Source organism: Burkholderia sp. A2 (assembly GCF_001729305.1).
Taxonomy (GTDB): Bacteria; Pseudomonadota; Gammaproteobacteria; order Burkholderiales; family Burkholderiaceae; genus Burkholderia; species Burkholderia sola.
In genome coordinates, this window is record NZ_LZXX01000024.1 from 225,999 (window position 1) to 282,162 (window position 56,164).

At 66.5% G+C, this 56,164-nt stretch carries 55 protein-coding genes and 1 tRNA gene (2 of these 56 only partly in view); 24 read left to right on the forward strand and 32 right to left on the reverse strand.

The genetic code is table 11. The annotated features are described in order from the left end of the window. From A9Z05_RS02810 to mpl, 6 genes are all read right to left on the reverse strand, one after another. Positions 1-220, reverse strand: partial view of a S10 family peptidase gene (locus A9Z05_RS02810; RefSeq protein ID WP_069616791.1) — the start only. It extends 1,391 nt beyond the left edge of the window; only the first 220 of its 1,611 coding nucleotides appear in the window; the start codon lies at positions 218-220; its stop codon lies off the left edge, out of view. Between the two features lie 424 nt (positions 221-644). After that, on the reverse strand, positions 645-1,382 hold the full coding sequence (mtgA, locus tag A9Z05_RS02815; protein WP_069616792.1) for a monofunctional biosynthetic peptidoglycan transglycosylase: 738 nt from the start codon (positions 1,380-1,382) through the stop codon (positions 645-647). Positions 1,383-1,396: 14 nt separating this feature from the next. After that, the gene (gene aroE, locus A9Z05_RS02820) at positions 1,397-2,263 is read right to left on the reverse strand and encodes a shikimate dehydrogenase (protein WP_069616793.1); all 867 of its coding nucleotides are present in this window, start codon (positions 2,261-2,263) and stop codon (positions 1,397-1,399) included. Further along, entirely contained in the window at positions 2,260-4,344 is a 2,085-nt protein-coding gene (locus A9Z05_RS02825; RefSeq protein WP_069616794.1) for an RNB domain-containing ribonuclease, read from the reverse strand. Before A9Z05_RS02825 ends, aroE begins: the two co-directional genes overlap by 4 nt. Before the next feature lie 80 nt (positions 4,345-4,424). Continuing rightward, positions 4,425-4,994 carry a YqiA/YcfP family alpha/beta fold hydrolase gene (locus A9Z05_RS02830; RefSeq protein WP_069616795.1) on the reverse strand — a complete coding sequence of 190 codons (570 nt, stop codon included), beginning with the start codon at positions 4,992-4,994 and terminating at the stop codon, positions 4,425-4,427. Continuing rightward, complete coding sequence (gene mpl, locus A9Z05_RS02835; RefSeq protein ID WP_069616796.1) at positions 4,991-6,376, reverse strand: UDP-N-acetylmuramate:L-alanyl-gamma-D-glutamyl-meso-diaminopimelate ligase; 1,386 nt, start codon at positions 6,374-6,376, stop codon at positions 4,991-4,993. Before mpl ends, A9Z05_RS02830 begins: the two co-directional genes overlap by 4 nt. A gap of 246 nt (positions 6,377-6,622) precedes the next feature. On the opposite strand from mpl, the gene A9Z05_RS02840 reads away from it, so the two are divergent. The 10 genes from A9Z05_RS02840 to A9Z05_RS02885 all read left to right on the forward strand — a co-directional run bounded on the left by A9Z05_RS02840 (position 6,623) and on the right by A9Z05_RS02885 (position 14,899). Next, positions 6,623-7,267 (forward strand): UDP-N-acetylmuramate--alanine ligase, encoded by a 645-nt coding sequence (locus A9Z05_RS02840; RefSeq protein ID WP_069616844.1) that lies wholly within the window; start codon positions 6,623-6,625, stop codon positions 7,265-7,267. Between the two features lie 7 nt (positions 7,268-7,274). Continuing rightward, entirely contained in the window at positions 7,275-7,826 is a 552-nt protein-coding gene (locus A9Z05_RS02845) for a TlpA disulfide reductase family protein (RefSeq protein WP_069616797.1), read from the forward strand. 194 nt (positions 7,827-8,020) lie between these two features. After that, positions 8,021-8,473: a type II 3-dehydroquinate dehydratase gene (gene aroQ, locus A9Z05_RS02850; protein WP_040143361.1), complete on the forward strand. Its 453-nt coding sequence runs from the start codon at positions 8,021-8,023 to the stop codon at positions 8,471-8,473. A 66-nt stretch (positions 8,474-8,539) separates the two neighbouring features. Beyond that, positions 8,540-9,013, forward strand: coding sequence for an acetyl-CoA carboxylase biotin carboxyl carrier protein (gene accB, locus A9Z05_RS02855; protein WP_069616798.1), 474 nt, complete (start codon positions 8,540-8,542; stop codon positions 9,011-9,013). A gap of 85 nt (positions 9,014-9,098) precedes the next feature. Next, positions 9,099-10,466, forward strand: coding sequence for an acetyl-CoA carboxylase biotin carboxylase subunit (gene accC / locus A9Z05_RS02860; RefSeq protein ID WP_050013869.1), 1,368 nt, complete (start codon positions 9,099-9,101; stop codon positions 10,464-10,466). Between the two features lie 2 nt (positions 10,467-10,468). Then, on the forward strand, positions 10,469-11,371 hold the full coding sequence (gene prmA / locus A9Z05_RS02865; protein WP_034186386.1) for a 50S ribosomal protein L11 methyltransferase: 903 nt from the start codon (positions 10,469-10,471) through the stop codon (positions 11,369-11,371). A 45-nt stretch (positions 11,372-11,416) separates the two neighbouring features. Beyond that, complete coding sequence (locus A9Z05_RS02870; protein ID WP_069616799.1) at positions 11,417-12,805, forward strand: zinc-ribbon and DUF3426 domain-containing protein; 1,389 nt, start codon at positions 11,417-11,419, stop codon at positions 12,803-12,805. A gap of 72 nt (positions 12,806-12,877) precedes the next feature. Next, on the forward strand, positions 12,878-13,381 hold the full coding sequence (gene tpx, locus A9Z05_RS02875) for a thiol peroxidase (RefSeq protein WP_006476975.1): 504 nt from the start codon (positions 12,878-12,880) through the stop codon (positions 13,379-13,381). 86 nt (positions 13,382-13,467) lie between these two features. Beyond that, on the forward strand, positions 13,468-14,406 hold the full coding sequence (locus A9Z05_RS02880) for a carbohydrate kinase family protein (protein WP_069616800.1): 939 nt from the start codon (positions 13,468-13,470) through the stop codon (positions 14,404-14,406). Positions 14,407-14,425: 19 nt separating this feature from the next. Further along, complete coding sequence (locus tag A9Z05_RS02885) at positions 14,426-14,899, forward strand: glycine zipper 2TM domain-containing protein (protein ID WP_006476977.1); 474 nt, start codon at positions 14,426-14,428, stop codon at positions 14,897-14,899. Positions 14,900-15,140: 241 nt separating this feature from the next. On the opposite strand, the gene A9Z05_RS33940 is transcribed toward A9Z05_RS02885, so the two are convergent. From A9Z05_RS33940 to A9Z05_RS02920, 7 genes are all read right to left on the reverse strand, one after another. Continuing rightward, positions 15,141-15,788 carry a histone H1-like DNA-binding protein gene (locus tag A9Z05_RS33940; protein ID WP_084044092.1) on the reverse strand — a complete coding sequence of 216 codons (648 nt, stop codon included), beginning with the start codon at positions 15,786-15,788 and terminating at the stop codon, positions 15,141-15,143. Between the two features lie 28 nt (positions 15,789-15,816). Continuing rightward, positions 15,817-16,143 carry a hypothetical protein gene (locus A9Z05_RS33945; RefSeq protein WP_084044093.1) on the reverse strand — a complete coding sequence of 109 codons (327 nt, stop codon included), beginning with the start codon at positions 16,141-16,143 and terminating at the stop codon, positions 15,817-15,819. An 82-nt stretch (positions 16,144-16,225) separates the two neighbouring features. Continuing rightward, positions 16,226-17,437, reverse strand: a complete 1,212-nt coding sequence (locus A9Z05_RS02895) for a ribonucleotide-diphosphate reductase subunit beta (protein ID WP_006476978.1) — start codon at positions 17,435-17,437, stop codon at positions 16,226-16,228. 365 nt (positions 17,438-17,802) lie between these two features. After that, on the reverse strand, positions 17,803-20,793 hold the full coding sequence (locus A9Z05_RS02905) for a ribonucleoside-diphosphate reductase subunit alpha (RefSeq protein ID WP_069616803.1): 2,991 nt from the start codon (positions 20,791-20,793) through the stop codon (positions 17,803-17,805). Positions 20,794-21,245: 452 nt separating this feature from the next. Next, on the reverse strand, positions 21,246-21,836 hold the full coding sequence (gene ampD / locus A9Z05_RS02910) for a 1,6-anhydro-N-acetylmuramyl-L-alanine amidase AmpD (protein ID WP_069616804.1): 591 nt from the start codon (positions 21,834-21,836) through the stop codon (positions 21,246-21,248). Continuing rightward, positions 21,833-22,123: a PP0621 family protein gene (locus tag A9Z05_RS02915; RefSeq protein WP_069616805.1), complete on the reverse strand. Its 291-nt coding sequence runs from the start codon at positions 22,121-22,123 to the stop codon at positions 21,833-21,835. The genes ampD and A9Z05_RS02915 overlap by 4 nt, the downstream gene beginning before the upstream one ends. Positions 22,124-22,136: 13 nt before the next feature. Continuing rightward, the gene (locus A9Z05_RS02920; protein WP_069616806.1) at positions 22,137-23,030 is read right to left on the reverse strand and encodes an inner membrane protein YpjD; all 894 of its coding nucleotides are present in this window, start codon (positions 23,028-23,030) and stop codon (positions 22,137-22,139) included. Between the two features lie 89 nt (positions 23,031-23,119). Between A9Z05_RS02920 and ffh the strand changes: the two genes are divergently transcribed. Together ffh and A9Z05_RS02930 are read left to right on the forward strand one after the other, a co-directional pair. Further along, the gene (gene ffh, locus A9Z05_RS02925; protein ID WP_050013880.1) at positions 23,120-24,487 is read left to right on the forward strand and encodes a signal recognition particle protein; all 1,368 of its coding nucleotides are present in this window, start codon (positions 23,120-23,122) and stop codon (positions 24,485-24,487) included. Between the two features lie 94 nt (positions 24,488-24,581). Further along, positions 24,582-25,133 carry a hypoxanthine-guanine phosphoribosyltransferase gene (locus A9Z05_RS02930; RefSeq protein WP_069616807.1) on the forward strand — a complete coding sequence of 184 codons (552 nt, stop codon included), beginning with the start codon at positions 24,582-24,584 and terminating at the stop codon, positions 25,131-25,133. Between the two features lie 96 nt (positions 25,134-25,229). On the opposite strand, the gene A9Z05_RS02935 is transcribed toward A9Z05_RS02930, so the two are convergent. Together A9Z05_RS02935 and A9Z05_RS02940 are read right to left on the reverse strand one after the other, a co-directional pair. Further along, positions 25,230-25,838 carry a MarC family protein gene (locus A9Z05_RS02935; RefSeq protein ID WP_069616808.1) on the reverse strand — a complete coding sequence of 203 codons (609 nt, stop codon included), beginning with the start codon at positions 25,836-25,838 and terminating at the stop codon, positions 25,230-25,232. A gap of 21 nt (positions 25,839-25,859) precedes the next feature. After that, positions 25,860-27,596 (reverse strand): proline--tRNA ligase, encoded by a 1,737-nt coding sequence (locus A9Z05_RS02940; RefSeq protein ID WP_069616809.1) that lies wholly within the window; start codon positions 27,594-27,596, stop codon positions 25,860-25,862. A gap of 218 nt (positions 27,597-27,814) precedes the next feature. Between A9Z05_RS02940 and A9Z05_RS02945 the strand changes: the two genes are divergently transcribed. Beyond that, on the forward strand, positions 27,815-28,459 hold the full coding sequence (locus tag A9Z05_RS02945; protein ID WP_069616810.1) for an RNA pyrophosphohydrolase: 645 nt from the start codon (positions 27,815-27,817) through the stop codon (positions 28,457-28,459). Positions 28,460-28,472: 13 nt separating this feature from the next. After that, a complete protein-coding gene (locus tag A9Z05_RS02950; RefSeq protein WP_069616811.1) occupies positions 28,473-29,081 on the forward strand; it encodes a CNP1-like family protein in 609 nt (202 codons plus the stop codon). A 93-nt stretch (positions 29,082-29,174) separates the two neighbouring features. Here A9Z05_RS02950 and proB read toward each other — a convergent pair whose 3' ends face one another. The 4 genes from proB to rplU form a co-directional block, all read right to left on the reverse strand. After that, positions 29,175-30,293 carry a glutamate 5-kinase gene (gene proB, locus A9Z05_RS02955; RefSeq protein WP_069616812.1) on the reverse strand — a complete coding sequence of 373 codons (1,119 nt, stop codon included), beginning with the start codon at positions 30,291-30,293 and terminating at the stop codon, positions 29,175-29,177. 89 nt (positions 30,294-30,382) lie between these two features. Further along, the gene (gene obgE / locus A9Z05_RS02960; protein WP_069616813.1) at positions 30,383-31,495 is read right to left on the reverse strand and encodes a GTPase ObgE; all 1,113 of its coding nucleotides are present in this window, start codon (positions 31,493-31,495) and stop codon (positions 30,383-30,385) included. A gap of 186 nt (positions 31,496-31,681) precedes the next feature. Further along, positions 31,682-31,945, reverse strand: a complete 264-nt coding sequence (gene rpmA, locus A9Z05_RS02965; protein WP_006476999.1) for a 50S ribosomal protein L27 — start codon at positions 31,943-31,945, stop codon at positions 31,682-31,684. Between the two features lie 24 nt (positions 31,946-31,969). Then, positions 31,970-32,281, reverse strand: a complete 312-nt coding sequence (gene rplU / locus A9Z05_RS02970; protein ID WP_006025184.1) for a 50S ribosomal protein L21 — start codon at positions 32,279-32,281, stop codon at positions 31,970-31,972. Positions 32,282-32,491: 210 nt separating this feature from the next. Here rplU and A9Z05_RS02980 point away from each other — a divergent pair, with 210 nt between their 5' ends. The 9 genes from A9Z05_RS02980 (at position 32,492) to A9Z05_RS03020 (ending at position 40,416) form a co-directional block, all read left to right on the forward strand. After that, positions 32,492-33,487, forward strand: a complete 996-nt coding sequence (locus A9Z05_RS02980) for a polyprenyl synthetase family protein (RefSeq protein WP_050013887.1) — start codon at positions 32,492-32,494, stop codon at positions 33,485-33,487. A 149-nt stretch (positions 33,488-33,636) separates the two neighbouring features. Next, positions 33,637-33,713: transfer RNA gene (locus A9Z05_RS02985), tRNA-Pro, on the forward strand. A 140-nt stretch (positions 33,714-33,853) separates the two neighbouring features. Continuing rightward, positions 33,854-35,146 carry an HlyC/CorC family transporter gene (locus tag A9Z05_RS02990; RefSeq protein ID WP_069616814.1) on the forward strand — a complete coding sequence of 431 codons (1,293 nt, stop codon included), beginning with the start codon at positions 33,854-33,856 and terminating at the stop codon, positions 35,144-35,146. 122 nt (positions 35,147-35,268) lie between these two features. Then, a complete protein-coding gene (locus tag A9Z05_RS02995; protein ID WP_069616815.1) occupies positions 35,269-36,546 on the forward strand; it encodes a GspE/PulE family protein in 1,278 nt (425 codons plus the stop codon). Next, entirely contained in the window at positions 36,543-37,754 is a 1,212-nt protein-coding gene (locus tag A9Z05_RS03000) for a type II secretion system F family protein (protein ID WP_069616816.1), read from the forward strand. Before A9Z05_RS02995 ends, A9Z05_RS03000 begins: the two co-directional genes overlap by 4 nt. A gap of 46 nt (positions 37,755-37,800) precedes the next feature. Beyond that, positions 37,801-38,712 carry an A24 family peptidase gene (locus A9Z05_RS03005; protein WP_069616817.1) on the forward strand — a complete coding sequence of 304 codons (912 nt, stop codon included), beginning with the start codon at positions 37,801-37,803 and terminating at the stop codon, positions 38,710-38,712. 1 nt (position 38,713) lies between these two features. Then, a complete protein-coding gene (gene coaE / locus A9Z05_RS03010; protein WP_069616818.1) occupies positions 38,714-39,322 on the forward strand; it encodes a dephospho-CoA kinase in 609 nt (202 codons plus the stop codon). 109 nt (positions 39,323-39,431) lie between these two features. Further along, positions 39,432-40,187 (forward strand): cell division protein ZapD, encoded by a 756-nt coding sequence (zapD, locus tag A9Z05_RS03015; protein WP_069616819.1) that lies wholly within the window; start codon positions 39,432-39,434, stop codon positions 40,185-40,187. A gap of 28 nt (positions 40,188-40,215) precedes the next feature. After that, entirely contained in the window at positions 40,216-40,416 is a 201-nt protein-coding gene (locus A9Z05_RS03020) for a DNA gyrase inhibitor YacG (RefSeq protein WP_021159902.1), read from the forward strand. Positions 40,417-40,468: 52 nt separating this feature from the next. Here A9Z05_RS03020 and A9Z05_RS03025 read toward each other — a convergent pair whose 3' ends face one another. From A9Z05_RS03025 to secA, 4 genes are all read right to left on the reverse strand, one after another. Beyond that, the gene (locus A9Z05_RS03025; protein ID WP_069616820.1) at positions 40,469-40,912 is read right to left on the reverse strand and encodes an NUDIX domain-containing protein; all 444 of its coding nucleotides are present in this window, start codon (positions 40,910-40,912) and stop codon (positions 40,469-40,471) included. Further along, positions 40,909-41,778 carry an ATP-binding protein gene (locus tag A9Z05_RS03030; protein WP_027783462.1) on the reverse strand — a complete coding sequence of 290 codons (870 nt, stop codon included), beginning with the start codon at positions 41,776-41,778 and terminating at the stop codon, positions 40,909-40,911. The genes A9Z05_RS03025 and A9Z05_RS03030 overlap by 4 nt, the downstream gene beginning before the upstream one ends. A gap of 19 nt (positions 41,779-41,797) precedes the next feature. Further along, positions 41,798-43,039, reverse strand: a complete 1,242-nt coding sequence (gene argJ, locus A9Z05_RS03035; RefSeq protein WP_069616821.1) for a bifunctional glutamate N-acetyltransferase/amino-acid acetyltransferase ArgJ — start codon at positions 43,037-43,039, stop codon at positions 41,798-41,800. 142 nt (positions 43,040-43,181) lie between these two features. Continuing rightward, a complete protein-coding gene (gene secA, locus A9Z05_RS03040; protein ID WP_069616822.1) occupies positions 43,182-45,980 on the reverse strand; it encodes a preprotein translocase subunit SecA in 2,799 nt (932 codons plus the stop codon). 256 nt (positions 45,981-46,236) lie between these two features. On the opposite strand from secA, the gene A9Z05_RS03045 reads away from it, so the two are divergent. Continuing rightward, entirely contained in the window at positions 46,237-46,713 is a 477-nt protein-coding gene (locus A9Z05_RS03045) for a DUF721 domain-containing protein (RefSeq protein WP_069616823.1), read from the forward strand. Between the two features lie 83 nt (positions 46,714-46,796). Here A9Z05_RS03045 and lpxC read toward each other — a convergent pair whose 3' ends face one another. From lpxC to ftsW, 9 genes are all read right to left on the reverse strand, one after another. Beyond that, positions 46,797-47,714, reverse strand: a complete 918-nt coding sequence (lpxC, locus tag A9Z05_RS03050; protein ID WP_069616824.1) for a UDP-3-O-acyl-N-acetylglucosamine deacetylase — start codon at positions 47,712-47,714, stop codon at positions 46,797-46,799. Between the two features lie 240 nt (positions 47,715-47,954). After that, positions 47,955-48,461 carry a peroxiredoxin gene (locus tag A9Z05_RS03055; protein ID WP_059580848.1) on the reverse strand — a complete coding sequence of 169 codons (507 nt, stop codon included), beginning with the start codon at positions 48,459-48,461 and terminating at the stop codon, positions 47,955-47,957. Between the two features lie 189 nt (positions 48,462-48,650). Next, a complete protein-coding gene (gene ftsZ, locus A9Z05_RS03060; RefSeq protein WP_021159911.1) occupies positions 48,651-49,847 on the reverse strand; it encodes a cell division protein FtsZ in 1,197 nt (398 codons plus the stop codon). A 117-nt stretch (positions 49,848-49,964) separates the two neighbouring features. After that, positions 49,965-51,197, reverse strand: a complete 1,233-nt coding sequence (gene ftsA / locus A9Z05_RS03065; RefSeq protein WP_006487138.1) for a cell division protein FtsA — start codon at positions 51,195-51,197, stop codon at positions 49,965-49,967. A gap of 26 nt (positions 51,198-51,223) precedes the next feature. After that, on the reverse strand, positions 51,224-51,976 hold the full coding sequence (locus tag A9Z05_RS03070) for a cell division protein FtsQ/DivIB (protein ID WP_006477014.1): 753 nt from the start codon (positions 51,974-51,976) through the stop codon (positions 51,224-51,226). Positions 51,977-51,995: 19 nt separating this feature from the next. Continuing rightward, on the reverse strand, positions 51,996-52,937 hold the full coding sequence (locus tag A9Z05_RS03075; protein WP_050013901.1) for a D-alanine--D-alanine ligase: 942 nt from the start codon (positions 52,935-52,937) through the stop codon (positions 51,996-51,998). An 84-nt stretch (positions 52,938-53,021) separates the two neighbouring features. Beyond that, positions 53,022-54,419: a UDP-N-acetylmuramate--L-alanine ligase gene (murC, locus tag A9Z05_RS03080; RefSeq protein WP_069616825.1), complete on the reverse strand. Its 1,398-nt coding sequence runs from the start codon at positions 54,417-54,419 to the stop codon at positions 53,022-53,024. A 100-nt stretch (positions 54,420-54,519) separates the two neighbouring features. After that, positions 54,520-55,623, reverse strand: a complete 1,104-nt coding sequence (gene murG, locus A9Z05_RS03085; RefSeq protein ID WP_069616826.1) for an undecaprenyldiphospho-muramoylpentapeptide beta-N-acetylglucosaminyltransferase — start codon at positions 55,621-55,623, stop codon at positions 54,520-54,522. Then, positions 55,620-56,164 carry the 3' end of a putative lipid II flippase FtsW gene (gene ftsW / locus A9Z05_RS03090; protein ID WP_069616827.1) on the reverse strand. The gene runs 739 nt beyond the window's last position, so only the last 545 of its 1,284 coding nucleotides appear in the window; its start codon lies beyond the right edge, outside the window; the stop codon is at positions 55,620-55,622. Before ftsW ends, murG begins: the two co-directional genes overlap by 4 nt.

A 56,164-nucleotide genomic window follows, 5' to 3' on the forward strand; every position in this document is an offset into this window, starting at 1 on the left:
TGACGGCGGCCTTTTCGACCGCGGCGGAGGCGTCGAGCGACGCGTTGGCGCTCGACGAATAACTGTTTGGATCGTTGTACGCGCGGTCGACCTGACCGGCGGGGTCGGCTGAATTGGCGGCGCTCGCTGCAGACGACGACGTCACGTCGTCATTGCAGGCCGTCAGAATCAGCGAAGAACACACCACCCCCAACAACAGCTTCGCTTTGCTCGCTGGCATCGTTGCGTTCCTTCCCGGATGTTTTTTATGTCGAGCAGCCGGATAAGCCGCCCCCCGCCTCGATTGCGGCCGATGAGCCGAGGCGCCGGCCAATATACGCGAGCCCGCCGGCTTTGAAAAATTTGGAAATATTCGGCGCGCAACCGGTGCAGCGCACACCTTTCAGGAATGCTTCGATTCGCGAAACGTTGCATTTCACGTCGCTTTCATCGACTTTCGCGTTTACCGGCGACGACTAAAAAAGCACCGGTTTCGTGCGATGTCGACCAACAAAATCGCGCGGTCATCGGTATTGCTCGGCAAAGCGAAATAGACGGATTCGTCTAAAGGATGCGGCCCGAAATGGTGTGGACACGCATGCGCTGCAGCGCACCAATCGCGCCTTTGCGACAGAAAGGACAATGCAGCGGCGCTGACGCGCCGCTTACTCGGATTGCGGCAGCTCGGCCGCGCCCATCCGCCGTGCGATGACCGCCGCCCGCTGCGCCTGGTAGGCCGAGCCGCGATGCGCATCGAACCAGCGTGGCTTCGGCAGCATCACCGCGAGGCGGGCCGACTGCCACGCACCGAGCCGGCTCGCGGGAATCCTGTAGTAATAGCGTGCGGCCGCTTCCGCGCCGTACACGCCGCGCCCCCATTCGACCGAATTCAGGTAGATCTCGAAGATGCGTTCCTTGTCGAGCACCGTTTCGAGCATCCACGTGATGATCAGCTCCTGCCCCTTGCGGATGTAGCTCTTCTCGCGCGACAGGAACAGGTTGCGTGCGAGCTGCTGTGTAATCGTCGAGCCGCCCGCGACGATCCTGCCGCGCGCCTTGTTCTTCTCCCACGCCTGCAGGATCGCGTCGACGTCATAGCCGTTGTTGGTCGCGAAGGTCGAATCTTCGGACGCGATCAGCGCGCGCTTCAGGTTGCGCGAGATCTGGTCGTACGGCACCCACTGGTGCCGGATCTGCGCGGGCGGCGTGTCGCGCGACAGCCACCACGCGTCGGTGCGCATGAACGCGGTCGAGCCCGGGTTCACGAACGACCACAGCGCGATCTGCGCGAGATAGAACAGCTGCGTCGCGAGCCACGCGAGCGCGAACACCGATCCCGCGTAGACGATCCAGCGCGCGACGCTCACCGTCCGCGTGCGCTGCGTGCCGCTCACCGCCACCACGTGCCGCGCTCCGTTCAGTTCGCCGCGAGCGCCTGGCGCAGCGCGGCCAGCACCGGTGCGCCATCCGGCCGCACGCCGCGCCAGATAAAGAACGATTCGGCCGCCTGTTCGACCAGCATCCCGAGCCCGTCGGCCGTGCGCGCACCGAGCGACGCCGCATGCTGCATGAACACGGTCGGCTGCGCGCCGTACATCATGTCGTACGCGAGCGTGCCGGCGCCGAACGCGGCCGCGTCGCATTCCGGCAGCGCGGCATCGAGGCTGCCGGCCGTCGCATTGATCACCACGTCGTACGGTTCGGCCCGCACGACGCCGGGGCCGCCGCCCGCGAGCGTGCAGCCCGCATCGTGCGCGGCCTGCATGAACTGGCCGACGAGCGCTTCGGCCTTGCTCGCGGTGCGGTTCACGATTTCGATCGACAGCGGTCCGCGGTCGAGCAGCGGCAGCACGACGCCACGCGCGGCGCCGCCCGCGCCGAGCAGCAGGATGCGCGCCCCCGCGAGCGACACGCCGAGATTCGCTTCGATGTCGCGCACGAGGCCGACGCCGTCGGTGTTGTCGCCGTGGAGGCGGCCGTCCGCATCGATGCGCAGCGTGTTCACCGCGCCTGCCGCCGCCGCGCGCGGCGACAGCGTGTCGGCGAGCGCATGCGCGTCGAGCTTGAACGGCACCGTCACGTTCGCGCCGCGCCCGCCTTCGGCGACGAACGCGCGCACGGCGGCCTCGAACCCGTCGATCGGCGCGAGCCGGTGCGCGTACTCGATCGGCTCGCCGGTCTGCGCGGCGAACTGCGCATGGATGAACGGCGACTTGCTGTGCGCCACCGGGTTGCCGAACACGACATAGCGGTCCGTGCCGCTCGTCGACGCAACTGCGTTCATGATGCGCGTCCCTCTTCGCCGTCGTTGCCGCTCGCGGCTTCGCCGCCCTCTGCCGCCGCGTCGCCCGACTCGGCCAGCGCCTCGGCCTCGGTTTGCGCCGACGCGTCTTGCGCGTCGACCAGCGTGTCGTCGCCGCCTTCGACATCATCCTCTTCGTCGGCCGCGTCGCCGCTCGTCACGGTCGGCGCGTCGAGCACGTTCAAGAGGCGCACCGACGCCTCGATCGTCAGCTCGTCGAGCGACATCACGTCGAGCAGCACGCGCGTGCCGCGCGCATGCACGCCGAGCCCCGGCACGTGCAGCAGCAGCGGGATTTCCTCGAGGCGCACGAGATCGCCCTTCACGACGCTCGCGACGACCTGCTTCTTCTGTTCCTGCTTGAGCCAGCGCAGGCACCAGAAATATTCCATCCGGCGCTGGTAGTCGGCATAGGCCGTGTACGTATCGTCGAAACCCTGCACGACCGCGTAGAGATCGGCGTCCTTCGGCTTGAACGGCGCGGCGAGCTTCGCGGTGACGCCGTGCTGCACGCACGCGAGCAATTGCCACTGGTTCACGAGGTCGACGTAGCGGCGCAGCGGCGACGTGCTCCACGCGTACTGCGCGACGCCGAGGCCTTCGTGCGGCGCGGCCGTCGTCTGCATCCGCGTGCGCTTCGGGCCCGGCGCGCCGAAGCCGCGCTGCGACCGGTAGATGCCCGGCACCGTGTGGTCGTGCAGGAACGCGCCCCAGGTCGAGTTCGCGAGGATCGCGAGCTCCGACACGATCAGGTCGAGCGGCGAGCCGCGGCGGCGCGGCGTGATCGTCACGTGCTCGCCTTCGACGTAGAAGTTGTAGTCGGTGTTGCGCTGCACCTCGCGCTTCAGGCCGTAGCCCGCGCGCGCGACCTGGCGCTTCTCGAACAGCGCCTGCGCGAGCGGCCACAGCACGGCGATGTCGTCCTTGTGCGGGTAGTCGCCGGTGCCGGCCGCGAGCGTCTCTTCGTTGACGAGCTCGTCGAGCGTGTTGTGGCGCAGGTTGTTCTTCACGAACACGAGCTCGGCGCGGGTCTCGTTCGCGACGATGTCCTGCGTCTCGCGGTTGACGATGATGTACAGCGACAGCGCCGGCCGGTAATCGCCCTCTTTCAGCGTGAACACGTCGACGACGTCGTCCGGCAGCATCGTGATCTTGTCGCCCGGCATGTAAACGGTCGACAGGCGCGCGCGCGCGATCGCGTCGACCGGATCGCCGCGCACGATGCCGAGCGCCGGCGCCGCGATGTGCACGCCGATCCGCACCCGGCCGTCGGACAGGTGCTCGACCGAGAACGCGTCGTCGATTTCGGTCGTCGTGATGTCGTCGATCGAGAACGCCTCGACGTTCGCGCGCGGCAGGTCGTCCGGCAGCGGGCCGACCGTGACGGGCGGAAAGCCGGTGCCGTGCGGGAAGAATTCCGCGAGGAAGCGCGCTTCGTGCAGCGCACGCGGCGACTCGATGCCGCCGCAGTCGAGCATCAGCCGCGCCGGCGACACGCCGCGCGCGCCGGCCGCCGCTTCCATCGCCTTGTACTCGATCGAATTCTTGTCCGGCCGCGTCAGCAGCCCGAGCACCTTGCCCGCGAACGCTTCCGGCAGCTTGCCGGCCTTCAGCTCCTCTTCATACTGCGCCTGCACGAGCGCCTGCTGGCGCTTGCGCTCGAGCGACGCGAGCGCCATCTTGAGCTGCTCTTCCGGCGCGCGCTGGTACTGGCCGCGCCCCTTGCGGCGGAAATAGACGGGCGAGCCGTGCAGCCGCAGCACCAGCGCCGCGCGCTCGACCGGGCCGTACGTCGCGCCGAAGTATTCGGCGGCCAGCGCCGTATACGCGAACTCGTCGGCCGGCGCGCATTCCCACAGGAAGTCCAGATCGATCTGCTGCGCGGCCGTGTCGGCCTCCTGCATCAGTTCGCCTGCAGCCGGCTTGTCGAATTCGATCAGCACGTCTTTCGCGCGCACCTTCGCGCGCCGCCCGCCGGGCAACTCGACCTGAAACGCGTCGCCCTGGCGCGACAGCACGCTGCCCGCCTTGAAACTGCCCGATTCCTCGAAGAAAACGTTCACTCAGTACTCTCGTTCAGACTGCCGGGCGCCGCGTCGGCGGCGCCGCATGATGATGGGAATTCGATCGGCACGTGGCCGGTTTATGACGTCTTTCCGTCGCAAAACGCGAGAACGTCGTCGACATAGTCGGCAAATTCGCTGATTCCATGATCGCTGCCGTCGATCACGCGGGTTTTCGCGCCCGGGTAATGGGCGAGCATCTCGCGGTAATCGAGCACTTCGTCGCCGGTTGCCGCGAACAGATAGTAGCGGTCGGCGCGCGTGATCGCCGGCACGCGCAGCGCGTCGAGTTCGTGCAGATGACGGCGCTCGACGACGATCGTGCCGCCGCCGTGCCACAACGGCTGCTCGCCCAGATGCTGCTCGAGATCGCGCTGCGGCACGATCGCCGGATTCAGCAGCACGGCTTTCCAGCCATGCTTTTCGGCGAGCCACGTCGCGTAATACCCGCCGAGCGAGCTGCCGATCACGGTCACGTCGCGTGCGCCCGCGACCTCGGCTTCCGCCACCGCGATCGCGTCGAGCGGCGACACCGACAGCAACGGGCACCGCCACTCGCCGGTGCGGCCGAGTTCGGCCATCCGTGCGGCGAGCAGCCGCGATTTCTGCGATTCCGGCGACGACCGGAAGCCGTGCAGATACAGGATCACGGGCGGCTCCCGAGCGCGTCGAGCAGCTTCTGGTGCACACCGCCGAAGCCGCCGTTGCTCATCACGAGCACATGGTCGCCCGGACGCGCGGCCTCGACCACCGCCTTCACCAGCAGATGCAGATCGTCGAATGCGCGCGCGCGGTCGCCGAGCGGCGCGAGCGCCTCGGCGAGATTCCAGCCGAGCGCATCGCGCCCGGTCGGCGCGCCGTAGCCGAACACGAGATCGGCATCGGCGAGGCTCGCCGGCAATTGCGACTTCATCACGCCGAGCTTCATCGTGTTCGAGCGCGGCTCGAGCACGGCGAGGATGCGGGCATTCTGGCGGCCGATGCGTGCACGAAGACCGGCGATCGTGGTGTCGATCGCGGTCGGATGGTGCGCGAAATCGTCGTACACGGTCACGCCGTCCACGCTGCCGCGCACTTCCATGCGGCGCTTCACGTTGCGGAACGACGCGAGGGAAACCGCGGCCTGCGCCGGCGGCACGCCGACGTGGCGCGCGGCGGCGATCGCCGCGAGCGCGTTCATCCGGTTGTGGTCGCCCTGCACCTGCCACGCGACTTCGCCGACGCGCTCGGCGTGCGAATACACCGCGAAGCGTTCGTCGACCGGCACGCCGTCCTCGGCCGGCAGCGCCTGCCAGCCGCCGTCGACGCCGAAACGCTCGACCTCGCTCCAGCAACCGCGCGCGAGCACGCGCTCGAGCGCATCCGAGCGGCCGTTCGTGACGATCCGCCCGACGCCGGGCACGGTGCGCACCAGATGATGGAATTGCGTTTCGATCGCGGCGAGATCAGGGAAGATGTCGGCGTGATCGAATTCGAGGTTGTTCAGCACCGCGGTGCGCGGCCGGTAGTGCACGAACTTCGAGCGCTTGTCGAAGAATGCCGTGTCGTACTCGTCCGCTTCGATCACGAAGAAGCTCGAATCGGTGAGCCGCGCGGACACGCCGAAGTTCAGCGGCACGCCGCCGATCAGGAAGCCCGGGTTCAGCCCGGCGTCTTCCAGCAGCCAAGCGAGCATCGACGACGTGGTCGTCTTGCCGTGCGTGCCCGCGACCGCGAGCACCCATTTGCCGGCGAGCACGTGCTCGCCGAGCCACTGCGGACCCGACACGTAAGGCAGGCCGCGATCGAGGATCGCCTCCATCAGCGGATTGCCGCGCGTGACGACGTTGCCGATCACGAACAGGTCCGGTTTCAGATCGATCTGCTCGGCGCCGTAGCCTTCGATCAGCGTGATGCCCTGCGCCTGGAGCTGCGTGCTCATCGGCGGGTAGACGCCCGCGTCGCAACCCGTCACCGTGTGGCCCGCCTCGCGTGCGAGTACGGCGAGACCGCCCATGAAGGTGCCGCAGATGCCAAGAATGTGGATGTGCATAGATGAATGCTTTCGCGCCGCCGGGCGCCGTCGATTCGGAAAGGATGCGTGCGCGGCGCGCCGGCGAGGCCGTGGAGCCGGCGCCCGCCCAACGACCTGGCCGCGACACAAAGAGCACTATTGTAACTGACGGCCTGCGACGCCCGGCGGCCCGAACGATGCGCGCGAACGGTGCCGGCGCCCTTGGACCGGGGGCCGCCGCACCCGTGCTCGGGCGCCGTGGCGATCGAGTATGATTGCCGGATCATGTCTCGCAAACCTCTTGTCGACCCGCGGCGCGTCCGCGAGGAAATCGCCCAGTCCGCCGCCCGCCTGATCGCGGAGGACGGCCAGGACTACGCCGGCGCGAAACGCAAGGCCGCGCGCCAGTTACTGGGCGATTCGCGCGTTGCCGGCGAATGGCTGCCCGATAACGACCAGATCGAGGAAGAACTGCGCGAGTACCTCGCGCTGTTCCAGAGCGACACGCAGCCGGACGAACTGCGCCGCCTGCGCGAGATCGCGCTCGACTGGATGGGCCGGCTCGCCGAGTTCCATCCTTATGTGACGGGCGCGGTGCTGAACGGCACCGCGAACGCGCATTCGGATATCCATTTGCAGGCATTCACCGATAACCCGAAGGACGTCGCGATCTACCTGCTGAACCAGAACGTCCAGTACGACGTGTCCGAGACGCGGCATTTCGCGGGCCGCGGCGACGTCGAGACGCTCAGTTTCCTGTGGCGCCCGCGGCGCGACGTGGATGCGATCGGCATCCATCTCGCGCTGTATGCGAGCGACGACCTGCGCGGCGCGGTAAAGGCCGACGCGCGCGGCCGCGTCGCCCGCGCGGACGCCGCGGCGCTGCGGGCGCTCGTCGGCGCAGGCCAGGCTCCTTCCGAACCGGAATGATTGAACGATGATGATGAAACGCATGTTGGCGCTCGCGGTGGTCGCGGCCGCCGCCATTGCCGGCGGGATCGCCGCCGGCCACTGGTTCCGCGGCACGGCCGACGACGGCGTCGCCGTCGCCGCGCCGGCCGCCCACGGCAACCCGGTCGACCAGCTGTGGGCGTCGTCGCTCACCGGCGTCGACGGCAAGCCGGCCACGCTGGCGGCCTTCAAGGGCCAGAAAGTCGTCGTCAATTTCTGGGCGTCCTGGTGCGGCCCGTGCGTCGAGGAGATGCCCGAGCTCGTTGCGCTGTCGCACCAGTACAAGCAAAAAGGCATCCGTTTCGTCGGAATCGGCGTCGATTCCGGGCAGAACGTGAAGAACTTCCTGCAGAAGGTGAAGGTCGACTATCCGGTCTTCGTCAGCGGCTATGCGGGCGCCGACCTGGCCCGTAATTTCGGAAATACGGCCGGCGCGCTGCCGTTTACCGTCGTCATCGACGAAACCGGCAAGATTCGCGAGACAAAATTGGGACAAATCCAACCGGCCGAGCTGAAAAAGACGCTCGACGCACTGTAATCCGTCCGAACGGCAGCCCGCGCGTTGGCGGCGATTTGCAGGTCAATCGCCGCAATTTCGCGGAAATTCGCGAATACTTTGCGGCCGCACCGGTAATTCTTGCGGGTCCGGCGCGCCTGGCCGTTCGGCAAAACTAGACAAATTTCTCTAAATAGCGCTAAAGTTCGCGCAATTCCGCAGAAATAGAAGCGACCATGACACGATTGCTGGTGCTGCACGGCCCCAACCTGAACCTTCTCGGCACCCGGGAACCGGAGGTGTACGGCCGCGTCACGCTCGCGCAGATCGATCAGGCGCTTGCCGCGCGCGCCCAGGAGGCCGGCGCCGAACTGTCGTCGTTCCAGAGCAACCATGAAGGCGCGCTGGTCGACCGCATCCAGGCCGCGCGGGAGGAACAGACCGATTTCATCCTGATCAATCCGGCCGCGTATACGCATACGAGCGTTGCGATCCGGGACGCGATCGCCGGCGTCGGCATCCCGTTCGTCGAGGTTCATCTGTCGAACGTGCATCGCCGCGAAGCGTTCAGGCACCACTCCTACTTTTCCGACCAGGCCGAAGGCGTGATCTGCGGGCTCGGCTGGAAAGGTTATCTGTACGCGCTCGAGTACGCGCTGGACAAGCTGCAAGGCGCGTCGCGCGGCTGATTTCGCGATCTAGATTCAGCGCCGGCCCCTAACCGGCGCTTTCACGTATTGAAAGGGGAATTCCCGATGGATCTTCGTAAGCTGAAAACTCTGATCGACCTCGTTTCCGAATCCGGCATCTCCGAGCTGGAAGTGACGGAAGGCGAAGGCAAGGTGCGCATCGTCAAGAACGCACCGCCGGTCTACGTGCAGCCGACGGCTGGGTATGCCCCGCAAGTCAGCGCGCCGGCTCCGTCGGCCGCGCTGCCGACCGACGGCGCTGCCGCGCCGGCAGCCGGCGCAGCCGCCGCACCGGCCGTCCCGCAGGGCCACGTCGTGACGTCGCCGATGGTCGGCACGTTCTATCGCGCGCCGTCGCCGGGCGCCGACCCGTTCGTGCAGGCCGGCGACACGGTCAAGGAAGGCCAGACGATCTGCATCATCGAAGCGATGAAGCTGCTCAACGAGATCGAGTCGGACAAGGCCGGCGTGATCAAGGAAATCCTCGTCGAGAACGGCCAGGCCGTCGAATACGGCCAGCCGCTTTTCGTGATCGGCTAAGCCCGCCGCGCGGCCCTGCCGGCCGCGCGCCGCCGATGCTCGCCAGGCGCCGTTCGCGCGCCCCTCGAAGAGACGAATACTCGCTATGTTTGAAAAAATCCTCATTGCCAACCGCGGTGAAATCGCGCTGCGCATCCAGCGCGCGTGCCGCGAACTCGGCGTCAAGACGGTGGTCGTCTACTCGGAAGCCGACAAGGAAGCCAAGTACGTGCGCCTCGCGGACGAAGCCGTCTGTATCGGCCCGGCCCCGTCGAACCTGAGCTACCTGAACATGCCGGCGCTGATCAGCGCCGCGGAAGTCACCGATGCCGAGGCGATCCACCCCGGCTACGGCTTCCTGTCCGAGAACGCCGATTTCGCGGAGCGCGTCGAGCAGTCGGGCTTCACGTTCATCGGCCCGCGCCCGGAAACGATCCGCATGATGGGCGACAAGGTCACCGCGAAGCAGACGATGATCAAGACCGGCGTGCCGTGCGTGCCGGGCTCGGAAGGCGCGTTGCCGGACGATCCGAAGGAAATCGTCAAGATTGCGCGCGCGATCGGCTATCCGGTCATCATCAAGGCGGCGGGCGGCGGCGGCGGGCGCGGGATGCGCGTCGTGCACACCGAAGCCGCGCTCGTCAACGCGGTCAACATGACCCGCGAGGAAGCCGGCCGTGCGTTCGGCAACCCGCAGGTGTACATGGAGAAGTTCCTCGAGAACCCGCGCCACATCGAGATCCAGGTGCTGTCGGACGCGCACAAGAACGCGATCTGGCTCGGCGAGCGCGACTGCTCGATGCAGCGCCGCCACCAGAAGGTGATCGAGGAAGCGCCGGCGCCCGGCATTCCGCGCCGCCTGATCGACCGCATCGGCGACCGCTGCGCGGACGCGTGCAAGAAGATGGGCTACCTCGGCGCGGGCACGTTCGAATTCCTGTACGAAAACGGCGAGTTCTACTTCATCGAGATGAACACGCGCGTGCAGGTCGAGCACCCGGTATCGGAACTGATCACCGGCGTCGACATCGTGCAGGAACAGATCCGCATCGCGGCCGGCGAGAAGCTCACGCTGCGCCAGCGCGACATCCAGTTCCGCGGACATGCGATCGAATGCCGGATCAACGCCGAAGATCCGTTCAAGTTCACGCCGTCGCCGGGCCGGATCACGTCGTGGCATACGCCGGGCGGCCCCGGCGTGCGCGTCGATTCGCACGCCTACAATGGCTATTTCGTGCCGCCGAACTATGATTCGATGATCGGCAAGCTGATCACCTACGGCGCGACGCGCGAGCAGGCGATCCGCCGGATGCGCATCGCGCTGTCGGAAATGGTCGTCGAAGGCATCCAGACCAACATTCCGCTGCACCGCGAGCTGATGATCGACGCGAAGTTCGTCGAAGGCGGCACCAGCATCCATTACCTCGAAAACCGGCTCGCACAGAAGCAGCAGGTCGCACCGGAAGAAGCGTAAGCATGAGTTATCGCGAACTCGTCGTCGAACTGGCCCGCGAGCATGCGGAGGCCCTGTCCGACGCACTGCTCGATCTCGGCGCGCTGTCGGTGTCCGTCGAGGACGCCGACGCCGACACGCCCGACGAACAGCCGCTCTTCGGCGAGCCGGGCCTCGTGCCCGATCGCACCGCGTGGCAGCACTCGCGCGTGGTCGCGCTGCTGTCGGCCGACCACGAGCCGGCCGTGCTGCTCGCGGCGGCCGCGAACGAGATCGGCATCGCGGAAACGCCGAAGTTCGTCGTGCGCGAAGTCGAGGAGCAGGACTGGGTGCGGCTCACGCAGTCGCAGTTCGAGCCGATCCCGATCGGCGAGCGGATCTGGGTCGTGCCGTCGTGGCACGATGCGCCCGATCCCGATGCGCTCGTCCTCGAGCTCGACCCCGGCCTCGCGTTCGGCACCGGCAGCCATCCCACGACCCGCCTGTGCATGGAGTGGCTCGAGCAGTCGGTAAAGCCCGGCCAGTCGGTGCTCGACTACGGCTGCGGCTCGGGCATTCTCGCGATCCTCGCGAAGAAATGCGGGGCGAACCCCGTGATCGGCATCGACATCGATCCGCAGGCGGTCGAATCGGCGCGCCAGAACAGCGAGCGCAATCGGGCGGAAGTCACGTACGGTCTGCCCGACGCGTGCCCGGACGGCGAATTCGACATCGTCGTCGCGAACATCCTGTCGAATCCGCTGAAGCTGATGGCGTCGATGCTCGCGTCGAAGGTCAAGCCCGGCGGGCGCATCGCGCTGTCGGGCGTGCTCGCGCGCCAGGCGGACGAAGTCGCGGCCGTTTATGCGCGCTACGTCGACATCTCGGTCTGGCGCGAACATGAAGGCTGGGTATGCCTTGCCGGAACCCGCCGCGAAAGCCATTAGAATAGCGCTGTCCTTCACTCTGGCCAGCAGGCCGCCCGGCTCGACATGCTTCTTGCGACGCGCTGCCCTCATTGCGAAACCGTCTTCCGGCTGCAGCAGGAACAGCTCTCGCTGCATCAGGGGCTCGTGCGCTGCGGGCATTGCCACGAAGTCTTCAACGCCGCCGAATCGCTCGTTCCCGAGTACGCGCCGCAGCCCGAACCGGCATTGACGGAGCCGGCTGCCGCGCCGCACGGCGGCGACGCAAGCCAGCAGGCCGCGCCGGCTCGGCTGTTCCTCCCTGACGCGCCGCCCGAATTGCCGACCGGCGCCGATTACAAGCCGGAAGGCTGGGACATGTGGGCGCCGTGGCTCGACGCCGGCGTCGATCCGTCGTTGCAGCACAGCGTCGAGACCGTGCGCACCGAGCCGTTGATACCGGTCGCGCTCCCGTCCACGGAAGCGGGCGTCGTCCACCTGTCGGGTACGCCCGAGTCATTCGCGACCGCTCCGGCCGAGCTCGACGCATCGACTGCCGTCGAGCAACCGGCAGAACCGCATTCGCCGCAAACGCGGTACGAACCGCACGAACCCGACGAGGCCACGCCCTCGCGCTCGCCCGCCGAGCACGATCCGCACGAGCCCCGTTTCGTCGCCCATCTTCCGTCGGAAACGGAAGCCGCCGCCGAACCGGTCGAACCCGTCGTCCCCACGCACTTCGCGACGCCGGACGACGAACGCGCGCCGCGCGAACCGCGTTTCGCGTTCACGCCCGCACCGGCCGTCACCGAAGCCGAAACAGCATCGGAACCCGACACCTTCGCCCGGCACGAGCAAGCCCCGACCGCAGCGGCAGCCGATGAACCGGCCGTCCAACCGGCCGTCCAACCGGCCGTCCCCTTCCCCGCCGCATTGACCGACGACGATCGCCCGCACTTCGCCGTCACGCGCGAAACGCGCGCGCCGCAGCGACGCGGGATGCTCGGCGGCTTTTTCGGCGGCCTGGTCGCGGCCGCGCTGGTCGGGCTGCTCGTCGCGCAGCTGGCGTGGTGGCAACGCGAAACGCTGATGATCTACTGGCCCGTCACGCAGGGCTGGTTCCGGCAGGCGTGCGCGCCGCTCGGCTGCACGGTCACGCCGCCGCGCGCGATCGACGGGCTGCGGCTCGACGCGACCGACCTGCGCCAGCTCGACGGCCCGCGCGAGCTCGAACTGAAGGTGCCGCTGACGAACCGCTACCGCGTCGCGCTCGCGTACCCGTCGCTCGAACTCACGCTGCTCGACGACACCAATCACGTCACCGTGCGCCGCGTGCTGGCGCCGCGCGACTACGTGCGCCCGGGCACGCCGATCGACGCCGGGCTGCCGCCCGGCACGACGCAGACGATGGTCGTCCGCCTCGAAACGAACGGCACGCCCGCCTCGAATTTCCGCGTCCAGATCTTCTATCCGTGACGCGCCGCGGCGCGCTCGCGCGCCCGTCTCAACCCGCGCGCCCCGAGCGGCGCGCTATTTCGGAGCACGAACATGAGCAAAGTTACGCTGGGTGGCAACCCGATCGATCTCGCCGGCACGTTCCCGGCCGTCGGCGCGCAAGCCGCCGATTTCAAGCTGGTCGGCAAGGATCTCGCCGATCTGTCGCTCGCCAGCTTCGCCGGCAAGCGCAAGGTGCTGAACATCGTGCCGAGCCTCGACACGCCGACCTGCGCGACGTCGACCCGCAAGTTCAACGAAGCCGCGTCGTCGCTCGACAACACGGTCGTGATCGTCGTGTCCGCCGACCTGCCGTTCGCCGCCACGCGCTTCTGCACGACCGAAGGCCTCGCGAACGTCGTGACGGCATCGACGTTCCGCACCGGCCGTGCGTTCGCGAACGCATACGGCGTCGACGTGACGAGCGGCCCGCTGAACGGCCTGACCGCACGCGCGGTGGTCGTGCTCGACGCGCAGGACAAGGTGATCCACGCGGAACTCGTCGGCGAAATCAAGGACGAGCCGAACTACGATGCAGCGCTCGCCGCACTGAAGTAAGCTTTCTTCCGCTTATCCCCTGCCGCGCCGCGCCCTTCGCGCGGCGTTGTCGCGCAGGGCCCCTCATTTCTACAGGAACGCACACCTTGGCTACGCTGATTTGCGGCTCGATCGCCTACGACTCCATCATGACCTTCGAAGGGCGGTTCCGCGAGCACATCCTGCCCGACCAGGTGCACCTCATCAACCTGAGCTTCCTCGTGCCGACGATGCGACGCGAATTCGGCGGCTGCGCGGGCAATATCGGGTATGCGCTGCACCTGCTCGGCGGCGATGCGCGGATCATGGGCACGATGGGCGCGCTGGATGCGCAGCCGTATCTCGACCGGCTCGACCAGCTCGGCCTGCGCCGCGACCACGTTCGCGTGCTGCCCGATACGTACACCGCGCAAGCGATGATCACGACCGATCTCGACAACAACCAGATCGCGGCGTTCCACCCGGGCGCGATGATGCAATCGCACCTGAACCATGCGGGTGACGCGCCGGACATCAAGCTCGCGATCGTCGGCCCGGACGGCTTCGACGGGATGGTGCAGCACGTGGAAGAGCTCGCCAAGGCCGGTGTGCCGTTCGTGTTCGATCCGGGCCAGGGTCTGCCGCTGTTCGACGGTGCGACGCTGCGCCGCAGCATTGAACTTGCGACCTATGTAGCGGTCAACGACTACGAGGCCAAGCTGGTGAGCGACAAGACGGGATGGTCCGAAGATGAAATCGCCAGCCGGGTCGACGCGCTCGTCATCACGCGTGGCGAGCACGGCGCGACCATCCGCCACAAGCAGGGGGTGGAGCAGATTCCGGTCGTGCCGGCCGAGCGCATCGCCGATCCGACCGGCTGCGGCGACGCCTTCCGGGGCGGCCTGCTCTACGGCATCGAGCATGGCCTCGACTGGGCAACCACCGGCCGCCTCGCGAGCCTGATGGGCTCGCTCAAGATCGCCCATCAAGGGCCCCAGACTTACGTACTGACGCGCGCCGAAATCGACGCACGCTTCGAGACTGCGTTCGGTTACAGTCTCAAATGAATATTGTGGGAGAGCAGAGATGTTGACGAAAAAAACCCTCACGCTCGCGGCCATGCTGACGGCCACGCTGACCCTCGCCGGCTGCTTCACGGCACCCGGTTCGGCGGATGTCTATAGCGTCGGCCAGGCGCAGCGCGAACAGACGGTCCGCATGGGCACGGTCGAAAGCGTCCGTGCGGTGCGCATCCAGTCCGACGGCGGCGGCAGCGCGATCGGCACGCTCGGCGGCGGCGCACTCGGCGCGGTCGCGGGCAGCGCGATCGGCGGCGGCAAGGGCTCGATCCTGACGGCGATCGCCGGCGGCCTCGTCGGCGCGGTCGCGGGTAACGCGGTCGGCGAAAACCTCAGCACGGCGAACGGTGTCGAAATCACCGTGCGCCTCGACAACGGCGATCTGCGCTCGATCACGCAGGCGGCAAGCGGCGAAGCGTTCCGCGCCGGCGAGCGCGTACGCCTGCTGTCGAGCGGCGGCGTCACGCGCGTCACGCACTAACCGGTATCCTCAGCACGCGGCGCAAGCCGCGGTCGAACGCATGTGCGAAGCCGCACATGCGTTTTTTTTCGTCCGCCCGTTTCCTTCCGCGCTCGCATCGGCCAACCCATCGGCGACCTGCCAGCGGCTCATGCGGACGAAAAAAATCCCGCCACCTGAGCCAGGTGACGGGACTGATTGAGTAGCGCTACTCAACCCACGGACACCACGTGAGTGTCCGGGTGATGCTGCTCAGCCGCGATTACGGACGGCTGCCGGTCGGGAACGGCCATGCCGCTGCCGGGTTGAGCGCGGTCTTCACGCCCGATGCCGGCGCGACCGATGCGGTCGACGCGGTCGTTGCCGGCGCAGCCTTCTTCACGACGGCCTTCTTCGGCGCAGCAGCCTTCTTCGCCGGTGCGGCAGCCGTCTTCGCAGGGGCAGCCTTCTTGGCGGGCGCAGCCTTCTTCGCGGCAGCCTTCTTCGCCGGCGCGGCCTTCTTCGCGGCAGCCTTCTTCGCCGGCGCAGCCTTCTTAGCAGCAGCCTTCTTCGCCGGTGCGGCCTTCTTCGCAGCAACCTTCTTCACTGCGACTTTCTTGGCTGCAACCTTCTTCGCGGCGGCCTTCTTGGCCGGCGCCGCCTTCTTTGCAGCAACCTTCTTCACCGCGACTTTCTTCGCTGCAACCTTCTTGGCTGCAACCTTCTTCGTTGCGACCTTCTTCGTTGCGACCTTCTTTGCAGCGGCCTTCTTCGCCGGTGCTGCCTTCTTCGCGGCAACCTTCTTCACCGCGACCTTCTTCGCAGCAACCTTCTTCACCGCGGCCTTCTTCGCCGGAGCAGCAGCCTTCTTCGCAACGGTCTTCTTGGCAGCAACCTTCTTAGCAGCCGGTTTCTTCTTGGCAGTAGCCATGTTGTTCTCCTTCAGGTTCAGATGAGAGTCAGTTCAAACTACACCCTTCGTCAAAACCCGCTTCCCGCGGACGCTGTTCAGGACGTGCGCTTCGAAGCGGGCTATTCATCGGCGTACGCAGATACCGCGCGCTTACGCTAATGAATACGGTATGGCGCGCGTGACCGCCCGGCCTCGCGCGCCAAATCAAGTCGGTAGCCGGCGCGCCCCGCGCCGCTACCCCTAATCGCTTGATCAAGCGGACCGCCACACGGCCGTCCGCTTTTTCCGGAGGGAAGTTTGCCCATCCCACTGAAGGGTTCGCAAAGTGCCTGTCGTATCGTTGGGCCGTTAAGGCACCGGGCATGCTTTGCATCAGGCGTTCTTGCTCCTAAACCTTGGGCCGGGGCCGAGAGGCCACCGGCTGCTCCATCATGTAACGGGTTCGCTGCTGCGGGTTATTCCCAGGACAGCGCGCCCCCCGTCTGATACTCGATCACACGCGTCTCGAAGAAGTTGCGTTCCTTCTTCAGGTCGATCATCTCGCTCATCCACGGGAACGGGTTTTCCTCGTTCGGGAACAGCGGGTCGAGGCCGATCTGCTGGCAACGGCGGTTGCTGATGAAGCGCAGATAGCTCTTGAACATCGACGCGTTCAAACCCAGCACGCCGCGCGGCATCGTGTCCTCGGCGTAGCGGTATTCGAGTTCGACAGCCTGCTTGAACAGCTCGCGGATCTCGGCGCGGAATTCCGCGGTCCAGAGATGCGGGTTCTCGAGCTTGATCTGGTTGATCAGGTCGATGCCGAAGTTGCAGTGCATCGACTCGTCGCGCAGGATGTACTGATATTGCTCCGCAGCACCCGTCATCTTGTTCTGGCGGCCGAGTGCGAGGATCTGCGTAAACCCGACATAGAAGAACAGGCCTTCCATGATGCAGGCGAACACGATCAGCGACTTCAGCAGCTTCTGATCCGCTTCGAGCGTGCCGGTCTTGAAGGCCGGGTCCGTCAGCGTATGAATGAACGGGATCAGGAATTCGTCCTTCGCGCGGATCGACGTGACCTCGTGGTACGCGTTGAAGATCTCGCCTTCGTCGAGACCGAGCGATTCGACGATGTATTGGTACGCGTGCGTGTGGATCGCTTCTTCGAACGCCTGGCGCAGCAGGAACTGCCGACACTCCGGCGCCGTGATGTGGCGGTACGTGCCGAGCACGATGTTGTTCGCCGCGAGCGAATCGGCCGTCACGAAAAAGCCGAGGTTGCGCTTCACGATGCGGCGCTCGTCCTCGGTCAGACCATTCGGGTCCTTCCACAGTGCGATGTCGCGGGACATGTTGATTTCCTGCGGCATCCAGTGGTTCGCGCAACCGGCCAGATACTTTTCCCACGCCCACTTGTACTTGAACGGCACCAGCTGATTGACGTCAGTCTGGCCGTTGATGATGCGCTTGTCGGCGACATTGACCCGCGCTTCCGTACCGCCGGCGGGAACAGCCGATGCTTGCGGCGGCACCGCAAGATCGCCTTCGAAAATGTCGCGGACCTGATGGGCGGCAGGCGTTGCAGCCTGCATTCCGACAGCCATCCCGGCGGAGGTGCGCATCGCGTTTTGCTGCGCTCCGCTCGCGGGGGTTACGGCAGTCTTCTCGTCATCCCAGTTGAGCATAAATTCTCACCATCAATTTAGAACGGTTTGTACCATCTTTTCCTGAGCGATAAAAGGGTTCGCTCACGAAAAATCCTTTTTTCGATTCGCGTTGCGACCTCGATACAACACTTTGAGCAACGCATCGTCGTTCATGCAGCGCGCGATGTGAGTCGCGCTTGTATCGCGAGGTGCGCTCGACGCATCGAACGTCGATCGAAACGCGACGCCGTCGGAGATGTTTCGATCGCTTGTCATTGCCTGCAACGCAGGTGTCGCGTTACAGATTCCTTATCATTTTTTTAGTTGAGCGCGGCGCACACTTCAACCTCGATCGGTCGTCGTGTGCGCCGCTCGGGCCTGCTTCTCAGGTCAGGCGCACTGCGTTACTGGCACGCTTCGCATTCGTCGAAGCCGGGGTCTCCCGGACGCATCGTGCACACCGGACCGTCCGCTTCGACCGGCGCGAGTGCCGGCGCCGCGCTGACCGCGCCCGACGACGCACCGCCGCCCGTCGCACCGAAGCCGCCCGCCGCGCCTTGCGCGCCGCCGCTGCCCGAGCCGCCCGTCGGCACTGCGTTCAGCGCGCCGTGTGCGACCGTCGACTTCTCGACGTGCGTCGCCGCCATCGTGCGGAGGTAGTAGGTCGTCTTCAGGCCGCGCAGCCATGCGAGCTTGTAGACCTCGTCGAGCTTCTTGCCCGACGCGCCGCCCATGTAGATGTTCAGCGACTGCGCCTGGTCGATCCACTTCTGGCGACGCGATGCCGCTTCGACCAGCCACGTCGGGTCGACCTCGAACGCGGTCGCGTAGATTGCGCGCAGGTCGGCCGGGATGCGGTCGATGCGCGACAGCATGCCGTCGAAGTACTTCAGGTCGGCGACCATCACTTCGTCCCACAGGCCGCGTTCCTTCAGGTCGCGGACGAGATACTCGTTCACCACCGTGAATTCGCCCGACAGGTTCGACTTCACGTACAGGTTCTGGAAGGTCGGCTCGATACAGGCCGACACGCCGATGATGTTCGAGATCGTCGCCGTCGGCGCGATCGCGACGCAGTTCGAGTTGCGCATGCCGTGCGCGGCGATCCGCGAACGCAGCGTCGTCCAGTCGAGCGATTCCGACGTGTCGACCTCGACGTAGCCGCCGCGCGCTTCCGTCAGCAGCTTCAGCGTGTCCTGCGGGAGGATGCCGCGATCCCACAGCGAGCCGCGGTAGCTCGAGTAGCGGCCGCGCTCTTCGGCCAGCTCGGTCGACGCGTAGTACGCGTAGTAGCAGACGGCTTCCATCGAACGGTCGGCGAACTCGACCGCCTCTTGCGACGCGTACGGCGTGCGCAGCAGGTGCAGGCAGTCCTGGAAGCCCATGATGCCCATGCCGACCGGACGGTGCTTCAGGTTCGAGTTACGCGCCTTCGGCACCGCGTAGTAGTTGATGTCGATCACGTTGTCGAGCATGCGCATCGCGACGCTGATCGTGCGCTTCAGCTTGTCGTGGTCGAGCGCGTAGCTGCCGTCGGCCTGCTTCACCAGGTGCGCGACGAGGTTCACCGAGCCCAGGTTGCACACCGCGATTTCGGTGTCGCTCGTGTTCAGCGTGATTTCCGTGCACAGGTTCGACGAGTGGACGACGCCGACGTGCTGCTGCGGCGAGCGCACGTTGCACGGATCCTTGAACGTGATCCACGGGTGGCCCGTCTCGAACAGCATGCCGAGCATCTTGCGCCACAGCTGCTGCGCCGGGATCTTCTTGAACAGCTTGATCTCGCCGCGCGCGACCTTGTCTTCGTAAGCCGTGTAAGCCTTCTCGAAATCGGCGCCGAACTTGTCGTGCAGGTCCGGGCAGGTCGACGGCGAGAACAGCGTCCAGTCGGCGCCTTCCATCACGCGCTTCATGAACAGGTCGGGAATCCAGTTCGCCGTGTTCATGTCGTGCGTACGGCGACGATCGTCACCCGTGTTCTTGCGCAGCTCCAGGAACTCCTCGATGTCGAGGTGCCACGATTCGAGGTACGCGCAGACCGCGCCCTTGCGCTTGCCGCCCTGGTTCACCGCGACGGCCGTGTCGTTCACGACCTTCAGGAACGGGACCACGCCTTGCGACTTGCCGTTCGTGCCCTTGATATGCGAGCCGAGTGCGCGCACGCGCGTCCAGTCGTTGCCGAGGCCGCCGGCGAACTTCGACAGCAGCGCGTTTTCCTTCAGCGCTTCATAGATGCCGTCGAGATCGTCCGCGACCGTCGTCAGGTAGCACGACGACAGCTGCGAACGATGCGTGCCCGAGTTGAACAGCGTCGGCGTCGAGCTCATGAAGTCGAAGCTCGACAGCACGTTGTAGAACTCGATCGCGCGCGTTTCGCGGTCGATCTCGTTCAGCGACAGGCCCATCGCGACGCGCATGAAGAATGCCTGCGGCATTTCGATGCGGGTGCCTTCGACGTGCAGGAAGTAGCGGTCGTACAACGTCTGCAGGCCGAGGTAGCCGAACTGCAGGTCGCGGTTCGCGTCGAGCGCTTCGCCGAGGCGCTTCAGGTCGAACTGCAGCAGCTTGTCGTCGAGCAGGCCGGCGTCGACGCCGCGCTTCAGGAACTGCGGGAAGTATTCGGCATAGCGGGTCGACATCTCGGCCTGCACGACTTCCTCGCCGAGAATCTCGCGACGGATCGTATGCAGAAGGATGCGGGCCGTGACCTGGCTGTACGCCGGATCCTTTTCGATCATCGTGCGCGCCGCGAGGATCGCCGAGTCGTAGACCTGGCTCATCGGCACGCCGTCGTACAGGTTCTTCACCGTCTCCGCGACGATCGGATCAGGGTTAACCGCAGCGCCGAGGCCGTCGCACGCCGACACGATCAACGCGCGCAGCGCGTTCAGGTCGAGCGGGCGCGTGACGCCGTTGTCGACGACGTTGATGCCGGTCGTCGACTCGCCGCCCGCTGCCGCCGCTTCCTCGCCCGCGTGCTGACGCTCGAGGTGACGCTTCTCGCGATACAGCACGTACGCACGCGCGACGTTGTGCTCGCCGCCGCGCATCAGCGCGAGTTCGACCTGGTCCTGGATGTCTTCGATATGGAACGTACCGCCGTTCGGGCGGCTGCGCACGAGCGCGCGAACGACGTTGTGCGTCAGTTGTTCGACCTGCTCGCGCACGCGCGCCGATGCCGCGCCCTGCCCGCCATTGACGGCCAGGAAAGCCTTGGTCACCGCGATCGCGATCTTCGATGGTTCGAACGACACCACGCTGCCGTTGCGGCGGATCACCTTGTAGTCGGCGAACGTGGCCTGCGGCGCGAGCGCCTTCGCGCCCTGTTCGGTCCCGCCGAGCGGACGGCTCGAGGCGCTCTCGTACTGGGACGTCGCGTTGTCGGTGGTTTGCATGTGCAAAGCTCCTGGTGTTGGATGGTGCGGAGAGAACCGCGGATTAAAACGAACGCTGCGCAACGCGGTGCGCGAGCGGTAAGAGGCGAGCGATGCGCCGGGGAAGCCGGTTCGGTCGATGCGCGACAACCCAGCCGGTCGTGTGCTTCGTCATGTCTACCCTGCCCCGTCGATGTTCGCTGCGCTGATCGCGACGCCCGGACCGCCCGGCCTGACGCGCCGCCGTGAGAACCCTGTTCGCCGGCGTTGCCCGCCGGCCGGTGCCGCTCGGGTTTTCCCCTGCAACACACACTATATCTAGTACAGAACCGCTCAACTGGCACCAAGTATAGTGGACATTCGGAGGACGTCCAAACGGATAATTTGCGATGGAGGTCTTGACATCGCTCGCGCGCAGACACGGCAAGGCATTGATCGGAGAAAAAACTTTCTCCGATCAAAAAACCCCGCGATCAGTGCTGACGGAAAGGAAAGTATTCGGCGGAAAAACCGGCATCGCTCGCGAAGCGTTGCCAATCGAAGTGCGGGCCCGGGTCGGTCTTGCGGCCCGGCGCGACGTCCGAGTGCCCCGCGAACGCGTCGACCGGATAGCGTGTGGCGAGCGCGCGGGAGAGCGCGGCGAGCACCGCGTATTGCGCATCGTCGAACGGCACGTCGTCCGCGCCCTCGAGCTCGATGCCGATCGAGAAGTCGTTGCAGCGCGTACGGCCGAAGAACTCGGACGAGCCCGCGTGCCACGCGCGCTCGTCGCACGACACGAACTGCACGAGTTCGCCGTCGCGGCGGATCAGGAAATGGGCGGACACCCTCACGCCGCGCAGGTGGCTCTGGTAATAGGGGTGCGCATCGCAGTCGAGGCGATTCAGGAACAGCGCCTCGATCGCGTCGCCGCCGAATTCGCCGGGCGGCAGGCTGATGTTGTGGACGACCACGAGCGTCGGCGCCGCACCCGCGGGCCGCGCCTCGAAGTTCGGCGACGGCGCATGGCGCGCTTCGCGCACCCAGCCGTTCGCGTCGACCGACAACACCGGTGCGTCGCTCATCGCGCGTCGCGGCCGTTCACGCGCGCGGCGTGTCGCTGCGCATGCTCCGCGCTGCAGAAGTATTCGCCGCTCGCGGCGACGGCGTCGCCCTTCGGCGCATGCACGCCGCATTCGGCGCAGCGCACCATCGGCTCGGGCAGCGACCGCGCGTCGCCGTTCGGGCGCGCGGCGCCGCCACCGGCGCCGCGGCCGGCGCGCGCCTGCGCCTGTTCCTGCGCGTGGCGCAGTTTGCGCGCGAGCCAGGAACCGGCGAAGAAGAGAAGGATCAGGAGAAGAATCTGTCGCATCGGGAACCTGCGGTCAAACCACGGAGCGGTGCAGCAGCACCTCGAACACGAACCGGCTGCCGACATACGCGAGCAGCAGCGCGGCGAACGACACGAGTACCCAGCGCGCGGCGCCGCGGCCGCGCCAGCCCGACGTCTTGCGGGCGACCAGCAGCCCGCCGAACATCAGCCACGACAGGATCGCGAACACCGTCTTGTGGTCGAGCCGCAACGCGCGCGCGTCGACCTGCTCGCTGAACAGGATGCCCGACGCGAGCGTCAGCGTGAGCAGCACGAAGCCGGCGCCGATCAGGCGGAACAGCAGCTTCTCGAGCGTGAGCAGCGGCGGCAGCGTTTCGAGCCAGCTCGCGATCCAGCCGGTCGAGCCGTCGCGCCCGCCGTGCCGCAGCGACTGCAGGCGCCGCTCGACCATCAGCATCAGGATCGCGTGCAGCGCGGCGATCGCGAACAGCCCGTAGGCGATGTTCGCGATCAGGAAATGCAGCTTGAACAGCGGCGCTGCGGCATAAGGCAGCACCCGTACGCCGCCGAACACGAGCGGCAGCAGCGACGCGCCGCAGGCGAGCGGCAGCACCAGCAGGCGCAGGCTGTCGAGCGGGAAGAAAAAGCTCTCGATCCAGTAGATGCCGGCGCCGAGCCAGAACATCGCGGACAGCGCGAACGCGAAGCCGAACACCATCGCGTCGTTCGGAAAGATCGTCATGTGGAGCAGCACGCCGTGCGCGAGCAGCGCGGCGAACAGCAGCGCGCGGCCGGCCCCGCTCATCCCGGACGCGGCCGACGCGGGGACCGGCACGGCCGGCACGCTCGCGACGAGTGGCGTCGCGCCCTGGCGGTGCGCGCGCCAGCCTGCGACGGCGAGGCCGCCGTACAGGAATGCGGTGAGGGCATACAGTACAATATCCATGTTCGAAGTTTACACTAGGCCCCCTTCCCGCGACGGCTCCCTTTGTTCGGTTCCGCCGCGCCTTCGGGCCCCACTGTCCATCGCTCCCCATGCTCGACAATCTCACTCAACGGATGGCGCGCGTCGTCAAGACGCTGCGCGGCGAGGCCCGGCTCACCGAGGCGAACACGCAGGAGATGCTCCGCGAGGTGCGTCTCGCGCTGCTGGAAGCCGACGTGTCGCTGCCGGTCGTCCGCGAATTCATCGCCAAGGTCAAGGAAAAGGCGCTCGGCGAAGAAGTGATCAGCAGCCTGTCGCCGGGCCAGGCGCTCGTCGGCGTGGTCCAGAAGGAACTGACCGCCGTGATCGGCGGCGACTACGAGGGCAAGGCCGCCGAGCTGAACCTCGCGGTCACGCCGCCCGCCGTGATCCTGATGGCCGGCCTGCAGGGCGCGGGCAAGACCACGACCGTGGGCAAGCTCGCGAAACTGCTGCGCGAGAAGTACAAGAAGAAGGTGCTGACCGTGTCGTGCGACGTGTATCGCCCGGCCGCGATCATGCAGCTGAAAACGGTGACCGAGCAGGTCGGTGCCGACTTCTTCCCGTCCACGCCGGACCAGAAGCCCGTCGACATCGCGCTCGCGGCCGTCGACTGGGCGAAGCGCCACTACCATGACGTGCTGCTCGTCGACACGGCCGGCCGCCTCGGCATCGATGAAGCGATGATGCAGGAAATCGCCGCGTTGCACGGCGCGCTGAAGCCGGCCGAAACGCTGTTCGTCGTCGACGCGATGCTCGGCCAGGATGCCGTCAATACCGCAAAGGCGTTCAACGACACGCTGCCGCTCACCGGCGTCGTGCTGACCAAGCTCGACGGCGATTCGCGCGGCGGCGCCGCACTGTCGGTGCGTCACGTCACGGGCAAGCCGATCAAGTTCGTCGGCGTCGCCGAGAAGCTCGACGGCCTCGAGGTGTTCCACCCCGACCGGATGGCGAACCGGATCCTCGGCATGGGCGACATCCTCGCGCTCGTCGAGGAAGCGCAGCGCGGCGTCGACGTGCAGGCCGCGCAGAAGCTCGCCGACAAGGTCAAGAAAGGCGGCGATTTCGACCTGAACGATTTCCGCGCGCAGATCTCGCAGATGAAGAACATGGGCGGCCTGTCGTCGCTGATGGATAAGCTCCCCGCGCAGTTCCAGCAGGCGGCGGCCGGCGCCGACATGGGCCAGGCCGAGAAGTCGATCCGCCGGATGGAGGGGATCATCAGCTCGATGACGCCCGCCGAGCGCGCGAAACCCGAAATCATCAAGGCGACGCGCAAGCGCCGCATTGCGGCCGGCGCGGGCGTGCCCGTGCAGGAAGTCAACCGGATGCTGAACCAGTACGACCAGATGCGTACGATGATGAAGAAGCTGAAGGGCGGCAACATGCAGAAGATGATGCGCGGCCTGAAAGGCATGATGCCCGGCATGCGCTGATTCCGTCCGTCGGCCGGCGCGCGGGTTTTTGCCGTAGCGCGCGCCTGCCGTTCTGCTTCATCCTTATTTGTATACCGACTGCCCGCCAGAACACATGAACCGCGAAGAAGCCCTCCACATTTTCGACCACTCCGAAGAGATCGTCTCGGCCGACGCCGTCAACGCGTCGATCTCGAAGATGGCCGACGCGATCCGCGCCGAGATCGGCGACGCGTTCCCGCTCGTTCTCTCGGTGATGGGCGGCGCCGCGGTGTTTACCGGGATGCTGCTGCCGCATCTCGATTTCCCGCTCGAATTCGACTACATCCACCTGACCCGCTACCGCAACACGACGCAGGGCAGCCCGGAGATGCACTGGCGCGTCGCGCCGCGCGAATCGGTGAAGGACCGCATCGTGCTCGTGCTCGACGACATCCTCGACGAAGGCGAGACGATGGCCGCGATCCGCGACCGCATCCTCGACATGGGCGCGAAGCGCTTCATGTCGGCCGTGCTGTGCGAGAAGACGCTCGCGAAGCCGAAACCGCTGCACCCCGACTTCTGCGGCTTCTCGGTGCCGGACCGCTACGTGTTCGGCTGCGGGATGGACGCGAAGGGCTACTGGCGCAACCTGCCGACGATCCGCGCGCTGACCGCGAACGTCTGATCGCGGCGCTGTCCGCGCGATACCCGCTATATAAATAGAAAGCGGCGCGCCGGTTTCCCGGAGCGCCGCTTTTTTTCGTCGACCGCGTCGCCCGCGCTACGGCTGCAACTGGTGCACGAACGCGCGAATGCCCGCCAGCAACATCTCGACCGAGATCGCGACGAGCACGAGGCCCATCAGCCGCTCGAACGCCGCGACGGTCCGCTCGCCGAGCCACGCCTGAATCCTTTCGGCCAGCACCAGCGTGATCGCGCAGACGATCATCGTCACCGTCAGCGCGCCGATCCACTCGAGCATCTTGCCCGGCGCCTGCGACGTCATCAGCATCACCGTCGCGAGCGCGGACGGCCCGGCCAGCGCCGGAATCGCGAGCGGCACGATGAACGGCTCGCCGCCCGCGCGCGGATCGCTGCCGAGCGCGCCGTCCGGATGCGGGAAGATCATCCGCAGCGCGATCAGGAACAGCACGATCCCGCCGCCGAGCCGCAGCGACAGGTCGGTGAGGCTCATCATCCGCAGGAAGCGGTCGCCGACCAGCATGAAGAACAGCAGGATCACGAACGCGATCCCCACTTCGCGCAGGATCAGCTTCACGCGCCGCTCGCGCGGCACATCCCGCATCGCCGTAATGAACAGCGGGATGTTGCCGAGCGGATCCGTGATCAGCACGAGGAGCACGGTGGCCGACAGGAACGTGTATTCCATCGTGTCCCCCGGTCGCCGCGCTTAGTGCGCGAGCGCGGCGCGAACCTTCTCGGCGACCGTCGCCGCGGCCGTGTCGGCCGGCAGCAGCGTCGCTTCGGCATCGCGACGGCCCTGGTACTCGATCTTGCCTTCCTTCAGGCCGCGCTCGCCGATCACGAGACGATGCGGCACGCCGATCAGTTCCCAGTCGGCGAACATCACGCCCGGGCGCTCGCCGCGATCGTCGAGGATCACGTCGATGCCGGCCGCGACGAGTTCCGCGTACAGCTTGTCGGCCGTCTCGCGCACCATGTCGCTGCGGTCATAGCCCATCGGGCACAGCACGACCTCGAACGGCGCGATCGACTCGGGCCAGATGATGCCGCGGTCGTCGAAGTTCTGTTCGATCGCCGCGCCGAGAATGCGCGTGATGCCGACGCCGTAGCAGCCCATCAGCATCGGCTGCGGCTTGCCCGACTCGTCGAGGAACGTCGCGCCCATCGCTTCCGAGTACTTGGTGCCGAGCTGGAACACGTGGCCGACCTCGATGCCGCGGCAGATGTCGATCGCGCCCTTGCCGTCCGGCGACGGATCGCCCTTCTTCACGTTGCGCACGTCGGCGACTTCCGGCTCCGGCAGGTCGCGGCCCCAGTTCACGCCCGCGATGTGATAGTCGACCTCGTTCGCACCGACGACGAAATCGCTCATGTTCGCGACCGTGCGGTCGGCGATCACCTTCACCGGCTTCTTCGTGCCGACCGGGCCGAGATAGCCCGGCGGCGTGCCGAACCACTCGACGATTTCCTGCTCGGTCGCGAAGCGGTGGTTCTTCAGGCCCGGCAGCTTCGACACCTTGATCTCGTTCAGGTCGTGATCGCCGCGCAGCATCACGAGCCAGATGGTCGGCTCGGCGCCTTCGTTGTCGGTCGCGAGCACGATCGACTTGATCGTGCGCTCGAGCGGGATCGACAGCAGTTCGGCGACGGCCTCGCACTTCGCCTTGCCGGGCGTCGCGACCTTTTCCATCGCTTCGGCCGGCGCCGCGCGCTCAGGCGTCAGCGGCAGCGCTTCGGCCGCCTCGACGTTCGCCGCGAACTCGGACGTCGGGCAGTACGCGATCGCGTCCTCGCCGGTGTCGGCGATCACGTGGAACTCGTGCGAGAAGTTGCCGCCGATCGAGCCGCTGTCGGCCGCGACCGCGCGGAACTCGAGGCCCAGACGCGTGAAGATGCGCACGTACGCGTCGTACATCTTGCGGTACGACTCGTTCAGGCCGGCCGCATCCTTGTCGAACGAATACGCGTCCTTCATGATGAATTCGCGGCCGCGCATCACGCCGAAGCGCGGGCGGATCTCGTCGCGGAACTTCGTCTGGATCTGGTAGAAGTTCACCGGCATCTGCCGGTAGCTCTTGATCTGGTTGCGCGCGATGTCGGTGACGACTTCCTCGTGCGTCGGCCCGATCACGAAATCGTTGTCCTTGCGGTCCTTGAAGCGCAGCAGCTCGGGGCCGTACTGCTCCCAGCGGCCCGACTCCTGCCACAGCTCGGCCGGCTGCACGGCCGGCATCAGCAGCTCGATGGCGCCCGCCCGGTTCATTTCCTCGCGCACGATCGCCTCGACCTTGCGAATCGAACGCAGGCCGACCGGCAGGTAGTTGTAGATGCCGCCGGCGACGCGACGGATCATGCCGGCGCGGACCATCAGCTTGTGGCTGACGATCTCTGCGTCGGCGGGTGCCTCTTTCAGGGTGCCGATAAAGAAACGGGAAGCTTTCATGCGGACGGTTCCAAAAACGGCGCCCCCAAGCGGGGCGCCCGAAAAAGTTTCAAGGTGAAAAAGCGGCGCGCCGGGAACAGCGATGGCGCAGATGACGTAGCAGACTAATCAGGGACAATTCAGCCGGTGTACCCCGCGCGGATTCGCTCCGTCACGGTGCGCAGCGCCCGTTATCTGTTTATAATCAAAGCAATTTTAAAGGATTCGAAGGTGGTTGTATGCTGGATCGTGAAGGCTTTCGCCCGAACGTCGGCATCATCCTCTTGAACGCGCGCAACGAGGTGTTTTGGGGCAAGCGGCTCCGCGAGCATTCCTGGCAGTTTCCTCAAGGTGGGATCAAGTACGGCGAGACCCCCATGCAGGCGATGTACCGGGAACTGCACGAGGAAACGGGCCTGCATCCGGAACACGTCAAGATAATCGGCCGCACCCGCGACTGGTTGCGTTACGAGGTGCCTGACAAGTTCATCAAACGCGAAGTACGCGGTCATTACCGCGGCCAGAAGCAGATCTGGTTCCTGCTGCGGATGGTTGGACGCGATTGCGACATTTGCTTGCGCGCGACCGACCACCCGGAGTTCGATGCGTGGCGCTGGAACGAGTATTGGGTACCGCTCGATGCGGTGATCGAGTTCAAGCGGGATGTCTATCAGTTGGCGCTGACGGAACTGTCGCGCTTCCTGCGCCGCCCGGCGCAGCGAGCCGAGAAGCCGCGCGGGCCGCGTGTGTCGCGCTATCCGCGCGTCATTGGCGCGCAGGCCCAGACGCTGACGATTGTCGACACATCGGTAGTCTGTTCGGAGATCGAAGTGGAAGCGGGCACGCTGGACGAGATGCCGCCCCACGTGATCGTCGGCAAATGACGAGTCGGACTGCATGACCGGGCGCGACCTTGGTGTCGCGCCCTTTTTTTACGAGGAATGCATATTGAAAGCGATTGCTCTCGCGCTCGCATCGATCGCCGCGATGGCCGCCCTGGCCGGCTGCGCGAACTCGAAAGCGCCGTCCAACAAGGATGACAGCGAGTTCGTGTACCTGCTCGACCGTCAGGGAACCTGGAAGGAAAACACCGTCGACACGCTGCCGCCGCTGCCGCAAACGGGCGATCTGCTGCCGTTCAACGTGTCGCAGAACACGCCGCTGAAGTTCTTCGTCGATGCGAAATCGCTCGACGTCGGCAGCGACGGCGTCGTGCGCTACGCAGTCGTCGTCACGAGCCCGGCCGGTGCGCGCAACGTGAACTACGAAGGCATCCGCTGCGACACCTACGAGTGGCGCCAGTACGCCGGCCTGAATTCGGACCACAACGGCTGGGATCGCACCGTCGAGAACGACTGGCGGCGTATCGAAAACGGCGAGCTGAACGCCTACCACTCCGCGCTCTACCAGGACTACTTCTGCGCGAACAAGATGCCGCAGGGCTCGACCCGGCAGATCCTCGAAAACATCCGGTTCCACCGCACCGCGATGACGCAGTTGCGCTGACGGCACGCGATGTGGGTCGCCACATCGTCCGCCGCACAAAAAAGCCCGCATCGCGCGGGCTTTTTCATTTGAACGACGGAATCCGGCCGGTGATCACACCAGCACGAGGTTGTCGCGGTGAATCAGTTCGGGCTCCAGCATGTAGCCGAGCACGGCCTCGATCTCGCCGCTCGGCTTGCGGTGAATCAGCTTCGTTTCCGCGCTGCTGTAGTTCGTGAGCCCGCGCGCCACCTCGCGCCCGTCCGGGCCCACGCACGCGATCACCTCGCCGCGCGCGAACGCACCCTGCACGTCGATCACGCCGATCGGCAGCAGGCTCTTGCCGCCGGCCGTCAGCTTCTCGACCGCGCCCGCGTCGATCACGACGTGGCCGCGCACCTGCAGATGGTCGGCCATCCATTGCTTGCGTGCCGCCATTCGCGCGGTCCGTGCGATCAGTTGCGTGCCGATCGCCTCGCCGGCCGCCAGGCGCACGAGCACGTCGGACTCCCGGCCGCTCGCGATCACGGTATTCGCGCCGCTGTGCGCCGCACGCTTCGCCGCGAGGATCTTCGTCAGCATCCCGCCGCGACCGAGGCTCGAACCGGCCCCGCCCGCCATCGCCTCGAGCTCCGGCGCGCCCGCATTGGCCTCGCCGACGAGCGTCGCATTCGGGTCCTTGCGCGGATCGGCCGTGAACAGCCCCGACTGGTCGGTGAGGATGATCAACGCATCGCCTTCGATCAGGTTCGCGACGAGCGCACCGAGCGTGTCGTTGTCGCCGAACTTGATTTCGTCGGTGACGACCGTGTCGTTTTCGTTGATGATCGGCACGACGCCGAGCCGCAGCAGCGTGAGCAGCGTCGAGCGCGCGTTCAGGTAGCGCTCGCGGTCCGCCAGATCGGCGTGCGTGAGCAGGATCTGCGCGGTGCGGATGCCGTGCTCGGTGAAGCGGCTTTCGTAGACTTGCGCGAGCCCCATCTGGCCGACGGCGGCAGCGGCCTGCAGCTCGTCGATTTCCCGCGGCCGCTTGCTCCAGCCGAGTCGCTGCATGCCTTCGGCAATCGCGCCCGAACTGACGAGCACGACTTCCTTGCCCTGCGCACGCAACGCGGCGATCTGGGCTGCCCAGCGGCCGATTGCAGCATGATCGAGCCCCTTGCCGTCGTTGGTCACGAGGCTGGAGCCCACCTTCACCACCAATCGCTTCGAATCCGCGATGATCGAACGCATCCTGCACTGTCTCCTGTATCTGATGCCGGCCCGCCGGGCGCGATGGAACGCCGACGCCGGGCGGCACGCCCGGCGCGTGACCTAACCGTTCAGGCGTCGTCGCCCGGCGCCGCACCGCCCTTCGCCGGCGGCGCATCGCGGAAACGCACGTCCGCCGCGAGATCTTCCGCCTCCGCCGCGCGATGCGCGTCCGAATGTTCGGAGAGGTAGTCGTAGATCGCATAGCACAGCGCTTCGCAGCCCTGGCCCGTCAACGCCGAGATCTCGAACACCGGGCCGTCCCAGCCGAAGCGATCGAGGAAATCCGCGACGCGTGCCTCGCGCTCGTCTTCCGGCACCATGTCGAGCTTGTTGAGCACGAGCCAGCGTGGCTTCTCGTAGAGCGCCTCGTCGTATTTGCGCAGCTCGCCGACGATCGCCGTCGCTTCCGCGACCGGATCGACGCTTTCGTCGAACGGCGCGAGATCGACCAGATGCAGCAGCACGCCGGTACGCTGCAGGTGACGCAGGAATTGATGCCCGAGGCCCGCGCCTTCGGCCGCACCTTCGATCAGCCCCGGGATATCGGCGATCACGAAGCTCTTGCTCGGGCCGACCCGCACCACGCCGAGATTCGGCGCGAGCGTCGTGAACGGGTAGTCGGCAATCTTCGGCTTCGCGTTCGACACCGACGAGATGAAGGTCGACTTGCCGGCGTTCGGCATGCCGAGCAGGCCGACGTCGGCGAGCACCTTCAGTTCGAGCTTCAGCATGCGCCGCTCGCCCGGCTTGCCGTCCGTCTTCTGGCGTGGCGCGCGGTTCGTGCTCGACTTGAAATGCAGGTTGCCGAGGCCGCCGGCGCCGCCCTGCGCGAGCATCACCCGCTGATCGTGCTCGGTCAGGTCGGCGATCAGCTCGCCCGTTTCCATGTCGGTGATGATCGTGCCGACCGGCATGCGCAGCGTGACATCGTCGCCGCCCTTGCCGTAGCAATCCGAGCCGCGGCCGTTTTCGCCGTTGCGCGCGAGGTGCTTCTTCGCGTAACGGTAGTCGATCAGCGTGTTGATGTTGCGGTCGGCGATCGCGTAAACGCTGCCGCCCCGGCCGCCGTCGCCGCCGTCCGGCCCGCCGAACGGGACGAATTTCTCGCGGCGCATCGACGCGCTGCCATCGCCTCCGTCGCCGGCGATGACTTCGATTCGTGCTTCGTCAATGAACTTCATTCGTCACTCCGCCCAGTATTTCCGCTATTGTGCCGCGCGCCGGCACGCTTGAACAATCTGCCGTTCGGCCGATCGTATGCCGGTTGCGCGAGGGTCGCCGGCCCGCACTTGCGGGCGGCGACCCAATAAAAAAGGCCCCGCGAAGACTGCGGGGCCTTTCGGCTACGAAGCCCGTGGGTGCCTGACTTAGGCAGCCGCCGGGACAACGATGACCAGATGCTTCTTGTCCGCGCCCTTCGTCGCGAACTTGACGTGACCGTCGACCAGCGCGAACAGGGTGTGATCCTTGCCCATGCCGACGTTCTCGCCTGCGTGCATGCGCGTACCGCGCTGACGCACGATGATGCCGCCGGCATTGATTGCCTGGCCGCCGTACACTTTCACGCCGAGACGTTTCGACTCGGAGTCGCGGCCGTTCCGGGAAGAGCCGCCTGCCTTTTTGTGTGCCATCTGATTGCTCCTTTACCGAGGCGCTTACGCGTTGATCGCGTCGATGCGCAGCTCAGTGTAGTTCTGGCGGTGGCCGCCGTGCTTTTGGTAGTGCTTCCGGCGACGCATCTTGAAGATGGTGACCTTGGCATGACGACCGTGCGACACAACGGTGGCCTTGACGGAAGCCCCACTGACCAGCGGCGTACCGAACTTAATCGATTCGCCTTCGCCCACTGCGAGAACCTGGTCGAGCGTGATTTCAGCGTCAATGTCAGCCGGTATCTGTTCTACTTTGAGTTTTTCGCCAACGGCAACCTTGTACTGCTTGCCGCCGGTTTTTATGACCGCGTACATTGAGAACCTCACTCTGGATCCAATTTTTCCGCACACCACGCGCGGAAAACACGTGATTATACATGGGGTTAGCACCCAAGTCAAAGCCGATCGACGATTGCCGCGCGCGGGCCTCGGCCGGACGGCCAAAATCGCGCCGCTGGTACGTCTGACAGACCGGCATATCGCGGATTCGACTTATAATCCGCGGCATCACCCAATTCCATCATCATGTCGTCGTCCACCGCCTCCCCCACCCTCAGCGCCGCCCACCTGCTCGCCCCGATCACCAGCGACATGGAGCAGGTGAATCGCGTTATCCGGCAAAGTCTCGCGTCCGACGTGCTGCTGATCAACCAGATCGCCGAGTACATCATCGGCGCGGGCGGCAAGCGGCTGCGTCCGGCGTTGCTGCTGCTCGTCGCCGGCGCGCTCGGCGAAACGTCGCACCAGCGGCACGTGCTGGCCGCCGTCGTCGAGTTCATCCACACGGCCACGCTGCTGCATGACGACGTCGTCGACGAATCCGAGTTGCGCCGCGGCCGCCAGACCGCCAATGCGCTGTTCGGCAACGCGGCGAGCGTGCTGGTAGGCGACTACCTCTACTCGCGCTCGTTCGAGATGATGGTCGGCGTCGGCAAGATGCGCGTGATGGAGATCCTGTCCGAAGCGACGACGATCATTTCGGAAGGCGAGGTGCTGCAGCTCCTCAACATGCACGACGCGGACGTCGACGAAACGCGCTACATGCAGGTGATCCGCTACAAGACGGCGAAGCTGTTCGAGGCGTCGGCGCGCCTGGGCGCGGTGCTCGCGGGCGCCGACGCGCCGACCGAGGCCGCCGCCGCCGAATACGGCCGCCGGATCGGCACCGCGTTCCAGATCATGGACGACTGGCTCGACTATGCGGGCACCGCCGAGGCAATGGGCAAGAATGCCGGCGACGATCTGCGCGAAGGCAAGCCGACGCTGCCGCTCATCTATCTGATCGAACGCGGTACGCCCGAACAGTCGGCGCTCGCACGGGAGGCGATCGAACACGGCGGCACCGATCGCTTCGACACGATTTTCGAAGCGATCACGCGCTCGGGCGCGCTCGATCACACGCTCGAATGCGCACGCCAGGAAGCGCAGGCGGCAGCCGCGGCGATTGCCGCGTTCCCCGATTCGATCTACAAGGAAAGCCTGCTCGGGTTGTGCTCATACTCGACGTCGCGGCAGTCGTAAACACGCCGCGAACGCGAGGCGATGCCTTGTCTCGAAAATTTTCTTCATCAAAGTATTCCCTTTTAGAAAAAACATCGTTATAGTTACGTTCTTGCTTGTGACGACGCAGCGATTCTTAACGAAGACGGCGAAGTCGGAAGAGCAAAAATCGGGGTGTAGCTTAGCCTGGTAGAGCGCTACGTTCGGGACGTAGAGGCCGGAGGTTCGAATCCTCTCACCCCGACCAGATTTAAAAAAACCGTGCACCGCGTGCACGGTTTTTTTTCGTCCGGCCGCCGCGGCCCCTCGTGTCGCGCGCGACACATCGCGGTCGCCGGCCTCTGCTATATTTCCCCCATCCCTGTCCTTCACTGCCCTTTCCAACGCGTGGACCAAATTCCCTTATGGGCGCAAATCGGCGCCGTCTTCCTGCTTCTTCTCTGTTCCAGCTTCTTTTCCATTTCCGAGACCGCGATGATGGCGCTCAACCGCCATCGGCTGAAGCATCTCGCCGGCCAGGGCGTACTCGGCGCGAAAACCACGCAGGGGCTGCTCACGCGCACTGACTTGCTGCTCAGCGTGATCCTGATCGGCAACAACCTGTTCAACACGATCATCCCGGTCCTCACGACGTCGCTCGCGCTCCATACGTTCGGCCGCAACAACCTCGCGCTGTCGATCGCGACCGGCGTCGTCGCGTTCCTGATCATCGTGTTCGCGGAAATCGCGCCGAAGATCGTCGGCGCGACGTTCCCCGAACGCATCGCGCTGCCCGCGAGCCTCGTGATCGCCCCGCTGATGCGCGTGTTCAAGCCGGTCGTGTGGTTCGTCAACGCGCTCGCGAACGGCGTGCTGTGGGTGCTGCGCATCAACACGAAGACGGGCCGCGACCAGCGGATGTCGGCCGACGAGCTGCGCGCCATCGTGCTCGAATCGAGCAGCTTCATGCCGACCAAGCACCGCAGCATCCTGCTCAACCTGTTCGACCTCGAGAACATCACGGTCGACGACGTGATGGTGCCGCGCCGCCAGATCGAGTCGCTCAACTTCTACGCGCCGCTCGACGACATCCTGCATCAGCTCGAAACCTGCTATCACAACCGGCTGATCGTCTACGAAGGCGACATCGACAAGGTGCTCGGCGTGCTGCACGTGCGCAAGACGCTCACCGGGCTGCACAACCAGGATTTCGACCGCGAGACGCTGCGCGCGCTGCTCGCCGAACCGTACTACGTGCCGTCCGGCACGCCGGTGGTCCAGCAGCTCCAGTTCTTCCAGGAAACCCGGCAGCGCACCGCGCTCGTCGTCAACGAGTACGGCGAACTCGAGGGGCTCGTCACGCCCGAGGACATCATCGAGGAACTGATCGGCGAATTCACGACGTCGATGCCGCGCAGCGAACGCGCGGGCGGCTGGGACGAGCACGGCGAATGCATCGTGTCGGCCAGCATGCCGCTGCGCGAGCTGAACCGCTGGCTGCACCTGAAACTGCCGACCGACGGGCCGAAGACGTTGAACGGACTGGTACTCGAGATCCTCGAGGAAATTCCGGAAGACGACGTGTGCCTGAAAATCGGCGACGTGATGCTCGAGGTGATGCGCAGCGACGATCAGGCAGTACGCACCGTCAAGCTCTTCAAGCCGCGCGGCACGCGCACCGGGCGCGCCGCCTCGCGCTAGGGCCTGTTCACGCCGATAACGGGCTGGCCCTGGCCTTGGCCGAACGGCCGACTGCCGGCGCCGCCCGCGACGCGCGATCATCTGCGTGTCACGGTCAACAGGCGGCCAACGTGCCGGCTCACATGCACTTCCCTTCCTCCGCGGCGTCGCTGCACGCGCAGTCGGCACCTGCGCACGCCGACGCGCCGCCCGCCGCCGCGCCCCATGCACTCGATGCGGCCCAGCTCGACGATGCCCCCGCCGTACGGCTGCTGACGGACACGCTGCACGCCGCGCGCGTGCGCGACGCGTCGGACATCCACGTCGAGCCGTTCGAAGCCGGCTGGCGCATCCGTCTGCGCATCGATGGCGTGCTGCATGAACACGCGCGGCCGCCGTCGCACCTGCGCGATGCGCTCGTCACGCGAATCAAGGTGCTCTCGCGCATGGACATCGCCGAGCGGCGGCTCCCGCAGGACGGCCGGCTGCGCATCGCGATCGACGGCGGCACGCGGGGCGACTATCGCGTCAGTTCGCTGCCCACGCTGTTCGGCGAAAAGCTCGTGCTGCGGCGGCTCGAAACGCTGCCGCCCGATCTCACGCTCGCCAACCTCGGCTTCGATGCGCGACAGGCGGCCGCGATGGAAGCCGCGATCCGCGCGCCGCATGGCCTCGTGCTCGTCACGGGCCCGACCGGCAGCGGCAAGACGCTGTCGCTCTACTGCGCGCTGCAAATGCTCGATCGCGACGCGCACAACGTCTGCACGGTCGAGGATCCCGCCGAGATCCAGCTCGACGGAATCAATCAGGTCGGGGTCGCCGACAAGGCGGGGCTGACGTTCGCAACGGCGTTGCGCGCGCTGTTGCGGCAGGACCCGGACGTCATCATGGTCGGCGAGATTCGCGATGCGGAGACGGCCGACGTCGCGATCAAGGCCGCGCAGACCGGCCATCTCGTGTTGTCGACGCTGCACACGAACGACGCGCCGGCTGCCGTCGCGCGGCTGCTCGACATCGGGGTCGCGCCGTATAACCTCGCCGCCGCGCTGCACCTCGTCACCGCGCAACGCCTCGTCCGGCGCCTGTGCGTCCACTGCCGCGCGCATTCGGACGCATCGGCGCGCGCGCTGCGGGAAGCCGGCTGCGACCCGGCGGCGCTGGCGGCCGGCTGGCGGCCGTTCGTCGCACGCGGCTGTTCCGCCTGTCACGGGATCGGCTATCGCGGCCGCATCGGCCTGCATCAGACGATGCCGGTATCGCCCGGCCTGGCCGAGCGCATCGTCGCGCGGGCGAGCGTCGGCGAACTCGCGCAATGCGTGGCGGCCGAGGGCGTGCGCACCCTGCGCGACGCGGCATTCGCGCGCGTCATGGACGGCACGACGAGCATCGCGGAAGCCGTCGCCGCCACCCCAGCGGCGTGAACGTGCGCACGCCGCCGCGCGAAACCCGCTTCGCATGGCGCGGCCGCCATCGCGACGGCTCGCCGCGCCGCGGGATCGTCATCGCATTCGACGCCGCGGCCGCGCGCGCCACGCTCTCGCGCAACGGCATCGCGGTACTGTCGCTCGACGTCCGCGGGCCGGCCCGCCCGCCCACGGCCGGCGCACGCGACATCACGCGCTTCACGCGCCAGCTCGCGAGCCTGCTGCAGGCCGGCTTGCCGCTCGCGCCGTCGCTCGACATGCTCGCGCGCACCCGCACGCGCGACGGCGTGCCGCGCATCGCCGCGGGGCTCGCCCGCGAGATCGTCGGCGGCCGGCGCTTCGCCGATGCGCTCGCACGCTATCCATCGCAATTCGGCACGCTGTATCGTCAGTTGATCGAGGTCGGCGAGGCGTCCGGTTCGCTCGGCGTCGTGCTGACGCGGGTTGCGGAACACCGCGAGCGCGCCGATGCGCAATGGCGCAAGCTGCGCGCCGCACTCGCGTATCCGGCCGCCGTCATCCTGTTCGCGCTCGCGATCTCGGCCGCATTGATGGTGTGGGTCGTGCCGACCTTCCGGCAGATCTTCGACGGTTTCGGCGCCGCCCTGCCCGCACCGACCCGTGCGCTGCTCGCGCTGTCCTCCGCGCTGTCGGCGTGGGGCGGTGTGCTTCTGGCCGGCGCGGCCGCCGCCGGGCTTGCCGCGCAGTACGCGCTGCGGCGCTCGGCCGCGCTGCGTCATGCGCTCGCGCGGCGTCTGCTGCGCGCCCCGCTTGCGGGCAGCGCGCTCGAGCGGTACGCTGCCGCCCGCTGGTGCCGGTCGCTTGCGACCCTGCTCGGCGCCGGCGTGCCGCTCGCCGATGCGTTCGCCACGCTCGAGAGCACGGCCGGTCATCCGGTGTTCGCGCACGCCACCGCGCACATCGCCGCACGCGTGTTGCGCGGCGTGCGTCTGGCCGATGCGATGCATTCGGCCGGCTGCTTTCCGGACGACGTCGTGCAGCCGATCGCGGTCGCCGAGGAAACCGGTGCGCTCCACACGATGCTCGCCGACATCGCCGCGCTGTGCGAACGCCAGCTGGACACGCGCCTCGATGCGCTCGCGGCGCTCGGCGAACCGTTGATCGTGATCGTCCTAGGCGCACTCGTCGGCGGCCTCGTGATCGCGATGTACCTGCCGATCCTTCAACTCGGCAACGTGGTGTAGCATCGCAACCGATTCTGTCGCCTTTTAAGTCCGAACCTTGAGCCTCATGACGTCCGCGCCCCTGTCCGCCGTTTCCGATTCGCCCGAGGGCACGCTGCTCGCGCTGGCGATGCTGCCGCCCGCGCTGCAGTATGCGTTCGCGGTCGTCATCGGCCTTTGCATCGGCAGCTTCCTGAACGTGGTCGTGCACCGGTTGCCCGTGATGATGCAGCGCGCGTGGCAGGCCGAGATCGCCGAAGCGACGGGCACCGCGAGCGCGCCGCCCGACGACGGTTATCCGCCGCGCTACGATTTGTGGCGCCCACGCAGCGCCTGCCCGCATTGCGGCCACGTATTGCGCGCGTGGGAAAACATCCCGCTCGTCAGCTACCTGATGCTGCGCGGGCGCTGCCGGCGCTGCGGCCATGCGATCGGCATCCGTTACGTGCTCGTCGAGATCGCGTGCGCAGGGCTCGCCGCCGGCTCGCTCGCGGCGTTCGGCCCGACCGTCGCCGCGCTTGCCGCGTTCGCGCTGTGCGCGGCGCTGCTCGCGATGAGCGCGATCGATATCCGGACCGGCTACCTGCCCGACTCGATGACGCTGCCGCTGCTGTGGGCCGGGCTCGCGCTGAACCTCGGCGGCACCTTCACGTCGCTGCGCTCGGCCGTGATCGGCGCGATGGCCGGCTACCTGTTCCTGTGGTCGATCTACTGGCTGTTCAAATGGCTGCGCGGCATCGAGGGCATCGGTTTCGGCGATCTGAAGCTGCTCGCCGCGCTCGGCGCGTGGATGGGCTGGGCCGCACTGCCGCAGGTCGTGCTGTTCGCGGCGGTGACCGGCGCGATCGTCGGGCTCGTCGCGACGTGGCGCGGCCGCATGCGCTTCGAGGAGCCGATTCCGTTCGGCCCGTTCCTCGCGGCCGGCGGCGTCGCCACGCTGTTTTTCGGCACCCCTTTCTATGCGGCGCTCGGAGGCTGACATGTTTTCCGTAGGACTCACGGGCGGCATCGGCAGCGGCAAGACGACCGTTGCCGACCTGTTCGGCGCCCGTGGCGCATCGCTCGTCGATACCGACCTGATTGCCCACCGCATTACCGCGCCGGGCGGCCTCGCGATGCCGGCGATCGAGCAGGCTTTCGGTCGCGACTTCGTGGCCGCCGACGGCTCGCTCGATCGCGCGAAGATGCGCACGCTGATCTTCAGCGACGACGACGCGCGCCGGCGCCTCGAAGCGATCACGCATCCGCTGATCCGCGCGGAGACCGATCGCGACGCGCGCGAAGCACGGGGTCCGTACGTGATGTTCGTCGTGCCGTTGCTCGTCGAGTCGGGCACCTGGAAGGCGCGCAGCGATCGCGTGCTCGTCGTCGACTGCCCGGTCGAAACGCAGATCGCGCGCGTGATGCGGCGCAACGGTTTCACGCGCGAACAGGTCGAAGCGATCATCGCGCGACAGGCGACGCGCGAAGCCCGCCTCGCCGCAGCCGACGACGTGATCGTCAACGACGCGCTCACGCCCGGCGCGCTCGCCGCGCAGGTCGATGCACTGCACCAACGCTATGTCGAATTCGCGGCCGCGGCGCGGTGACCATCGCGCGCAATCGTGATGGTGTACGAAATTGGCGCGTTGCTAGGGTAGAGAGGGGGCATTAGAATGTCCTTCATTGTTTCAATCCCTACCCAAGAGGCGAGCGCGCTTGATTCTTTACGAGTATCCGTTCAACGAGCGAATTCGCACGCTGTTGCGTCTCGAAGATCTGTTCGAGCGCTTCGCGTTCTTTTTGGCTCAGGAGGACCCGCGTGAACACCACGTCGCACTGACGACGCTGTTCGAAATCGCCGAGGTAACGGGCCGCGCGGACCTGAAATCGGATCTGATGAAGGAGCTCGAACGTCAACGGCAGACGCTCGCCCCCTTTCGCGGCAATCCGGGCATCGAGCAGAACGCGCTCGAGGCCGTGCTCGGCGAAATCGAGCAGACGCTCGCGAATCTCGCGCAGATGCAGGGCAAGACCGGCCAGCACCTCGTCGACAACGAGTGGCTCGCCAGCATCCGCAGCCGCGCGGTGATTCCGGGCGGCACGTGCAAGTTCGACCTGCCGTCGTACTACGCGTGGCAGCAATGGCCCGCCGAGCAGCGGCGCCAGGACATCACGAAGTGGATCCTGCCGATGCTGCCGTTGCGCGACGCCGCGGCGATCGTGCTGCGGCTCGCGCGCGAATCGGGTCAGGCGTCGAAGGTCATGGCGATGCAGGGCAGCTACCAGCAGATGCTGTCCGGCCGCAGCTACCAGTTGATGCAGGTGCGCGTGTCGCCGGAGTTGCGCGTGATTCCCGAGGCGAGCGCCAACAAATACATGCTGTGGGTGCGATTCACCATGCAGGACGGCGATGTACGGCCGCGCGCGGTGGACATCGACGTGCCGTTCCATCTGACACTGTGTAATCTGTAACGGCCGCGTGCCGGTTCAATGCTTTCGTATGACTACCGTCGTGAAATGTCCTTCGTGCGGCGCAGAAGTGCGCTGGACGCCTGAAAACAAGTTCCGTCCCTTCTGTTCGGCCCGCTGCAAGCAGCTCGACCTCGGCGCATGGGCCGCGGAAAAGTATCGGATCGGCGGTTCCTCGGACGAGGGTCCGTCGTCGGAAGAAGACGGCACGGACAACCGCCGCGACAGCTGAGCGGCGCCCCGTCCGCCGATATGGCCCGCGTTTCAGGCGGGCCGCTGCGGCGTCATTGCGACGTCGCTTCCTTCTCGAGCAGTTCGAGCACCGGCAGCGCCGCCGGCAGCAACGGCGCGACGTCGACTGGCAGTTGCTGCCACACGAACGCCTGCCCTTCCTTGCTGTGCGGCTCGCCCGTCCAGCCCGTCACCTTGCAGAAATAGAGCCGCACGTACGCGTGCGGATAATCGTGCTCGAGCGTGTGCCAGCGGTGGCTGGCCGTGACTTCGATGCCGAGTTCCTCGTGCAGTTCGCGCGCCAGCGCGTCCTCGACGCTTTCGCCGGCCTCCAGCTTGCCGCCTGGAAACTCCCAGTAACCCTCATACGGCTTGCCCTGCAGGCGTTGCGCGAGCAGGTACCTGCCGTCCGGCTGCACCATCACGCCGACCGCGACTTCGGTCACCTTGCGGCCGTCCGGCGCCCGCACGGCGCCCTGTGCCTGATCCGCGCTCATGCCTGCTCCTTGCGGCCCGACCAGTCCCGCGCGAACTGCCACGCGACGCGGCCCGAGCGCGAACCGCGCTCGAGCGCCCATACGAGCGCGTCGCCGCGCGCGGTCTCGATCTCCGCATCCGGGCAGCCGAAATGACGCAGCCAGTGCGCGACGATGTCGAGGTAGTCGTCCTGCTTGAACGGATAGAAGCTGACCCACAAGCCGAAGCGCTCCGACAGCGAGATCTTCTCCTCGACGACTTCGCCGGGGTGAATCTCGCCGTCCGGCAGATGCTTGTACGACTCGTTGTCGCTCATGTACTCGGGCAGCAGATGGCGGCGGTTCGACGTCGCGTAGATCAGCACGTTGTCCGACTGCGCGGCGATCGACCCGTCGAGCGCGACCTTCAGCGCCTTGTAGCCCGATTCGCCGTCCTCGAACGACAGATCGTCGCAAAACACGATGAACCGCTCCGGACGCTGCGAGATCAGGTCGACGATGTCGCCGAGATCGTGCAGGTCGTCCTTGTCGACTTCGATCAGGCGCAGCCCGTCGTTCGCGTACGCATTCAGGCACGCCTTGATCAGCGACGACTTGCCGGTACCGCGTGCGCCGGTCAGCAGCACGTTGTTGGCCGGCTTGCGCTGCACGAACTGCCGCGTGTTCTGGTCGATCAGCGCTTTCTGGCGATCGATGTTGTGCAGGTCGCCGAGCGTGATCGACGACACGGCCGGAACCGGCTGCAGATAACCGCGCCCCTGGCGCTTGCGCCAGCGGAACGCGTGGGCCGCGTTCCAGTCGATGGCCGCCGGTGCGGGCGGCAGCATCCCTTCGAGACGGCCGAGCAGCGCTTCCGCGCGCGTCAGAAACTGTTCAAGCTTGTCCATGTCGTTCGGGCGCTCCCGGTCAGGAGCGGTAATCCGCGTTGATGCTCACGTAATCGTGCGACAGGTCGCACGTCCAGACGGTGGCCTGCGCGTCGCCACGGCCGAGCAGCACGCGGATCGTGATCTCGCTCTGCTTCATCACGCGCTGGCCGTCCTCTTCCTGGTAGGCCGGGTTGCGACCGCCGGCCTTTGCGACGAGCACGTCGTCGAGATAGAGGTCGATCTTGCCGACGTCGAGATCCGCGACACCCGCATAACCGATCGCCGCGAGAATCCGGCCGAGGTTGGGGTCGGATGCGTAGAAGGCCGTCTTCACAAGCGGCGAATGGCCGATCGCGTACGCGATCTGGCGGCATTCGGCGACGCTCTTGCCGCCTTCGACCTGCACCGTCATGAATTTCGTCGCGCCTTCGCCATCGCGCACGATCAGTTGCGACAGCACCTGCGCGACTTCCGTCACCGCGTCGCGCAGCGCCGCATAGGCGGGCGAATCGGTCGATGTGATCGCGGGCAGCGTGCTCTTGCCCGACGCGATCAGGATGAACGAGTCGTTCGTCGACGTGTCGCCGTCGATCGTGATGCAGTTGAACGAGCGGTCGGCGACTTCCTTCACGAGCGTGTCGAGCACCGGCTGCGCGACGTTCGCATCGAACGCGAGGAAGCCGAGCATCGTCGCCATGTTCGGCTTGATCATGCCCGCGCCCTTGCTGATACCCGTCAGCGTGACCGTGTGACCGTCGATCGTCACCTGGCGCGACGTCGCCTTCGGCAGCGTATCGGTCGTCATGATCGCCTGCGCGGCGTCGAACCAGTTCGCGGCCTTGCGGTTCGCGAGCGCTGCCGGCAGGCCGGCCTTCAGGCGGTCGATCGGCAGCGGTTCGAGGATCACGCCGGTCGAGAACGGCAGCACCTGCGCCGGCTCGATGCCCGCGAGACGCGCGAGCTCCGTGCAGGTCTCGCGTGCGTTCACGAGGCCCGGCTCGCCGGTGCCCGCGTTCGCATTGCCCGTATTCACGACCAGCGCGCGGATGCCCGCGCCGCCCGCACGCACCTTCGCCAGATGCTCGCGGCAGACGGTGACCGGCGCTGCACAGAAACGGTTTTCGGTGAATACGCCCGCGACCGTCGCGCCTTCGTCGACGGAGACGACCAGCACGTCCTTGCGATTCGGCTTGCGGATGTTCGCTTCCGCCCAGCCGAGCGTGACGCCGGCGACAGGATGCAGTTGGGCGGGATCGATCGACGGAAAATTGACAGCCATGGGGCACACCTGCCGGATGGAAAATGCCGGCACGTGCCGGCATCGATTGGAAGAACCGGCGGCCCCACGCGGGCCGCCACAACTCACATCACTGACTCGAAGCTGCGAACGACGCGGCACGCGTGACGCGCGCCGCCGCCGATCATGACAGCTTCCCGTGACATTGCTTGTACTTCTTGCCGCTGCCGCACGGGCACGGATCGTTGCGGCCGACCTTCGGCATTTCGCCGCCGGGGCCGCTGTGCGTCATCGCGCTGCCAACCATGTCGGCCGTCGCCGTGGCCGCCGCGGCAGCCGTGACGTTCGCGACCGGCGCGCCGGCGTCCGCGTAGTCGGCATGCTGGTACTCGACGTTCTCGAGATGACCGCCGCGCTCCTCGATCTGCTCGGCAGCCTCTTCCAGCTGCTCCGGCGACTGGATCTGCACGTTCATCACGATGCGCGTGACTTCCTGCTTGATCGCGTCGAGCATCGCTGCGAACAGCTCGAACGCCTCGCGCTTGTACTCCTGCTTCGGGTTCTTCTGCGCATAGCCGCGCAGATGGATGCCCTGGCGCAGGTGGTCCAGCGCCGCGAGGTGCTCGCGCCACAGGCGGTCGACCGTCTGCAGCATCACCGAACGCTCGAACGCGCTGAACGATTCGCGGCCGACCAGCGCGACCTTCGCCTCGTACTGCTCGTCGGCGGCCGTCGTCACCGCGTCGAGGATCTCCTCGGCCGTGATCGACGACGACTCGTTCACCATTTCCTGGATCGCGAGGTCGAGCTGCCAGTCGTTGCGCAGCGCCTCCTCGAGTTCGGGCACGTCCCACTGCTCTTCGATGCTGCCTTCCGGCACGAACTGGCGGACGACTTCGGTAATCACGCCATGGCGCATCGCGGTGATCGTCTCGGTGATGTCGTGCGCCTCGAGCAGTTCGTTGCGCTGCTGGTAGATCACCTTGCGCTGGTCGTTCGACACGTCGTCGTATTCGAGCAGCTGCTTACGGATGTCGAAGTTGCGCGCTTCGACCTTGCGCTGCGCCGATTCGATCGACCGCGTGACGATGCCCGCCTCGATCGCCTCGCCTTCCGGCATCTTCAGGCGATCCATGATCGAGCGCACGCGGTCGCCCGCGAAGATGCGCAGCAGCGGATCGTCGAGCGACAGATAGAAGCGCGACGAGCCCGGATCGCCCTGGCGGCCCGCACGGCCGCGCAGCTGGTTGTCGATCCGGCGCGATTCGTGACGCTCGGTGCCGATGATGTGCAGGCCGCCGGCTGCCTTCACCTGCTCGTGCAGCGTTTCCCACTCGTCGTGCAGCTTCTGGATGCGGCGCGCCTTTTCGTCGGCCGGGATCGAATCGTCGGCCTCGATGAACGCGGCCTGCTTCTCGACGTTGCCGCCGAGCACGATGTCGGTACCGCGACCGGCCATGTTGGTCGCGATCGTCACGCGGTGCGGACGGCCGGCTTCCGCGACGATCGCCGCTTCACGCTCGTGCTGCTTCGCGTTCAGCACTTCGTGCGGCAGCCCGGCCTGCTTCAGCAGGTGCGACAGCAGTTCGGAGTTCTCGATCGACGTCGTGCCGACCAGCACCGGCTGGCCGCGCTCGTAGCAGTCGCGGATGTCGCGGATCACCGCGTCGTAGCGCTCCTTGGCCGTCTTGTAGATCTGGTCCTGCTTGTCGATCCGTTTCGGCGGACGGTTGGTCGGGATCACGACCGTCTCGAGACCGTAGATCTCGTTGAATTCGTACGCTTCGGTGTCCGCGGTACCGGTCATGCCGGCCAGCTTCGCGTACATCCGGAAGTAGTTCTGGAACGTGATCGACGCGAGCGTCTGGTTCTCGCTCTGGATCTTCACGTGCTCCTTCGCCTCGACCGCCTGGTGCAGGCCGTCGGACCAGCGGCGGCCGGCCATCAGGCGGCCCGTGAATTCGTCGACGATGACCACTTCGCCGTTCTGCACGACGTAGTGCTGATCCTTGTGGAACAGCGTGTGGGCACGCAGCGCCGCGTACACGTGGTGCATCAGCGTGATGTTCTGCGGTGCGTACAGGCTTTCGCCCTCGCCGATCAGGCCCCATTCGGCGAGCAGGCGCTCGGCCTTCTCGTGGCCCGATTCCGTCAGGAACACCTGGCGCGCCTTCTCGTCGAGCGTGTAGTCGCCCGGCTTCTCGACGCCCGTGCCGTCGGCCTTCTCTTCGCCGATCTGGCGCTCGAGCAGCGGCGGCAGCGCGTTCATCCGCACGTACAGCTCGGTGTGATCCTCGGCCTGGCCCGAAATGATCAGCGGCGTACGCGCTTCGTCGATCAGGATCGAGTCCACTTCGTCGACGACCGCGAAGTTCAGCGCCCGCTGCACGCGCGCGTCGGTCTCGTAGACCATGTTGTCGCGCAGGTAGTCGAAGCCGAATTCGTTGTTCGTACCGTACGTGATGTCCGCCGCGTACGCCTGCTGCTTCTGGTCGTGCTCCATCCCGGACAGGTTGATGCCGACCGACAGGCCCAGGAAGTTGTAGAGGCGCGCCATCCATTCGGCGTCGCGCTGCGCGAGGTAATCGTTGACGGTCACGACGTGCACGCCGCGGCCGGCCAGCGCGTTCAGGTACACGGGCAGCGTCGCGACGAGCGTCTTGCCCTCGCCGGTGCGCATTTCCGCGATCTTGCCGTAGTGGAGCACCATGCCGCCGATCATCTGCACGTCGAAGTGCCGCATCTTCAGCACGCGGCGGCTCGCCTCGCGACAGACCGCGAAGGCCTCGGGCAACAGCTTGTCGAGCGACTCGCCGGCCGCGACCCGCTGGCGGAATTCATCCGTCTTGCCGCGCAACTGGTCGTCCGTCAGCTTCTCGATCTGCGTTTCGAGCGCATTGATCGTCGCGACGGTCTTTTGGTATTGCTTGACGAGCCGCTGGTTGCGGCTGCCAAAAATTTTCTGGAGAAAACCGGTTGTCATCGGATCGGATCCTGCGTCGCAGCACCGGCGCCCGGCGCGTGTTGCGCGCCCCGGCGCCCGAGCCTCGGCGGCTTAGCGAATTAGTGGACTCAAACGACGAATTTTAGCACGCGGGGCCGCGTGCGCCTGCGTCCCGGCCGGACGGCCATTGCGCGCCGGGGCCGGGTAAGCAGGGGCGAAAGCCGCCCGTGCGCGGGCCGGCGCGGGTACAATCGGCTGCAACGTCCGCGCGCGTGCGCGCTCGAAGAAAGCCTCGATGAACCGATTTTCCAAGCGTTTCGGCCCGCTCGCCGCCTATCGCCCGCAACCCGTGTCCGAAGTGCTCGGCCGTACCGACGCATTCGCGGCACTGCGCGCCGGCGTCGAGCAGATCGCGTCGCTGCAGCGCGACCTCGGCGCGTGCCTGCCCGACTATCTGGCGAATCATGTCGAACCGGGCTTCATCAAGGACGGCACCCTGACCCTCTTTGCCGCGCACAATGCGCTGGCCGCCCGGCTGCGACAGGTCGAAGTGCGGTTGCTCGGCGATCTCCAGAAGCGCGGCTGGCCCGTGACGACGCTGCGCGTGCGCGTGCGGCCGAAGGACGCGCCGGAACCGCCGCACGTGAAGCAGGCGCGGATGACGTCGGTCGGCGCCGCCGCGCTGCGCGATCTCGCCGACCACCTCGAACCGTCGCCGCTGCAGGCCGCGCTCGCGCGGATGGCGGCGCGGCACGGCGCGAAGCCGCGTTGACCGCACGGGTCATCGGCGGCGGCGAGCCAACAAAAAAGCGACCCGAGGGTCGCTTTTCTATCGCTTGCGGTAACGAGCGCCGGTCACGCGAACGCCGTCTGCGCGTCGAACGCGAACCCCTTCGGCGCGGCCTGCGGATCCTCGAACGTCACGATCTCGTATGCGTCTTCGTGCGCGAGCAGCTCGCGCAGTAGCGCGTTGTTCAGCCCGTGACCCGACTTGTACGCGGTGTACGACGCCAGCAGCGGATGGCCGACCACGTACAGGTCGCCGATCGCGTCGAGCATCTTGTGCTTCACGAACTCGTCGTCGTAACGCAGCCCGTCGTTGTTCAGGATCCGGTACTCGTCGAGCACGATCGCGTTGTCCATGCTGCCGCCGCGGGCGAGACCCAGTTCGCGCATCATTTCGACTTCATGGGCAAAACCGAACGTGCGCGCGCGCGCGATCTCGCGCACGTACGACGTATTCGCGAAGTCGACCTCCAGTTCCTGGCCGGTCTTGTCGACGGCCGGGTGACGGAAGTCGATCGTGAACTTCAGCTTGAAGCCGAAATACGGATCGAGACGCGCGAACTTGTCGCCATCGCGGATTTCGACCGGCTTCTTCACCTGGATGAAGCGCTTCGGCGCGTTCTGCTCTTCGATGCCGGCGGATTGAATCAGGAACACGAAAGACGCGGCGCTGCCGTCCATGATCGGGATTTCCTCGGCCGTCACGTCGACATAGAGGTTGTCGATGCCGAGGCCGGCGCACGCCGACATCAGGTGCTCGACCGTCGACACGCGCGCACCATCCTTCTGCAGCACCGACGCGAGCCGCGTATCCCCGATCGACATCGCGGAAGCCGGAATATCGACGGGCGTGGGCAGGTCGACGCGCGAGAACACGATGCCCGTGCCCGGCGCAGCCGGACGGAGCGTCAGTTCGACCTTGCGGCCCGAGTGGAGACCGATACCGACGGTCTTCACGATGGATTTGATGGTGCGCTGCTTCAACATGGTCTTCTTCGTCTTGATTGAAGATATCAATCAGGAGTTATATTCGATAGGCGGGATTATAGCGTAATTCCCAATTCAACGCTGTTTGAAACTGCGTATCAATCTGTTTCGACAGTTTACCCGTGCCGATACGGGACGGGCCGATGCCCGGAACGGAGGCGTTTCCGGTCATCGGCCCGTGTTACAACTGCCCTGAGGCCGGTGGGCAGCGTTGCCGGAAGGCAACGGCGCACCGCACGATCAGGACGTCAACGTCGCGAGAACACTCGCCGCATCGCTCACTTCGAATTTGCCCGGCGCCTCGACGGCCAGCGTCTTGACCACACCGCCGTCAATCACCATCGCGTAGCGCAGGGAACGAATTCCCATGCCACGCGCGGACAAATCCTGCGTCAGCCCCAGCGCATGAGTGAAAGCCGCGCTGCCGTCCGCCATCATGCGCACCTTGCCCGCGGTGTGCAGATCACGTCCCCATGCGCCCATCACGAATGCGTCGTTGACGGACACGCACCAGATCTCGTCGATCCCCGCCGCGCGCAGTTGCTCGGCGTGTTCGACGTAGCCCGGCACATGCTGCGCCGAGCAGGTCGGCGTGAACGCGCCCGGCAATCCGAAGATCACCACGCGCTTTCCCGCAACCTGGTCGCGCACGCTGAAGGCATTCGGCCCCAGCGTGCACCCTTCGCGCGCGTCGTCGACGAACTCGAACAATTGCGCGTCGGGCAGCGCGTCGCCCACTTGAATCATGGCTGGTCCCTCATAGCGATACGGTTTTTCAGCGTGTCGCGGACAGCACGGCCCATCCCGCCCCGCTCACGCGAAGAGGGCACGTTTCCCGGCCCGGCGTCGCATCCGACGCGGCCTGTCGTGGTCCGTGGCATCCGTCACGCCGGCGTTACCGCGGCAACTTCGCCGCGGCTTCGCCTGTGTGCGTCGTCAGTCAGCCTGCTTGCGCAGGAAAGCCGGGATGTCGTACGTGTCGACCCCCTTCTCCTGCAGCGCCTGCACGTGCGATGCCGCGGTTTCGCGCGAGTTGCGCCACACCGCCGGCGTATCGAGCGCGCCGTAGTCGGCCGTGCTGACGTGATGCGCCGGCGCATAGCCGTGCGACACCGCGCTGACCGGCTGGTTGTCCGTACCGGTGCGCAGCAGCGTCATCGGTGCCGACTGCTGCTTCTTCGCCGCACGGCCCAGACCCGTCGCCACGACCGTCACGCGCAGTGCATCGCCCATCGCGTCGTCGTACACCGCACCGAAGATCACCGTCGCATCTTCCGCCGCGTAGCTCTTGATCGTGTTCATCACTTCGCGCGTTTCCGACAGGCGCAGCGAACGGCTCGACGTGATGTTGACCAGCACGCCGCGCGCGCCCGACAGATCGACGCCTTCGAGCAGCGGGCTCGCCACGGCCTGTTCCGCCGCGAGGCGTGCGCGATCGACGCCGGCAACCGTCGCCGTGCCCATCATCGCCTTGCCCTGCTCGCCCATCACCGTCTTCACGTCTTCGAAGTCGACGTTCACGAGGCCGTCGACGTTGATGATTTCCGCGATACCTGCCACCGCGTTGTTCAACACGTCGTCCGCGCACTGGAAGCACTTGTCCATCTCGGCGTCATCGCCCATCACGTCGAACAGCTTGTCGTTCAGGACGACGATCAGCGAGTCGACGTGATCCTCCAGTTGCTGCGAGCCTGCTTCGGCGACGCGCATGCGCTTGCCGCCCTCGAACTCGAACGGCTTGCTGACGACACCGACCGTCAGAATGCCCATCTCCTTCGCGATCTGCGCGACCACCGGCGCCGCGCCCGTGCCCGTGCCACCACCCATGCCGGCCGTGATGAACACCATGTGCGCGCCGCGCAGTGCGTCGGCGATGCGCTCGCGCGCTTCTTCCGCTGCCGCACGACCCATTTCCGGCTTCGCACCGGCGCCCAGACCCGTGTTGCCGAGCTGGATCACCGACGATGCGCGCGAACGCGACAGCGCCTGCGCATCCGTGTTCATCACGATGAAGTCGACGCCCTGCACGCCGCGGTTGATCATGTGCTGGACGGCATTGCCGCCAGCGCCGCCAACGCCGACCACCTTGATGATGGTGCCGTTGGTTTCGGTTTCCAGCATTTCGAATTCCATTGTTGCCTCCGTCAAGAGAATGACTGCTACTCGGCCGTTATTCGGCAGGAGATCGGGCAACCCCCTGTCGCGCGCCAGCCGCCGGCACCAGCGCGAATTTCGATTCGGTTCAATTCGTCAGAAGTTGCTCAGGAACCATTCCTTCATCCGCGAGAACACCTGCCCCGCGTTGCCGGACTGCACGGCGACCTTGCGGCCGCGCATGCGCTGCGCACTGCCTTCGACGAGCAGCCCCATCGCCGTCGAGTAGCGCGGATTGCGCACGACGTCGGACAGGCCGCCCGCATATTCCGGCGCGCCGATGCGCACCGGTTTCAGGAAAATGTCTTCGCCGAGCTCGACCATGCCCGGCATCATCGACGCGCCGCCGGTAATGACCACGCCGGAGCTCAGGAGTTCTTCGTAACCCGATTCGCGCACGACCTGCTGCACGAGCGAGAACAGTTCCTCGACGCGCGGCTCGATCACGGCCGCGAGCGCCTGGCGCGACAGCGTGCGCGGGCCGCGTTCGCCAAGGCCCGGCACTTCCACCATTTCGTCCGGATCGGCGAGCGCCTGCTTCGCGATCCCGTAGCCGACCTTGATGTCTTCCGCATCCGGCGTCGGCGTGCGCAGCGCCATCGCGATGTCGCTCGTGATCTGGTCGCCGGCGATCGGGATCACCGCCGTGTGGCGGATCGCGCCTTCGGCGAAGATCGCGATGTCCGTCGTGCCGCCGCCGATGTCGACCAGCACCACGCCGAGATCCTTCTCGTCCTCGGTCAGCACCGCCAGCGAAGACGCGAGCGGCTGCAGGATCAGGTCGTTCACTTCCAGCCCGCAGCGGCGCACGCACTTGACGATGTTCTGCGCCGCGCTCACCGCGCCCGTCACGATGTGCACCTTCACTTCCAGCCGGATGCCGCTCATCCCGATCGGCTCGCGCACGTCTTCCTGGCCGTCGATGATGAATTCCTGCGTGAGGATGTGCAGCACCTGCTGGTCGGTCGGGATGTTGATCGCCTTCGCGGTCTCGATCACGCGCGCGACGTCCGTCTGCGTGACTTCCTTGTCCTTGATCGCGACCATCCCGCTCGAGTTGAAGCTGCGGATGTGGCTGCCCGCGATCCCCGTAAATACGTTGGTGATCTTGCAGTCGGCCATCAGCTCGGCTTCCTCGAGCGCGCGCTGGATCGACTGCACGGTGGCCTCGATGTTGACCACCACACCTTTCTTCAGACCCTTCGACTCGCTCTGGCCGAGACCGATCACCTCGTAGTGACCCTCGCCCTTCAGCTCGGCGACGATGGCCACTACCTTCGACGTGCCGATGTCGAGGGAAACCAGCAGATCCTTGTAGTCTTTGCTCATAAAGTGCTCTTGCGTGTGATCTCTCGTTACTTCTTGCGCTTGTCGGTATCGGTCAGGAACCGCATGCCTGCCGCGCGAATCGCGAATCCGTTCGGATACCGCAGGTCCGCGTACTCGATGTCGTTGCCCCAACGCTCCGTGACGGCCGGCCACGCGGCGACCAGACGCTGGCTCCGGTCATGCAGCGTGTCGCTGTTGCGCTCCTTGCCCAGCTCGACCTGCATGCCGTTCGACAGCTTCACCGTCCACGCGTACCGCGCCGACAGCGTCACTTCTTCCGGCGCCGCCTTCAGCGGCGCAAACCATTTCCCGAAGTCGCGATACCGCGTGACGACTTCCTTCGCACTGCCTTCCGGGCCGTCGAATGCCGGCAGTTCCTGCTCTAGCTCGCCCTGGTTCGCGGTGAACAGCTCGCCGTCGACGCTCACCAGCTGATCGCTGCCCCAGGTCCCGAGCGGCTTGTACTCCTCGAGCGTGACAGCCAGCGCATTCGGCCACACCCGGCGCACGCTCGCGTGACGCACCCACGGCATCTGCTCGAACGCCGCGCGCGCCGTATCGAGATCGACCGTGAAGAAGTTGCCCTTCAGCCGGCCGACCACGCCCGCGCGCACCGTGGGCGAATTGATGTGCTCGGTGTCGCCGTCGATCCGGATCTCCCGCAGCGCGAACGTCGGGCGCTGGATCAGCCAGTAGCAGCCGGCCGCCGCCAACACGAGCAGCAGCAGCGCGTACAGCGCGCTGGCGGCAAGGTTGAGTTGGCGAACGTTGTTCCACATACGTCGTTCCGTTCCTGCGTCAGTCGTTGAGCGTGAGCGACAGCACCTTCACGACCAGCTCCGAGTAGCCGATGCCGACCGCGCGCGCGGCCTTCGGCGGCAGCGAGTGGTCGGTCATCCCGGGGGCCGTGTTCACTTCCAGGAAATACGCGTTGCCGGCCGCGTCGACCATGAAATCCGCGCGACCCCAGTCGGTGCAGCCGAGCACGTCGAACGCGCGGCGCGCGATGCGCTTCAGTTCCGCTTCCTGTTCCGCCGGCAGACCGCACGGGATCAGGTACTGCGTATCGTCGGCGACGTACTTCGCGTGATAGTCGTAGAACTCGCCGGCCGGCACGATCTTGATCAGCGGCAGGTCGAGATCGCCGGCGATGCACGCGGTGTATTCGCCGCCGCCTTCGATGCTCTTCTCGACGATCACGATCTTGTCGTGCGTCGCGGCTTCCGACAGTGCGGCGGGCAACGCGTCGGCCGTCTTCACCTTCAGCACCGCAACGCTCGAGCCTTCGCTCGCCGGCTTCACGAACAGCGGCAGGCCGAGCTTCGCGACGATCTCCGTCGCGCGCGCCGCGTAGTCGTCGCCGCGCATCACCGTCTCGAACGGCGGCGTCGGCACGCCCGTCTGCTGCCACACGAGCTTCGTGCGGAACTTGTCGAGGCCGAGCGCCGAGCCGAGCACGCCGCTGCCCGTGTAGCGAATGCCGTAGAAATCGAGCGCGCCCTGGATCTGGCCGTTCTCGCCGTAGCCGCCGTGCAGCGCATTGAATGCGCGCACGAAGCCTTCGTCCTTCAGCGCCGACAGCGGCCGCTCGGCCGGGTCGAACGGATGGGCGTCGACGCCTGCGTCGCGCAAGCCCTGCAGCACGAGGCGGCCCGAGGTGAGCGACACCTCGCGCTCGGCGGATTCGCCGCCGAACAACACCGCCACCTTGCCGAAACGTTTCGGATCGATTCCGCTCATGTCAGCCTCCGCAGGGCCGCCCCAAGGAGGCTGACCGCCCCCGCGGGGGGCAGCGAACGAAGTGAGCGTGGGGGTCGTTTCATGTCATGCCTTCTGTTGAATGTGTTGCACGAGCTTCGCCGGCACGCCGCCGATCGAACCCGCACCCATCGTGATCACCACGTCGCCGTTCTGCGCGACCTTCGCCAATGCGGCCGGCACGTCGTCGACCGTCGCGACGAACACCGGGTCGACCTTCCCCGCCGTGCGCAGCGCACGCGACAGCGCGTCGCCGCTGGCCGTCGGGATCGCGGCCTCGCCGGCCGCGTAGACTTCCGTCAGCACCAGCGCATCGACCGTCGACAGCACGTTGACGAAATCGTCGAAGCAGTCGCGCGTGCGCGTGTAGCGGTGCGGCTGGAACGCCAGCACGAGGCGGCGGCCCGGGAACGCGCCGCGCGCGGCCGCGATCGTCGCCGCCATCTCGACCGGGTGATGACCGTAGTCGTCGATCAGCGTGTACCGGCCGCCGTCCGCGGTCGGCACGTCGCCGTAACGCTGGAAGCGCCGGCCGACGCCGTTGAATTCCGCCAGCGCCAGCTGGATCGCATCGTCCGACACGCCGAGATCGGTCGCGATCGCGATCGCCGCGAGCGCGTTCTGCACGTTGTGCAGGCCCGGCATGTTCAGCACCACCGCGAGCGGCGCACGCCCTTCGCGGATCACCGTGAAATGCATCCGGCCATCGCGCGCGTCGATGTCTTCCGCGCGCACCTGCGCATCCGGCGACAGGCCGTAGCGCACGACCGGCTTCGAGATGAACGGGATGATCTGCCGCACGTTCGGATCGTCGACGCACACGACCGCGCTGCCGTAGAAAGGCAGGCGCTGCGTGAATTCGATGAACGCCTGCTTGAGCCGCGCGAAGTCGTGGCCGTAGGTGTCCATGTGGTCGGCGTCGATGTTCGTGATGACTTCGATCACCGGATACAGGTTCAGGAACGACGCATCCGACTCGTCGGCCTCGGCGACGATGAAGTCGCCCGTGCCGAGCCGTGCGTTCGCGCCGGCGCTGATCAGGCGGCCGCCGATCACGAAGGTCGGGTCCAGGCCGCCCGCCGCGAGCACGCTCGCGACTAGGCTCGTCGTCGTGGTCTTGCCGTGCGTGCCGGCGATCGCGATGCCCTGCTTCAGGCGCATCAGCTCCGCCAGCATCACCGCGCGCTGCACGATCGGCACGCGCTGCGCGCGCGCGGCGAGCACTTCCGGGTTGTCCGAGCGCACGGCCGTCGACACGACGACCGCGTTCGCGCCCTCGATGTTGGCCGCGTCGTGGCCGATCGCGATCCGCGCGCCCAGCGCCTGGAGGCGATCGGTCACCGCATTGCGCGACAGGTCGGAGCCGCTGACCTCGTAGCCGAGGTTGACGAGCACTTCGGCGATGCCGCTCATGCCCGCGCCGCCGATCCCGACGAAATGGATGTGTTTGACGATGTGTTTCATGTCAGCCTCCGCCGGGCCGCTCCGTGCTTCGACGGAAGCGCCCGCGGGAGACGGGGGGGCCGAGCCCCCCCGAGCGAACGAAGTGAGCGTGAGGGTTGTTTCATTTAAGTTGTTCCAGGTTCGCGCCGGCCGCCTTCGCGCACACGCGCGCGACTTCGTCGGTGGCCTCGGGCTTCGCGAGCGAGCGCGAACGTTCCGCCATCTCCGCGAGCGATGCCCGCGACTGGCTGCGCAGCCAGTCGGCGAGCAGTTCCGCCGACAGATCGCGTTGTTGCACCAGCACGGCCGCGCCCGCATCGGCAAGGAACGCGGCGTTGGTCGTCTGGTGATCGTCGACCGCGTACGGGAACGGCACGAACAGCGCCGCCACGCCCACCGCCGCGATCTCCGACACCGTCATCGCGCCCGACCGGCAGATCACCAGATCCGCCGCCGCATACGCGGCCGCCATGTCGTCGATGAACGGCACGAGCCGCACGTCTTCGCCGGCCGCGAAACCGGCCGCTTCGTAATTCGCCTTCAATGCATCGATGTGCTTCACGCCGGCCTGATGCACGACGCGCGGGCGCTCGCCCGGCGCCAGCAGCGCCAGCGCGCGCGGCACGACTTCGTTCAGCGCGGCCGCCCCGAGGCTGCCGCCGACGACCAGCACGTTCAACGGGCCGCCGCGCGACGCATAGCGTGCTTGGGGCGGTTCCGTGTGCGCAAGTTCCGCGCGAATCGGGTTACCCGTCCATTCCGCGTGCGGCAGCGCGCCGGGGAACGCGACGAGCACGCGCTTCGCGAGTTTCGCGAGCACCTTGTTCGTCAGGCCCGCGATCGAATTCTGTTCGTGCAGCACGAGCGGACGCCCCGACAGCGCGGCCATCACGCCCGCCGGGAACGTGATGTAGCCGCCCATCCCGAGCACGACGTCCGGCCGCACGCGGCGCAGCGCGCCGAGGCTCTGCCAGCATGCGCGCAGCAGGTTGACCGGCAGCGTCAGCTTGGTCTTCAGGCCCTTGCCGCGCAGCCCGCCGAAGCGCACGTACTCCATCGGAATGCCGTGTTTCGGCACGAGCGTCGCTTCCATCCCGGCCGGATTGCCGAGCCATACGACGCGCCAGCCCGCCGCTTCCATCCGGTGCGCGACCGCGAGCCCCGGGAACACGTGGCCCCCGGTGCCGCCTGCCATCACCATCAGCGTGCGTTGCGACGCGGTCATACCTTCCCTCCGCGCATCAGCACCCGGTTCTCGTAATCAACCCGCAGCAACACCGCGAGCGCGACGCAGTTCAGCAAAATGCCCGAGCCGCCGTAACTCACGAGCGGCAGCGTCAGCCCCTTGGTCGGCAGCAGCCCGAGGTTCACGCCCATGTTGATGAACGTCTGCGCGCCGAACCAGATGCCGATGCCCTTCGCCATCAGGCCCGCGAACGTGCGATCGAGCGCGAGCGCCTGGCGGCCGATCTCGAACGCGCGGCGCACGATCCAGTAGAACAGCAGGATCACGACCAGCACGCCGACGAAGCCGAGTTCCTCGCCGATCACCGCGAGGATGAAGTCGGTATGCGCTTCCGGCAGGTAGTTCAGCTTCTCGACGCTGCCGCCGAGGCCGACGCCGAACCACTCGCCGCGGCCGAAGGCGATCAGCGAGTGCGTGAGCTGGTAGGCCTTGCCCTGCGCGTAGCGCTCGTCCCACGGATCCAGATACGCGAAGATCCGCTCGCGACGCCACGGCGACAGCCACACGAGCATCGTGAACG

What these genes read in the sequence shown, in the direction of transcription:
- aroE (WP_069616793.1), bottom strand. Translation starts at nt 2,263, where the DNA reads ATGAACGCAGTTGCGTCGACGAGCGGCACGGACCGCTATGTCGTGTTC.
- mpl (WP_069616796.1), bottom strand. Translation starts at nt 6,376, where the DNA reads ATGCACATCCACATTCTTGGCATCTGCGGCACCTTCATGGGCGGTCTC.
- A9Z05_RS02840 (WP_069616844.1), top strand. Translation starts at nt 6,623, where the DNA reads ATGTCTCGCAAACCTCTTGTCGACCCGCGGCGCGTCCGCGAGGAAATC.
- A9Z05_RS02845 (WP_069616797.1), top strand. Translation starts at nt 7,275, where the DNA reads ATGATGATGAAACGCATGTTGGCGCTCGCGGTGGTCGCGGCCGCCGCC.
- aroQ (WP_040143361.1), top strand. Translation starts at nt 8,021, where the DNA reads ATGACACGATTGCTGGTGCTGCACGGCCCCAACCTGAACCTTCTCGGC.
- accB (WP_069616798.1), top strand. Translation starts at nt 8,540, where the DNA reads ATGGATCTTCGTAAGCTGAAAACTCTGATCGACCTCGTTTCCGAATCC.
- accC (WP_050013869.1), top strand. Translation starts at nt 9,099, where the DNA reads ATGTTTGAAAAAATCCTCATTGCCAACCGCGGTGAAATCGCGCTGCGC.
- prmA (WP_034186386.1), top strand. Translation starts at nt 10,469, where the DNA reads ATGAGTTATCGCGAACTCGTCGTCGAACTGGCCCGCGAGCATGCGGAG.
- A9Z05_RS02870 (WP_069616799.1), top strand. Translation starts at nt 11,417, where the DNA reads ATGCTTCTTGCGACGCGCTGCCCTCATTGCGAAACCGTCTTCCGGCTG.
- tpx (WP_006476975.1), top strand. Translation starts at nt 12,878, where the DNA reads ATGAGCAAAGTTACGCTGGGTGGCAACCCGATCGATCTCGCCGGCACG.
- A9Z05_RS02885 (WP_006476977.1), top strand. Translation starts at nt 14,426, where the DNA reads ATGTTGACGAAAAAAACCCTCACGCTCGCGGCCATGCTGACGGCCACG.
- A9Z05_RS33940 (WP_084044092.1), bottom strand. Translation starts at nt 15,788, where the DNA reads ATGGCTACTGCCAAGAAGAAACCGGCTGCTAAGAAGGTTGCTGCCAAG.
- A9Z05_RS33945 (WP_084044093.1), bottom strand. Translation starts at nt 16,143, where the DNA reads ATGCAAAGCATGCCCGGTGCCTTAACGGCCCAACGATACGACAGGCAC.
- A9Z05_RS02895 (WP_006476978.1), bottom strand. Translation starts at nt 17,437, where the DNA reads ATGCTCAACTGGGATGACGAGAAGACTGCCGTAACCCCCGCGAGCGGA.
- A9Z05_RS02905 (WP_069616803.1), bottom strand. Translation starts at nt 20,793, where the DNA reads ATGCAAACCACCGACAACGCGACGTCCCAGTACGAGAGCGCCTCGAGC.
- ampD (WP_069616804.1), bottom strand. Translation starts at nt 21,836, where the DNA reads ATGAGCGACGCACCGGTGTTGTCGGTCGACGCGAACGGCTGGGTGCGC.
- A9Z05_RS02915 (WP_069616805.1), bottom strand. Translation starts at nt 22,123, where the DNA reads ATGCGACAGATTCTTCTCCTGATCCTTCTCTTCTTCGCCGGTTCCTGG.
- A9Z05_RS02920 (WP_069616806.1), bottom strand. Translation starts at nt 23,030, where the DNA reads ATGGATATTGTACTGTATGCCCTCACCGCATTCCTGTACGGCGGCCTC.
- ffh (WP_050013880.1), top strand. Translation starts at nt 23,120, where the DNA reads ATGCTCGACAATCTCACTCAACGGATGGCGCGCGTCGTCAAGACGCTG.
- A9Z05_RS02930 (WP_069616807.1), top strand. Translation starts at nt 24,582, where the DNA reads ATGAACCGCGAAGAAGCCCTCCACATTTTCGACCACTCCGAAGAGATC.
- A9Z05_RS02935 (WP_069616808.1), bottom strand. Translation starts at nt 25,838, where the DNA reads ATGGAATACACGTTCCTGTCGGCCACCGTGCTCCTCGTGCTGATCACG.
- A9Z05_RS02940 (WP_069616809.1), bottom strand. Translation starts at nt 27,596, where the DNA reads ATGAAAGCTTCCCGTTTCTTTATCGGCACCCTGAAAGAGGCACCCGCC.
- A9Z05_RS02945 (WP_069616810.1), top strand. Translation starts at nt 27,815, where the DNA reads ATGCTGGATCGTGAAGGCTTTCGCCCGAACGTCGGCATCATCCTCTTG.
- A9Z05_RS02950 (WP_069616811.1), top strand. Translation starts at nt 28,473, where the DNA reads ATGACCGGGCGCGACCTTGGTGTCGCGCCCTTTTTTTACGAGGAATGC.
- proB (WP_069616812.1), bottom strand. Translation starts at nt 30,293, where the DNA reads ATGCGTTCGATCATCGCGGATTCGAAGCGATTGGTGGTGAAGGTGGGC.
- obgE (WP_069616813.1), bottom strand. Translation starts at nt 31,495, where the DNA reads ATGAAGTTCATTGACGAAGCACGAATCGAAGTCATCGCCGGCGACGGA.
- rpmA (WP_006476999.1), bottom strand. Translation starts at nt 31,945, where the DNA reads ATGGCACACAAAAAGGCAGGCGGCTCTTCCCGGAACGGCCGCGACTCC.
- rplU (WP_006025184.1), bottom strand. Translation starts at nt 32,281, where the DNA reads ATGTACGCGGTCATAAAAACCGGCGGCAAGCAGTACAAGGTTGCCGTT.
- A9Z05_RS02980 (WP_050013887.1), top strand. Translation starts at nt 32,492, where the DNA reads ATGTCGTCGTCCACCGCCTCCCCCACCCTCAGCGCCGCCCACCTGCTC.
- A9Z05_RS02995 (WP_069616815.1), top strand. Translation starts at nt 35,269, where the DNA reads ATGCACTTCCCTTCCTCCGCGGCGTCGCTGCACGCGCAGTCGGCACCT.
- A9Z05_RS03005 (WP_069616817.1), top strand. Translation starts at nt 37,801, where the DNA reads ATGACGTCCGCGCCCCTGTCCGCCGTTTCCGATTCGCCCGAGGGCACG.
- coaE (WP_069616818.1), top strand. Translation starts at nt 38,714, where the DNA reads ATGTTTTCCGTAGGACTCACGGGCGGCATCGGCAGCGGCAAGACGACC.
- A9Z05_RS03020 (WP_021159902.1), top strand. Translation starts at nt 40,216, where the DNA reads ATGACTACCGTCGTGAAATGTCCTTCGTGCGGCGCAGAAGTGCGCTGG.
- A9Z05_RS03025 (WP_069616820.1), bottom strand. Translation starts at nt 40,912, where the DNA reads ATGAGCGCGGATCAGGCACAGGGCGCCGTGCGGGCGCCGGACGGCCGC.
- A9Z05_RS03030 (WP_027783462.1), bottom strand. Translation starts at nt 41,778, where the DNA reads ATGGACAAGCTTGAACAGTTTCTGACGCGCGCGGAAGCGCTGCTCGGC.
- argJ (WP_069616821.1), bottom strand. Translation starts at nt 43,039, where the DNA reads ATGGCTGTCAATTTTCCGTCGATCGATCCCGCCCAACTGCATCCTGTC.
- secA (WP_069616822.1), bottom strand. Translation starts at nt 45,980, where the DNA reads ATGACAACCGGTTTTCTCCAGAAAATTTTTGGCAGCCGCAACCAGCGG.
- A9Z05_RS03045 (WP_069616823.1), top strand. Translation starts at nt 46,237, where the DNA reads ATGAACCGATTTTCCAAGCGTTTCGGCCCGCTCGCCGCCTATCGCCCG.
- lpxC (WP_069616824.1), bottom strand. Translation starts at nt 47,714, where the DNA reads ATGTTGAAGCAGCGCACCATCAAATCCATCGTGAAGACCGTCGGTATC.
- A9Z05_RS03055 (WP_059580848.1), bottom strand. Translation starts at nt 48,461, where the DNA reads ATGATTCAAGTGGGCGACGCGCTGCCCGACGCGCAATTGTTCGAGTTC.
- ftsZ (WP_021159911.1), bottom strand. Translation starts at nt 49,847, where the DNA reads ATGGAATTCGAAATGCTGGAAACCGAAACCAACGGCACCATCATCAAG.
- ftsA (WP_006487138.1), bottom strand. Translation starts at nt 51,197, where the DNA reads ATGAGCAAAGACTACAAGGATCTGCTGGTTTCCCTCGACATCGGCACG.
- A9Z05_RS03070 (WP_006477014.1), bottom strand. Translation starts at nt 51,976, where the DNA reads ATGTGGAACAACGTTCGCCAACTCAACCTTGCCGCCAGCGCGCTGTAC.
- A9Z05_RS03075 (WP_050013901.1), bottom strand. Translation starts at nt 52,937, where the DNA reads ATGAGCGGAATCGATCCGAAACGTTTCGGCAAGGTGGCGGTGTTGTTC.
- murC (WP_069616825.1), bottom strand. Translation starts at nt 54,419, where the DNA reads ATGAAACACATCGTCAAACACATCCATTTCGTCGGGATCGGCGGCGCG.
- murG (WP_069616826.1), bottom strand. Translation starts at nt 55,623, where the DNA reads ATGACCGCGTCGCAACGCACGCTGATGGTGATGGCAGGCGGCACCGGG.